This window comes from Arthrobacter sp. SX1312 (assembly GCF_002929295.1).
Taxonomy (GTDB): domain Bacteria; phylum Actinomycetota; class Actinomycetes; order Actinomycetales; family Micrococcaceae; genus Arthrobacter_D.
Genome location: NZ_PJIM01000004.1, coordinates 1 through 55,970 on the forward strand (window position 1 = coordinate 1; position 55,970 = coordinate 55,970).

General features: G+C 62.9%; 57 protein-coding genes and 2 pseudogenes (1 of these 59 running past the window's edge). 29 read left to right on the plus strand and 30 right to left on the minus strand.

The window, feature by feature from the left end:
• The first annotated feature begins 363 nt into the window (after positions 1-363).
• Positions 364-789: a carboxymuconolactone decarboxylase family protein gene (locus tag CXQ92_RS16355; RefSeq protein WP_258070022.1), complete on the plus strand. Its 426-nt coding sequence runs from the start codon at positions 364-366 to the stop codon at positions 787-789.
• A gap of 53 nt (positions 790-842) precedes the next feature.
• Positions 843-2,156, plus strand: a complete 1,314-nt coding sequence (locus CXQ92_RS16360; protein WP_104168852.1) for an MFS transporter — start codon at positions 843-845, stop codon at positions 2,154-2,156.
• Positions 2,157-3,191: 1,035 nt separating this feature from the next.
• Here the strand turns inward: CXQ92_RS16360 and CXQ92_RS16365 are convergent.
• The 4 genes from CXQ92_RS16365 to CXQ92_RS16380 all read right to left on the minus strand — a co-directional run bounded on the left by CXQ92_RS16365 (position 3,192) and on the right by CXQ92_RS16380 (position 7,159).
• Positions 3,192-3,434, minus strand: a complete 243-nt coding sequence (locus CXQ92_RS16365) for a YHS domain-containing protein (RefSeq protein WP_104168931.1) — start codon at positions 3,432-3,434, stop codon at positions 3,192-3,194.
• Positions 3,435-3,541: 107 nt separating this feature from the next.
• Positions 3,542-5,857: a cation-translocating P-type ATPase gene (locus tag CXQ92_RS16370; protein ID WP_104168853.1), complete on the minus strand. Its 2,316-nt coding sequence runs from the start codon at positions 5,855-5,857 to the stop codon at positions 3,542-3,544.
• Positions 5,858-5,924: 67 nt separating this feature from the next.
• Positions 5,925-6,815: a heavy-metal-associated domain-containing protein gene (locus tag CXQ92_RS16375; RefSeq protein ID WP_219815763.1), complete on the minus strand. Its 891-nt coding sequence runs from the start codon at positions 6,813-6,815 to the stop codon at positions 5,925-5,927.
• Positions 6,816-6,946: 131 nt separating this feature from the next.
• Positions 6,947-7,159, minus strand: a complete 213-nt coding sequence (locus tag CXQ92_RS16380; protein WP_104168855.1) for a heavy-metal-associated domain-containing protein — start codon at positions 7,157-7,159, stop codon at positions 6,947-6,949.
• Between the two features lie 103 nt (positions 7,160-7,262).
• Between CXQ92_RS16380 and CXQ92_RS16385 the strand changes: the two genes are divergently transcribed.
• Complete coding sequence (locus CXQ92_RS16385; protein WP_104168856.1) at positions 7,263-8,426, plus strand: FAD-dependent oxidoreductase; 1,164 nt, start codon at positions 7,263-7,265, stop codon at positions 8,424-8,426.
• A gap of 603 nt (positions 8,427-9,029) precedes the next feature.
• Here CXQ92_RS16385 and CXQ92_RS16390 read toward each other — a convergent pair.
• On the minus strand, positions 9,030-10,007 hold the full coding sequence (locus CXQ92_RS16390) for a DMT family transporter (protein ID WP_219815765.1): 978 nt from the start codon (positions 10,005-10,007) through the stop codon (positions 9,030-9,032).
• Between the two features lie 659 nt (positions 10,008-10,666).
• On the opposite strand from CXQ92_RS16390, the gene CXQ92_RS18900 reads away from it, so the two are divergent.
• The 6 genes from CXQ92_RS18900 to dhaL all read left to right on the plus strand — a co-directional run bounded on the left by CXQ92_RS18900 (position 10,667) and on the right by dhaL (position 17,252).
• The gene (locus tag CXQ92_RS18900; protein ID WP_368784587.1) at positions 10,667-11,932 is read left to right on the plus strand and encodes an MFS transporter; all 1,266 of its coding nucleotides are present in this window, start codon (positions 10,667-10,669) and stop codon (positions 11,930-11,932) included.
• A gap of 231 nt (positions 11,933-12,163) precedes the next feature.
• Positions 12,164-13,609: an MFS transporter gene (locus CXQ92_RS16400; protein WP_104168859.1), complete on the plus strand. Its 1,446-nt coding sequence runs from the start codon at positions 12,164-12,166 to the stop codon at positions 13,607-13,609.
• Positions 13,610-13,658: 49 nt separating this feature from the next.
• A complete protein-coding gene (locus CXQ92_RS16405; protein WP_104168860.1) occupies positions 13,659-14,156 on the plus strand; it encodes a universal stress protein in 498 nt (165 codons plus the stop codon).
• A 398-nt stretch (positions 14,157-14,554) separates the two neighbouring features.
• Complete coding sequence (locus CXQ92_RS16410; protein WP_104168861.1) at positions 14,555-15,481, plus strand: alpha/beta fold hydrolase; 927 nt, start codon at positions 14,555-14,557, stop codon at positions 15,479-15,481.
• An 86-nt stretch (positions 15,482-15,567) separates the two neighbouring features.
• Positions 15,568-16,569: a dihydroxyacetone kinase subunit DhaK gene (locus CXQ92_RS16415; protein WP_104168862.1), complete on the plus strand. Its 1,002-nt coding sequence runs from the start codon at positions 15,568-15,570 to the stop codon at positions 16,567-16,569.
• A gap of 11 nt (positions 16,570-16,580) precedes the next feature.
• Entirely contained in the window at positions 16,581-17,252 is a 672-nt protein-coding gene (gene dhaL / locus CXQ92_RS16420; RefSeq protein ID WP_104168863.1) for a dihydroxyacetone kinase subunit DhaL, read from the plus strand.
• Between the two features lie 426 nt (positions 17,253-17,678).
• Here dhaL and CXQ92_RS16425 read toward each other — a convergent pair whose 3' ends face one another.
• Positions 17,679-18,011 (minus strand): metal-sensitive transcriptional regulator, encoded by a 333-nt coding sequence (locus CXQ92_RS16425; protein ID WP_104168864.1) that lies wholly within the window; start codon positions 18,009-18,011, stop codon positions 17,679-17,681.
• Positions 18,012-19,325: 1,314 nt separating this feature from the next.
• Positions 19,326-20,096, minus strand: a complete 771-nt coding sequence (locus CXQ92_RS16430; RefSeq protein WP_104168865.1) for an MBL fold metallo-hydrolase — start codon at positions 20,094-20,096, stop codon at positions 19,326-19,328.
• Positions 20,097-20,254: 158 nt separating this feature from the next.
• Between CXQ92_RS16430 and CXQ92_RS16435 the strand changes: the two genes are divergently transcribed.
• Together CXQ92_RS16435 and CXQ92_RS16440 are read left to right on the plus strand one after the other, a co-directional pair.
• Positions 20,255-20,848 (plus strand): TetR/AcrR family transcriptional regulator, encoded by a 594-nt coding sequence (locus tag CXQ92_RS16435; RefSeq protein ID WP_104168866.1) that lies wholly within the window; start codon positions 20,255-20,257, stop codon positions 20,846-20,848.
• Positions 20,849-20,995: 147 nt separating this feature from the next.
• Positions 20,996-21,685: a hypothetical protein gene (locus CXQ92_RS16440; RefSeq protein ID WP_104168867.1), complete on the plus strand. Its 690-nt coding sequence runs from the start codon at positions 20,996-20,998 to the stop codon at positions 21,683-21,685.
• Positions 21,686-21,932: 247 nt separating this feature from the next.
• On the opposite strand, the gene CXQ92_RS18745 is transcribed toward CXQ92_RS16440, so the two are convergent.
• The 5 genes from CXQ92_RS18745 to CXQ92_RS16455 form a co-directional block, all read right to left on the minus strand.
• Positions 21,933-22,406, minus strand: a complete 474-nt coding sequence (locus CXQ92_RS18745) for a transposase (protein ID WP_258070032.1) — start codon at positions 22,404-22,406, stop codon at positions 21,933-21,935.
• A gap of 135 nt (positions 22,407-22,541) precedes the next feature.
• Positions 22,542-22,712, minus strand: a complete 171-nt coding sequence (locus tag CXQ92_RS18750) for a hypothetical protein (RefSeq protein ID WP_258070023.1) — start codon at positions 22,710-22,712, stop codon at positions 22,542-22,544.
• Between the two features lie 12 nt (positions 22,713-22,724).
• Positions 22,725-22,883: a hypothetical protein gene (locus CXQ92_RS18755; RefSeq protein ID WP_258070024.1), complete on the minus strand. Its 159-nt coding sequence runs from the start codon at positions 22,881-22,883 to the stop codon at positions 22,725-22,727.
• Positions 22,884-23,285: 402 nt separating this feature from the next.
• Complete coding sequence (locus CXQ92_RS16450; protein ID WP_104168868.1) at positions 23,286-23,984, minus strand: GNAT family N-acetyltransferase; 699 nt, start codon at positions 23,982-23,984, stop codon at positions 23,286-23,288.
• Between the two features lie 20 nt (positions 23,985-24,004).
• Positions 24,005-24,469, minus strand: a complete 465-nt coding sequence (locus CXQ92_RS16455; RefSeq protein ID WP_104168869.1) for a GNAT family N-acetyltransferase — start codon at positions 24,467-24,469, stop codon at positions 24,005-24,007.
• A gap of 156 nt (positions 24,470-24,625) precedes the next feature.
• On the opposite strand from CXQ92_RS16455, the gene CXQ92_RS16460 reads away from it, so the two are divergent.
• The gene (locus CXQ92_RS16460) at positions 24,626-26,074 is read left to right on the plus strand and encodes a PLP-dependent aminotransferase family protein (RefSeq protein WP_104168870.1); all 1,449 of its coding nucleotides are present in this window, start codon (positions 24,626-24,628) and stop codon (positions 26,072-26,074) included.
• A gap of 266 nt (positions 26,075-26,340) precedes the next feature.
• Here CXQ92_RS16460 and CXQ92_RS16465 read toward each other — a convergent pair whose 3' ends face one another.
• On the minus strand, positions 26,341-27,753 hold the full coding sequence (locus CXQ92_RS16465; RefSeq protein ID WP_104168871.1) for a PLP-dependent aminotransferase family protein: 1,413 nt from the start codon (positions 27,751-27,753) through the stop codon (positions 26,341-26,343).
• On the opposite strand from CXQ92_RS16465, the gene CXQ92_RS16470 reads away from it, so the two are divergent.
• The 5 genes and pseudogenes from CXQ92_RS16470 to CXQ92_RS16490 all read left to right on the plus strand — a co-directional run bounded on the left by CXQ92_RS16470 (position 27,752) and on the right by CXQ92_RS16490 (position 32,190).
• Positions 27,752-28,684 carry a DMT family transporter gene (locus tag CXQ92_RS16470; RefSeq protein ID WP_104168872.1) on the plus strand — a complete coding sequence of 311 codons (933 nt, stop codon included), beginning with the start codon at positions 27,752-27,754 and terminating at the stop codon, positions 28,682-28,684. The two genes, CXQ92_RS16465 and CXQ92_RS16470, sit on opposite strands and share 2 nt — an antisense overlap.
• A gap of 41 nt (positions 28,685-28,725) precedes the next feature.
• Positions 28,726-29,399: pseudogene (locus CXQ92_RS16475) on the plus strand (HAD-IC family P-type ATPase); the annotation flags it as partial.
• Positions 29,400-29,651: 252 nt separating this feature from the next.
• Positions 29,652-30,215, plus strand: coding sequence for a hypothetical protein (locus CXQ92_RS16480; protein WP_104168873.1), 564 nt, complete (start codon positions 29,652-29,654; stop codon positions 30,213-30,215).
• Between the two features lie 158 nt (positions 30,216-30,373).
• Positions 30,374-31,069, plus strand: a complete 696-nt coding sequence (locus tag CXQ92_RS16485) for a DUF305 domain-containing protein (protein WP_104168874.1) — start codon at positions 30,374-30,376, stop codon at positions 31,067-31,069.
• Positions 31,070-31,383: 314 nt separating this feature from the next.
• Positions 31,384-32,190, plus strand: coding sequence for a F510_1955 family glycosylhydrolase (locus tag CXQ92_RS16490; protein WP_368784588.1), 807 nt, complete (start codon positions 31,384-31,386; stop codon positions 32,188-32,190).
• Between the two features lie 503 nt (positions 32,191-32,693).
• Here the strand turns inward: CXQ92_RS16490 and CXQ92_RS18760 are convergent.
• From CXQ92_RS18760 to CXQ92_RS16510, 4 genes and pseudogenes are all read right to left on the minus strand, one after another.
• Positions 32,694-32,902: pseudogene (locus tag CXQ92_RS18760) on the minus strand (integrase core domain-containing protein); the annotation flags it as partial.
• A gap of 219 nt (positions 32,903-33,121) precedes the next feature.
• Positions 33,122-33,913 carry an isocitrate lyase/phosphoenolpyruvate mutase family protein gene (locus tag CXQ92_RS16500; protein ID WP_104168877.1) on the minus strand — a complete coding sequence of 264 codons (792 nt, stop codon included), beginning with the start codon at positions 33,911-33,913 and terminating at the stop codon, positions 33,122-33,124.
• Between the two features lie 201 nt (positions 33,914-34,114).
• Positions 34,115-34,459: an Lsr2 family protein gene (locus tag CXQ92_RS16505; RefSeq protein WP_104168878.1), complete on the minus strand. Its 345-nt coding sequence runs from the start codon at positions 34,457-34,459 to the stop codon at positions 34,115-34,117.
• Between the two features lie 243 nt (positions 34,460-34,702).
• Complete coding sequence (locus CXQ92_RS16510) at positions 34,703-35,899, minus strand: ParB/RepB/Spo0J family partition protein (protein WP_104168879.1); 1,197 nt, start codon at positions 35,897-35,899, stop codon at positions 34,703-34,705.
• Between the two features lie 401 nt (positions 35,900-36,300).
• On the opposite strand from CXQ92_RS16510, the gene CXQ92_RS16515 reads away from it, so the two are divergent.
• A complete protein-coding gene (locus CXQ92_RS16515; protein ID WP_104168880.1) occupies positions 36,301-36,576 on the plus strand; it encodes a hypothetical protein in 276 nt (91 codons plus the stop codon).
• Between the two features lie 92 nt (positions 36,577-36,668).
• Here CXQ92_RS16515 and CXQ92_RS16520 read toward each other — a convergent pair whose 3' ends face one another.
• Entirely contained in the window at positions 36,669-36,884 is a 216-nt protein-coding gene (locus tag CXQ92_RS16520) for a hypothetical protein (protein ID WP_104168881.1), read from the minus strand.
• Between the two features lie 296 nt (positions 36,885-37,180).
• Here CXQ92_RS16520 and CXQ92_RS16525 point away from each other — a divergent pair, with 296 nt between their 5' ends.
• Entirely contained in the window at positions 37,181-38,146 is a 966-nt protein-coding gene (locus CXQ92_RS16525; RefSeq protein ID WP_104168882.1) for a hypothetical protein, read from the plus strand.
• A 134-nt stretch (positions 38,147-38,280) separates the two neighbouring features.
• Here the strand turns inward: CXQ92_RS16525 and CXQ92_RS16530 are convergent, their stop codons facing one another.
• From CXQ92_RS16530 to CXQ92_RS16540, 3 genes are read right to left on the minus strand one after another with little or no spacing between them, the layout of a single operon-like run.
• Complete coding sequence (locus CXQ92_RS16530; RefSeq protein WP_181033717.1) at positions 38,281-38,817, minus strand: helicase associated domain-containing protein; 537 nt, start codon at positions 38,815-38,817, stop codon at positions 38,281-38,283.
• 21 nt (positions 38,818-38,838) lie between these two features.
• Positions 38,839-39,036, minus strand: coding sequence for a hypothetical protein (locus CXQ92_RS16535; protein WP_104168884.1), 198 nt, complete (start codon positions 39,034-39,036; stop codon positions 38,839-38,841).
• 44 nt (positions 39,037-39,080) lie between these two features.
• The gene (locus CXQ92_RS16540; RefSeq protein ID WP_104168885.1) at positions 39,081-39,401 is read right to left on the minus strand and encodes a hypothetical protein; all 321 of its coding nucleotides are present in this window, start codon (positions 39,399-39,401) and stop codon (positions 39,081-39,083) included.
• Between the two features lie 232 nt (positions 39,402-39,633).
• Here CXQ92_RS16540 and CXQ92_RS16545 point away from each other — a divergent pair, with 232 nt between their 5' ends.
• Entirely contained in the window at positions 39,634-40,065 is a 432-nt protein-coding gene (locus CXQ92_RS16545; protein ID WP_104168886.1) for a hypothetical protein, read from the plus strand.
• A gap of 82 nt (positions 40,066-40,147) precedes the next feature.
• Positions 40,148-40,378: a hypothetical protein gene (locus CXQ92_RS16550; RefSeq protein ID WP_146067494.1), complete on the plus strand. Its 231-nt coding sequence runs from the start codon at positions 40,148-40,150 to the stop codon at positions 40,376-40,378.
• 63 nt (positions 40,379-40,441) lie between these two features.
• On the opposite strand, the gene CXQ92_RS16555 is transcribed toward CXQ92_RS16550, so the two are convergent.
• Entirely contained in the window at positions 40,442-40,693 is a 252-nt protein-coding gene (locus CXQ92_RS16555; RefSeq protein WP_104168888.1) for a DUF1272 domain-containing protein, read from the minus strand.
• 67 nt (positions 40,694-40,760) lie between these two features.
• Entirely contained in the window at positions 40,761-41,294 is a 534-nt protein-coding gene (locus CXQ92_RS16560) for a hypothetical protein (protein ID WP_146067495.1), read from the minus strand.
• A 451-nt stretch (positions 41,295-41,745) separates the two neighbouring features.
• Here CXQ92_RS16560 and CXQ92_RS16565 point away from each other — a divergent pair, with 451 nt between their 5' ends.
• Positions 41,746-42,093, plus strand: coding sequence for an Lsr2 family protein (locus CXQ92_RS16565; RefSeq protein WP_104168890.1), 348 nt, complete (start codon positions 41,746-41,748; stop codon positions 42,091-42,093).
• A gap of 508 nt (positions 42,094-42,601) precedes the next feature.
• Here CXQ92_RS16565 and CXQ92_RS17920 read toward each other — a convergent pair.
• The 7 genes from CXQ92_RS17920 to CXQ92_RS17925 form a co-directional block, all read right to left on the minus strand.
• Positions 42,602-43,081 (minus strand): hypothetical protein, encoded by a 480-nt coding sequence (locus CXQ92_RS17920; RefSeq protein ID WP_146067496.1) that lies wholly within the window; start codon positions 43,079-43,081, stop codon positions 42,602-42,604.
• Positions 43,082-44,011 carry a ParA family protein gene (locus tag CXQ92_RS16575; RefSeq protein ID WP_219815767.1) on the minus strand — a complete coding sequence of 310 codons (930 nt, stop codon included), beginning with the start codon at positions 44,009-44,011 and terminating at the stop codon, positions 43,082-43,084.
• 1,558 nt (positions 44,012-45,569) lie between these two features.
• Positions 45,570-47,489 (minus strand): hypothetical protein, encoded by a 1,920-nt coding sequence (locus tag CXQ92_RS16580; protein WP_258070025.1) that lies wholly within the window; start codon positions 47,487-47,489, stop codon positions 45,570-45,572.
• A gap of 139 nt (positions 47,490-47,628) precedes the next feature.
• Complete coding sequence (locus CXQ92_RS16585) at positions 47,629-47,928, minus strand: hypothetical protein (RefSeq protein ID WP_258070026.1); 300 nt, start codon at positions 47,926-47,928, stop codon at positions 47,629-47,631.
• A 333-nt stretch (positions 47,929-48,261) separates the two neighbouring features.
• Positions 48,262-48,570 carry a hypothetical protein gene (locus CXQ92_RS16590; RefSeq protein ID WP_146067497.1) on the minus strand — a complete coding sequence of 103 codons (309 nt, stop codon included), beginning with the start codon at positions 48,568-48,570 and terminating at the stop codon, positions 48,262-48,264.
• Positions 48,571-48,580: 10 nt separating this feature from the next.
• Complete coding sequence (locus CXQ92_RS16595; protein ID WP_104168894.1) at positions 48,581-49,351, minus strand: hypothetical protein; 771 nt, start codon at positions 49,349-49,351, stop codon at positions 48,581-48,583.
• Positions 49,348-50,076, minus strand: coding sequence for a hypothetical protein (locus tag CXQ92_RS17925; protein ID WP_146067498.1), 729 nt, complete (start codon positions 50,074-50,076; stop codon positions 49,348-49,350). The genes CXQ92_RS16595 and CXQ92_RS17925 overlap by 4 nt, the downstream gene beginning before the upstream one ends.
• 219 nt (positions 50,077-50,295) lie before the next feature.
• Between CXQ92_RS17925 and CXQ92_RS16610 the strand changes: the two genes are divergently transcribed.
• The 7 genes in view from CXQ92_RS16610 to CXQ92_RS16645 are tightly spaced (at most 40 nt apart) and all read left to right on the plus strand, a layout consistent with a single transcriptional unit that may run on beyond the window.
• Positions 50,296-51,369 carry a transglycosylase SLT domain-containing protein gene (locus CXQ92_RS16610; RefSeq protein ID WP_258070027.1) on the plus strand — a complete coding sequence of 358 codons (1,074 nt, stop codon included), beginning with the start codon at positions 50,296-50,298 and terminating at the stop codon, positions 51,367-51,369.
• Positions 51,366-52,007, plus strand: coding sequence for a hypothetical protein (locus CXQ92_RS16615; protein WP_104168898.1), 642 nt, complete (start codon positions 51,366-51,368; stop codon positions 52,005-52,007). Before CXQ92_RS16610 ends, CXQ92_RS16615 begins: the two co-directional genes overlap by 4 nt.
• The gene (locus CXQ92_RS16620) at positions 52,004-53,554 is read left to right on the plus strand and encodes a hypothetical protein (RefSeq protein WP_104168899.1); all 1,551 of its coding nucleotides are present in this window, start codon (positions 52,004-52,006) and stop codon (positions 53,552-53,554) included. The genes CXQ92_RS16615 and CXQ92_RS16620 overlap by 4 nt, the downstream gene beginning before the upstream one ends.
• A complete protein-coding gene (locus CXQ92_RS17930; protein WP_146067499.1) occupies positions 53,554-54,954 on the plus strand; it encodes an AAA family ATPase in 1,401 nt (466 codons plus the stop codon). The genes CXQ92_RS16620 and CXQ92_RS17930 overlap by 1 nt, the downstream gene beginning before the upstream one ends.
• Positions 54,955-54,956: 2 nt before the next feature.
• Entirely contained in the window at positions 54,957-55,559 is a 603-nt protein-coding gene (locus CXQ92_RS16635; protein ID WP_104168902.1) for a DUF6668 family protein, read from the plus strand.
• 14 nt (positions 55,560-55,573) lie between these two features.
• The gene (locus CXQ92_RS16640) at positions 55,574-55,879 is read left to right on the plus strand and encodes a hypothetical protein (protein ID WP_104168903.1); all 306 of its coding nucleotides are present in this window, start codon (positions 55,574-55,576) and stop codon (positions 55,877-55,879) included.
• A 40-nt stretch (positions 55,880-55,919) separates the two neighbouring features.
• Positions 55,920-55,970, plus strand: the 5' portion of a protein-coding gene (locus CXQ92_RS16645) for a hypothetical protein (protein WP_104168904.1). The gene runs 771 nt beyond the window's last position; the window shows 51 of its 822 coding nt (coding positions 1-51); its start codon is at positions 55,920-55,922; its stop codon lies beyond the right edge, outside the window.

Genomic DNA, 55,970 nt, shown 5'->3' on the forward strand with positions numbered 1-55,970 from the left:
GGCACCTACCGCCTCCACCTGGACTTCCAACACCAGGACACCGTCAGAACAGCACAATTCACCATCCACGCAACCACCTGACACCACCACTGACCGGGCGCCGGACACCCCACAACCCGAACACCCATCACCCATCACCCATCACCCACAGCAGGCACCCGGCACAGCGGGCAGCACATTCGAACCGCCCAGGTCCCTCCGCCCACAACACCTTCAAGCCAGCTTCGTTCCTGACACTCAAAGGACCAGATCATCATGCCTCGCCTCGCTCGACTGACTCCCCAGACAGCAACAGGCGCCTCCCGCGACCTTCTGACAGACCTCGTATCCCGACACGGCCGGATCGGCGACATGGTCGCGACCATGGCACACTCCCCCGCAGTCCTGACCGGCTACCTGCAACTCAGCCGCGCCATGAAACGCGCCAAACTCAACCGAAAAATCAGCGAACTGATCTCGATCGCCGTCCAGACCCAGCAAGGCTGCGGCCTGTGCCTGGAATCGCATATTGCTGCCGCACGCACCCTCGGAATCGATGACGAGGAAATCGACCGCGCCCGGACCGGAACGTCGGCGGACGCTGGTGTCGCGGCAATGATTGCCTTGGGGCTTCAGGTTTACCGGGAGCCGACGTCCATCACTGACGAGCAGATTCTCGCCCTGTATGACCACGGCTACAGCGACAGCGACATCACCGACGTCGTCGGTGTCGTGTCATTGAACATCCTCACGGGTGCATTCAACCTCGTTGCCGGTCTGACCCCGCATCGCTTCTCCGGCGGACACTAATCCCGAATCGGCTGTGAATACCAGCCGCACCACGCATGGAAAGGAACAGGACTATGCGCTTGTTCGCCATCCGCGACTATCGACACCTCTTCAGCGCCCAGGTCATTGCCCTGTTCGGGACCGGCCTGGCGACCGTTGCCCTCGCCTTGCTGGCGTACGACCTCGCCGGCCCCAACGCCGGCGCGGTTCTTGGCACTGCCCTGACCATCAAGATGGTTCTTTACGTGGTCATCGCCCCCCTCGCAGCGGCATACGTCGACAGAATTCCCCGTCGGGCGTTCTTGGTGACCCTGGACGTCGTACGGGCGGGTGTGGTGCTGGGGTTGCCGTTCGTCACCGAAATCTGGCAGATCTACGTCCTCATCGCCTTGCTGCAGGCAGCATCCGCCGCTTTCACCCCGACGTTTCAAGCCGTGATTCCCGACATTGTGACCGATAAGAACGCGTATACGCGCGCTCTCTCGGCCTCCCAGGTTGCCTACACCATGGAAAGTCTCCTGAGCCCGGTGCTTGCAGCGGTCGCCTTGAGCTTCATGACCTTCAACTGGCTGTTCGCCGGGACCTCGGTCGGGTTCATTGTTTCAGCTGTGCTGGTGCTCTCCACCCGCGTCCCCAACGCGCGTCCCAGCGTCCACACCAAAGCGTGGGACCGGGCCGCCGCAGGAATCAGGATTTTCGTCCGGACGCCAAGGCTACGCGGCATCATGGCACTGAACCTGGTCGTCGCCGCGGCGGGATCCATCGTCATTGTGAACACCGTCAACTATGTACGCGACGACCTCGGCGGCTCACAAACGGACGTCAGCTGGATGCTCGCCGCCTCTGGCGGCGGCACGCTGTTGACGGCACTCCTCTTACCACGCGTCCTGGATCGCGTCGCCGAACGGTCGGTCATGATCACCGGCGCAGGAATACTCATTGCTGGGACGGCCGGAGCCGTGGTGCTCACGGCGACGGGCGCCACAACGTATCTCGGCACAGGCCTGGTCTGGGCAGTGATTGGCAGTGGCATGGCCTTGGTCGTCACACCAACGGGCAGGGTCCTACGCGCGTCGGTCGAACCAAACCGCATACCCGAGGTCTTCGCCGCCCAATTCTCCCTCTCCCACCTTGCGTGGCTCCTGACCTATCCCATCGCGGGCTGGGTTGGTACGAGTCTGGGTTTCACGGCTACCTGGTCCACCCTCGCCGTGCTCGCCGTCCTCGGCACCGTCGCCGCCCTCGCTCTCTGGCCACGCACCGACACCAGCAAGGACAAAGCTCCGGCGGACCGCAGCCGCGTGACGTCGGAACGGGACCTGGTGATGACAGGGACAGCCCAAGGAACCCTTGCCGCTTGCCAGTGCTCCTCCACCCGCACGACGTAAACACCTCGCGCTGTTAGTTCAGCTCAGCACCAAACTCATGATGCCAGGGACCGAGCGGTCCTTGGCATCATGAGTTTAGAGCCAGCCCGAGTGCTGAACCACAACAGCAATTTCTGGCCCGGCACCAGGGCTATATACAAGTGAGCCATGGCTCGAGTTCTGTCGGGTTGTAGCGCGCCCTGCTTGCCGTTGAACGATCTGTGCGGCGCATCCCGAACGTGCCGGTAAGGCAGGCGCCAGTACGGAGCGCGCCCGCGGAGATTGCCCTGCACGATGGTCGAGACCGCTGCTGATCGTAGGCGCCGATGAATGACCGCTGGTAAAAAGTAGACCAACGAAGAGGATGCTGCGCTGATGTCCATCAGCGGCAGGGTCGCTGCTGTCATTAGTAGGCTTGCGACGCAGAGGCTCTACGCGGAGGAGGTCTAGTTGTCGTCCCGCGAACTGACGTCCGCAGGCGGTCATCGACGTCAACTGCCAATGAGAGCCTTACAAGACCTGTCCGGAGTGGAGTGAAACCAGGAACCTGCCGCAGGTAGAGGCTAAGCAGGTACGCAGGCCCATGATGCCAGCCCCGAGACGGACCCTCGCGGCGCTCGGCGCGAACCCACAGGGCGTCGAGGGTGAGGACCCCGATGCCAGCCAGGGTGCGCTATCGGCTGTAGGAGTCATCGAGGGATCAGCAAAAGAGCAGAAGCGCGCCGAACACGAAGGTGTTGGCGTTCACTCACCAGGACTACCTAGGGCCGGGTGGCTCGGCTGGTTTCGGGGTCGAGCCGGATAGCAGAAAGACCAAGGGTCACGATGACGTCATCGAGCGTGACCAGGAGATGCGCTCTTGCGAACAGTAGAATCAACCGACGAAAGACCTTTGCCCGGCCATCTGCTCTCTCAATCATCGGACGACGGATAGTCTGACGCCAGACTTCTTCTAGCTTTCGAACCCCTCGGTCATATCAGTCATCCGTAGAAACGCAGGAATGCGGTGACCGTCATGGTCACCGCATTCCCGGGCTTTGCTGTTGTTTCGTAGGGCTAGCCGGCGTGGGCGTACTTGGCAGGAGCGGCATCGAAGGCCGGACCGCAGCCAGCGCAGCAGAACCAGAACCGCTCTCCGTCGTAGTCACGGAAGAGCCCCTTGGCCTCGGCTTCGGCCTTTACCACGGGCGTTCCGGCCATGACGGGGCAGTAGGCGATCGGGCTTTCTCCCTGCTCGGGGCGGGCACCCAGGTGCAGGTCCTGGGCCGGGGTTTCGGTGCTGGGGGTGCTGCTGGTCATGTTGCTGGGCTTGGGGCTGCAGCAGCTGCCGGTACTCGGTTCCATAATTATTGTGTCCTTTCATCGTGATGCTCTGTAGGGGTACAGGGATTGTGGTGTGGTGCGGGTCAGGCGTCGACCGGCTGTGGCTCGTGGGAGCGCTGCGCAGCGGGTGACGGTGTTACCGCGTTGCTGGTAAAGGAGCGAAGGCGGAGGCTGTTGCCGACAACGAAGACGCTGGAGAACGCCATGGCGGCACCGGCGAGCATCGGGTTGAGCAGGCCCAGGGCGGCCAACGGTATCGCGGCCACGTTGTAGGCGAACGCCCAGAACAGGTTGGTCTTGATCGTTCCGAGTGTCTTGCGTGCGAGCCGGATGGCGTCCGCGGCGCCTCGGAGGTCGCCACGGACCAGGGTGAGGTCCGCGGCTTCGATCGCCACGTCGGTACCGGTGCCCATGGCGAGCCCGAGATCAGCCTGTGCCAGCGCTGCGGCGTCGTTCACGCCGTCGCCAACCATGGCTACGACTTTGCCCTGAGCCTGCAGGTCCGTGATAACCCGAACCTTGTCCTGAGGCAGGACTTCGGCGATGACCTCGGTGATACCGACTTCGGCTGCGACCTGCTTGGCTACCACCTTGTTATCGCCGGTGAGCAGGATCGGGGTCAACCCGAGGGCCCGGAACTGTTCGATGGCCTCCGCGCTGGTTTCCTTGATGGCGTCGGCGACGGTCAGCACGCCGTGAACGGCGCCATCCCATGCGACGACCACGGCGGTCTGTCCGGCTGATTCCGCCGCAGACTTCGCGTCGGCGAGATCCTGGGGCATGGTCAGGGACCATTCCGCCAGCATCGAATCTCGTCCCACGATTACCAGGTGCCCGTCGACGATTCCCTGCACACCACGTCCTTCGATGTTCTTGAAGGATTCGGGGACGGGAAGTGCGCCGACCCGCTGGGTGGCGCCCTTGGCGATCGCTTGGGCGATAGGGTGCTCGGAGGCGTCCTCGAGGGCGCCGGCGATGCGGAGCAGATCCTCGTCGGTCGTGCCGAACGCGGTGTGGACGCCCAGCAGAGTCATTTTTCCCGTGGTGACGGTACCGGTCTTGTCCAGGACGATGGTGTCGACCTTGCGGGTCGATTCGAGTACTTCTGGTCCCTTGATGAGGATGCCCAGTTGGGCTCCGCGTCCGGTACCGACCAGCAGTGCCGTGGGTGTGGCCAGGCCGAGGGCGCAGGGGCAGGCGATGATGAGCACGGCAACGGCGGCGGTGAAGGCTGCCGTGATCGGGAACCCGGCACCGAGCCACGCGGCCAGCGTCGCCACGGCGATACCGATGACGATCGGCACGAACACACCGGAAATCCGGTCGGCCATACGCTGGACCTCGGCCTTGCCCGACTGGGCGTTCTCCACCAGCTTGGCCATCTGTGCCAGCTGCGTGTCGGTTCCGATCCGCGTGGCCCGGATAACGAGTCGTCCTCCGGAATTGACGGTCGCTCCGGTGACGGGGTCCCCTTCGCCGACTTCCACCGGAACGGACTCACCGGTCAGCATCGATTCATCGACCGCGCTACGGCCGCTGACGACGATGCCGTCGGTGGCGATCTTCTCGCCGGGCCGAACCACGAATTCGTCATCCATAGCCAGCTGCTCGGTCGGGATACGGGTCTCGATGCCGTCGCGGAGGACTGCGACTTCCTTCGCGCCGAGCTCCAGAAGTGCACGCAGTGCTGCTCCTGCCTGGCGCTTGGAACGCTTCTCGAAGTAGCGCCCTCCCAGGATGAACATGATGACGGCGGCGCCGACCTCGAGGTAGATGTTGTTGGCGCCATCGGTGGGCGCAACGGTCAGCTCGAACGGGTGCGTCATTCCGGGGGTGCCGGCCGTGCCAAAGAACAGCGCGTACAGGGACCACAGGAAGGCTGCGCCGGTACCCATCGAGATCAGCGTGTCCATGGTGGCTGCACCATGGCGCAGGTTGGTGAACGCCGCCTTGTGGAACGGCCAGCCGGCCCAGAGGATGACCGGTGCGGCCATGGCCAGTGACAGCCACTGCCAGTACTCGAACTGCAGTGCCGGGATCATCGCCATCGCAATGACGGGGATGGCGAGCACGGCACTGCCGATCAGGCGGTGCTTAAGGGCCAGCAGTTCAGTGTCGGGTCGTTCGTCATCGTTGGTTGCCTGCTGCCCACCCTTGGGGGTCGGGAGCGCTGCCGTATACCCGGTCTTCTCCACTTCGGCGACCAGGGCCTGCGCGTCGTAACCGGCGGGGGCACTGATACGAGCTTTCTCGGTGGCGTAGTTCACCGTCGCCACGACGCCGTCGAGCTTGTTGAGTTTGCGCTCGATCCGGTTGGCGCACGACGCACAGGTCATTCCACCGATTTCGAGCTCGATGTCGATACCCGGCGCCTGCGGCTGGGCCGCTGATGCAGACATGGGAACTTCTTTCTCCCGAGCGTAGGCCCGCCTGGTGTGGCAGGCCCTTCGGGGTGATAGGGGTCGATCAGTGGTCGCTGTGACTGTCTTCTGACGCGGTGTCGCCGCTCGTGCTGCCGTGGGTCGTGCCGTGATCAGGTGTCACTGCGTCGGATCCAGTGGTGTCGAGGGTGAACCGTGCGGTGTGCACAGTGCCATCGACCTGGAAGTCGAAGTAGAGGTAGTACCGACCGGTTGTGGGCGCCGTGGTGGCGAACTCGACCTTCGGCCCGGATGTTTCCTCCCCTACCGGCTCTGCTCCCTCGGGATGGACGTGCAGGTAGGCGAGGTCTCCTTCGCGCAGCGCCACCAGGTGCCCGTATGCGCCAAGGTAGGGCTGCAGCCCGGTCTCTGGCTGCCCGTCACGCTCGACGCTGACGGTCAGCGTCGACGCGGCGCCGGCGGAGAGGTCGCCCTTGAGGGAGACATCGAAACCGTCGACGGTCGTCGTCGTCGATACCTCAGGCGTGGTGGGCTGGAAGTCGCCAGCCACATTCACGGTGCTGGTGAGCGTGAGCTTCTTGCCGTACTCGGTGGGAGCGATATCGGCGTAGACACGGTACGTGCCTGCAGCGTCCCATGACCAGGGCAGCGACCAGCGTCCAGCCTCGTCCATGACCGGGTGCACATGACGATAGTGGTTTCCGTCGGACCGCACCACAATCAGGTGGAGTTCCTGCTCGTGCTCGACTTCATACGCGGTGACTGGACTGCCGTCCGAGCCGGCGACGGTGAAGGACAGCTCGCCGTCCTGTCCGATGCGCTCAGGGACGGATAGGTCTTCGAGCTGGTATCCGTTTTGCGCGACAGTGACACCTCCGACGGAATGCGGCGCCTGCTGCACATCGGAGGAAGCTGTTTCGGCAGATTGGCTATGACCGCCATCGCTGTGGCCCGGCGCGTCGGATTGCTGATCCATCGTGTGGCCCCCGGCCCTCTGCTCCCAGGCCGACACTGTTCCTTCAGGAACAAGGGCTCCCGCAGCAGCGAAAGTGCCACCAAACGCCACTAGCAAGCCGGCCGCATACGTTCCGATGCGCCCTGCAGCATTCATACGGACCGGACCGCCTTGTATCCTGCGTCCTCGACGGCTTCGATGATCGCGCTTTCCTCGACGGGGCCGTTGCCGCTCACCACGAGCTTGCCAGTCTGGTGGCTGACTTCGATCGAATCAACGCCGGGGACCTCGGCTACTTCCTCGCGGATGGACATCTCGCAGTGACCGCACGTCATGCCGGTGACCTGAAACTCGATGGTTGACACTGTTGCTTCCCTTCAGTCGTATACCCCTGGGGGGTAAGTGTATAGTCTAGATATACCCCTCGGGGGTAACGATGTCAAACCTTGCTACAGACGGGGATAACCAATGGAACAGCAGAGAATAGTCATCGTCGGGGCGGGCGCAGCAGGCCTCAGTGCCGCTGCCACTGTCCGCGCTGAGGGCTACGAAGGCCCGCTGACGATAATCAATGGGGAAGTGCACCGGCCCTACAATCGGACGCTCGTCAACAAGGGTGTGCTGTCCGGACTGCTCACAGCCGAACAGATCGCCCAGCCAGGATCGTCCGCCCTCGATGCCGACGCGATTCAGGGCAAGGCCGGATCGGTGGACCCTGATTTGGCAATCCTCACCTTGGAGGACGGCCGGCGTTTGCGGTATGACGCGCTCATCGCGGCCAGCGGCAGTGCCCCCCAGCTGTCCGACCATGCGGCCGCCATCTCAGAGAGGGTGTTTCACCTACATACCGTGGATGATGCCGATCGCCTTCGCGCGCAATTCGCGAAAGACCCTGGCGGGCTCACAGTCACTATCCTGGGTGCTGGATTTATCGGCTCTGAGGTCGCCAGTTCCATGTCCGAAGCAGGTGCACATGTCCATCTCGTTTCCCGCTCGTCGATGCCTCTTGCCTCAGCGCTTGGCGAACACATCGCAGCACGCATCACCGAACTGCACAGCAACCATGTGACGACACACTTCGGACAGTCCTTTACGAACATCTCCACCGGTTCCGACTCGGCCACCGTTACCCTGAGTGACGGCAGGGTTTTGGAATCTGATGTTGTCCTCATTGCCCACGGCACCAAGCCCAACACGGCCTGGCTGACGGGTGGTGACGGCGGGATAGCAGTGGACTCGCGCCTGCGGTCCCGCGACTACAGAGGCGTTTACGCGGCGGGCAGCATTGCACTTCACACGGCCCGCACCGGACAGCTCTATCGCATCGATCACTGGGACGCCGCCGTCGCTCAGGGTGCGCACGCAGCACGGGCAGCGCTGCACGACCTCCACGGCGCACCGGATCCGGCCGCCTATACGCCCGACTCCGGGTTCACAGTCACCCTCTACCAGCACTCAGCAGCGGCCTACGGCGCTGCGATGCCCGGCGTCACTGAACGCCACCACGACACCGGCTCGACCGAAGCACTCTTGACCAGCTTCCACAACACCGACGGCGCCATGATCGCTGTAGCTGGGCTGAATGCTTTCCCTCAGCTATTCACAGCTTGCGCTCAGCTCCGGACACCATGACTCCATCAGCCCATTTGCCTGCGATGAAGGCGGCGTTTGATGACGAGCTGGCTGCCCGCTGGACAGGCGATCCGGAAAGGACGTGCCGGAGATTCAGCCGGCGAACCTGGAATCCGTCGTGGCGTTCCTTAGGGGTGAGTCGTGCGCCTCCGAACGGTGCCTCGGTCAGGAGTCGGCCACGCGAGGACATTCCCCGCCCAAGCGGTCTTTCACGAATGCAAGCTTGAAGTGATCATTAATGGCAATTGCACACGTCTTCGGCTCCTCAAAGGAGGCCGTATCGAAGGTCGCTCTTCGGAAGCTTGCCCTTTCGAACCCACATGCTGACGGGTCCCAATGCACGATAATCCACATACTTCTGGGCACGCCCCCCAAACGAGTTTCGGGTTGAGAAACGCTCTGGTAGCGGATGGGTCAGATGGTTCGAGGTCTCGCTCTGACGCACGGGAACTCCCGAGAAGGATGCTTCATTCGGTCCAGGATCCGTATCACGATGCGCGACGCCTCGAGGTCTCACGTAGTCAATCAGCAACCGAAAAGAGACATCGTCCCGCACTGCTTTTTGTTGCCGCGCCACCGAGTGTGGTCCCGATGAGATGGTCGTTAGGGGCGTTCCTTGGGGCGTGGAAAGTCGATAAGCATTCCGACTCCGGCGAGGATGACGACAAGTCCAAGGATGAGCCCGGAGGTCACGGGCTCACCTAACCACAGCACCCCGATGGTTGAGGCCGAGACGGGAACCAATAGGGTGACCCCTGAAGCCGCCACCGGTCCGGCTTGGCGGATAATCCAAAAGTAGATCAGATAGCCGCCAGCGGTCGCCCCCAGGCCAAGAACGACCACTGCAATCGTCGGGCCGAAATCGATTGGTCCAGGCGGAGGTGCGATCGCTGTCACCGGTATCAGTAGGCCTACGCCAGCAAGTTGTTGGCCGAGGGCCACCACCATGGGGGGCGTGCCATGGAATGCCTTCCGCGTATAGACCCCTCCCATCGCGTAGAGCAAAGCCGCAAGCAAAGAAGCACCAACGGCTAGCATGGCTCGATTATCCATCTGCAACGGAGCCCCTCCGACGAGCACCGAGACGCCGGCAATGCCTATTGCGACTCCCCCCAGTTTGCGCCAGGTAATTTTCTGCCGCAGCCAAAACCAGGCGACGAATACGGTAAACATCGGGGTCGTGGCATTCAGCACCGATGCCATGGAGGAGTTGAGTCCCATTATTGCGGTAGCAACGAGCACGAGAGGACCGACGACGTTCATCCCCGCCAGCAGCAGGAATGAAGGAAATCTCCGCCCGACAGCCTGCCACGTTACTTTGCTAGATACAGCGATAAGCGCTAGCGCCAGCGCTGCGATGACGAGCCGCCCATGTGTTGTACCAACAGCTCCGAAACTCGGTGCCGCCATAGCGATAAGAGGAAAGGAGCTGCCCCACAGTAAACCGACCAGTAGTAAGGCCATAATTACCGGAAAGCGACCGCCCAGCATCATCCGCGAAGAACCTTCCCACATGCCGTTATCCAATCCGAAAAATACCCATTCGAGATGCCATACGCATGGGAAGACTTTGCCCCGCACATTGAGAGCCTGAGCGATCTGGCAGTGAGCGCAAGGAGACACCCACTGTCCGGCAACACTGAAAAAAACACACCGCTGGCGTCCCGGACTCCGTCGGTTCAACTTAGCTGTCGACTTGCCGCAATCAATAGTGAGTGGAAAGCATTTCAATCTGGCCCATGCCAGTTACCTGCCATTACGCCCTTCATCCAGTCACCGGCCTGGATCGTGATCACTTAGCCGCTCACGGATAGATCCGTGGTTCTGCTTTTGTCCCGCGCGCTCTGTCACCGCCCCTCCGCTCTGGAGGTCCCACCTCCGATGCAGCACTGTCCCAAGGACGAGACGTGCAGTCACCGCTGACGCGCAGGTACACCATACCCGTTCGGGGTACAAATTACCCACTCCTGGCGTTCAGTAGCTACTGGTTTGTGATGCTCTCTGCTTGTGATCCACAGTATACGGTAGGGGGGTATGGTTCAGTTTTGACAGCTTTGAGCACTGGCTGCACAGCGTCCATGAACCTTGACGACGACGCCGAACAGGTGGGAGGACACAGTGAACACCACGATTGATGTGGTCATTCAAGGGCGATTTGGGCGCTGGTCGGTGGTCCTGACTACGGTCATTGAGCCTCTCTCGGCATGCAGCGAAACCTGCCGGGATGCGAGCCGCTCATGATGCTCACCAGGCGCAGCGCACTGACATCGGCGGGAGCGGTCGCCTTAGCACTGGGCGCTGTCCATTTAATTGTGGATGGTCTTGGGAGTAGCGTCATAACGCTTCAGGCCGTAATCCGCGACCAAACCAGCGCTGGCCCCGCAATGCTGAGCCTGCTCATTGCCGTAGCCTTCTCGTCATCGTCGCTGTTACAGCCCCTGGGCGCCCGCGCCGCCCGCAAACTAGGCGACGGACGCATGGCCATCATGGGATCGGTTCTTGCAGCCTTCGGCTACAGCCTGCTCCCCTTCGCTACCCAGCCTGGTCATGCCATCGCGGCAGTGGCTGTCGGCGGCCTGGGGTCCGCGTTGTTCCACCCGGCAGCCGGAGCGCTGGCTGCACGGTCGGCTTCAGTCGGTCAGGAATCACTATCACTTGCCGTGTTCTCAGCTGTGGGAATGGCCGGTTCGGCTCTCGTGCCTGTCGCCGTGCTCGGTGGGGTATCTGCTCTCGGTGGGGCTGCTGCCATTCCGTTCGCCGCGCCCTTATTGGCACTCACAGTTGCGCTCTTGCTATCACGCGTGATGCGGTCAAAGCCGTCAGCCGTGCGCCATGTCGACAAGGCGGTGGGGCGTCGTGGGCAATCATCCGCGACCGTCGGACCGGTGCTTGCCGCGACGATGCTCTCTTTAGTTGGAATCACCGTCATGGCCAGCGTGCCGCTACTGCTGGCAGACAGAGTAGGGTCAACCGACCCGTTACTCGGTTACTCTCTGGCCGCCTACGGCACGGCCGCGGCCGTGGGAGGAATCCTCCTCGCCCTGTGGGTACGACGCACCACACTACGTCCGGTGATGCTATGTGCGTCCGCTGCGGGAATGCTGGCTTCGCTGGCGATACCACACTTGCCGCCACCACTCATGCCAGTAGCAATGGCGATGGCCGGAGTAGGGCTATCAGGCGCCCTTCCCCTCTTGGTCACAGTCGCGCGTAGAAGCGACGAAACCTCAGCCGGCCCGGCCGTAGCCCGAATTTTGGGATTAGCTCCAGGCCTGGCTAGCGCCGGATATGTCGCCGTTGGCTTGCTACATAGCTCACTGGGGTATGGAACCGCGCTGACCTTGACCAGCGCAACAGCCGGAGCAGTGGCCCTCATTGTCCTCATGCGCGTCCAAGGACCGGCCTCGAAGGCCTCCGCTCGGACTGCTCTCAGCATCTGCCTCTGCGGCGGATGTGTCTGCAGCGCCCAGGACAACACACCCACAATCAACGCCACCCCTGTGTGACCCCCAAATCCTGAGCACGGAGTTAGAGCCCGGAGGTGAAGGTTCTTGAGTTCCACTTGTACCATACCCCCGCTGGGTATACGCTAACCCATGCATCACCGAAGTGCGGCTGCTACTGGTTGCACCGAAGTCCATGACGCAAGCATCTCGACCTAACTTCTTCATTCGCGGTTCCCAGCTTCCACACGGTGAAGCTCAGCCCCTCAATACCCCAACCTGGTAGGAGTACTCATGTCTACTCTACGAAATCCGTCCGACACGCGCAGATGGTTCGCCCTAGCACTGATCGCCACTGCACAGTTCATGGTCATCATGGACACGTCAATCATTGGTGTCGCTTTACCTCGAATGCAGGAGGATCTCGGTTTCTCACAAGAGAATCTGTCCTGGGTTTTCAACGCCTACGTCGTCGCCCTGGGTGGGCTGCTACTACTCGGCGGTAGGCTCTCAGATCTGTTTGGTGCACGGCGGATTTTCATCGCTGGATGGATCATTCTGCTCGTTGGTTCGCTAGTCGCCGGCGCCGCGGGCAGTGTGTCCATTGAACTTACAGGCCGCGCACTCCAAGGCCTCGGATCGGCCCTGATCGCCCCTTCCGCGCTCACCTTGCTGATGATGCTTTTCGGAGGTGAACCGAAGCAACTTACGAAGGCATTTGCTATCTATGGTGCAGCTGCACCGGCCGGTGGAACAGCGGGAGTGTTCCTCGGGGGGCTTATCACCGAATACATGTCCTGGCCCTGGGTCTTCTACATCAATATCCCCATCGGGCTGCTGGTTCTTGCACTAACTCCCGCCCTGATGCCCGCGGGTAAGGCCAGTAAAGGTTCCGTGGACATTCTCGGAGCGATTACTGCTACCGCCGGAATCGGAGCGGCGGTCTTCGCGATCGTTCGCGCCCCCGAAGTGGGCTGGGGATCGGCTGAGGTCTGGCTCGTCCTGGCCGGCGCCGTCATTCTGCTCGGTATCTTCCTGGGCCTCCAGGCGCGGCTGAAGGACCCTCTGATGCGGCTTGGAATTTTCCGCACTCCGAACCTTGGTGCAGCCAATATGGCCCAGCTGCTCCTGGGTGCCGCATGGATCCCAATGTGGTTCTTCCTCAACCTGTACCTGCAGCAGGTTCTGGGCTACAGCGCCTTCCCGAGCGGTGCAGCGCTGCTGCCAATGACAATCATGATCATGATCGGGATGATTGCCCTCGCGCCGCGGTTGATGAACCGTTTCGGAGCAAAGAACATGATTGTAACTGGACTCGCAATCCTAGCTGCAGGGATGGGATGGCTCTCCCTGATCCGTCCCGACGGGTCCTTCTGGCTTGACGTACTGCCAGCGTCACTGGTTGCCGCCCTCGGCATGTCTCTGGCGTTCATACCATCGCTGGGAACGGCGATTTCCAGCGCGCGGCCTGAGGAAGGCGGACTCGCTTCGGGCATCGTTAACACCAGCTACCAGCTGGGCTCCGCCCTCGGTCTGGCAGCCATGACCGCGGTCGCCGCGGCTTTCGGTGCGGACCAGGTCGGCAACGCCGAAGCTCTGACCAACGGCTTCTCCTCAGCGTTTATCGGCGCAGCCGCCATTGCCCTGGCCGGCGCCGTTCTTGCTGCGATGACTATGCGTACCCCGGGTCATCGGACAACCAGCGAACCCGACTATCAGACTGAATCAGCCAAGGGTTAGCCGCAGCAGCGACCTAACTGACCCAACTCAGACCACCAAGGAGAAAAAGATGCCTGAACGACAGCTTCTCATCGCATATGACGGCTCCGTCGACGCCAAGAGCGCAGTGCAGACCGCTGCCAGTATGTTCCCAGGGGCTTCTGCTGTGGTGCTCTATGCACGCCAGCCACTAGAAGGCTTCGCAGCCCACCTTGAAGGGCACCCGGCCTTAGAGGAACTGGACGAACTGGATGCCGCAACGCTTGACGTTTCCGAGCGGATAGCAGAAGAAGGCGCGCAGCTGGCCCGCAGCCTCGGTTTCGACGCAAAACCACAGGTTTCATCGACGATGGCTACCGCCTCAGAGGCCATCATCGATACCGCCGAGGAAGTTGATGCTGATGTCATCATTGTCGGCTCCAGAGGACGCCGCGGCTTCGCAGCCACACTTCTTGGAAGCACCTCAGCCAGTGTCCTGCACCATGCCACCCGGCCGACCCTGGTGATTCCCTCCGATCCGGTGGCATCAGCGCGACGTGCCGGACGTGCCGGACAGAACAGCCGGTAAGTCGATCAATCCGAGTGGGGCTGGTTTGGGTGCAGGATCCCAGCGCATTCCGTAAAGGCCATCGAATACGGATCGTATCCACTTGCTCTACTCGGACGTCGTCTCTGGAGAGAGATGAAGCGTCGTTCAGATGCTGGAGCACGTAGCAAACGGAGCGCCGACGGTATGTCGCCGGCTCGCCAGCAATATCCGCGTGAGAGGGAGCATATGGTCCCGATGCGCTGTTCAGCAGCGAGATCGCTTCCGGAACACTGATGATCCAGAGGGCCGGACTCCCACCCTGTGGGAGCCCGGCCACTCAACCTCGTGGGAGGACGTGGGGAGCTCCGCGTTCTCCACGGATCTGGCTCCACATAGCGACACAACCACCTGCGGATGATTCGGAAGGACTCAAAGCAATGATCGGTACCCCTCTGACCGTTCGCTGCCAGGACGGCTACGAACTGCAAGGAACCATCTGGCGACCTCGGTCGCCCAGCACATCAACTTCCGTCCCCGCTGTCGTCATTGTCGGTGCTACTGGAGTTTCGGCTTCCTACTATCACCGCTACGCCTCTTTCCTGGCCGAGAACGGATTTGCGGCCATCACCTTCGATTACCGCGGAATCGGGCGATCCCGAGGAGCGACCATCAGGAATTTGAAGGCTAGCTGGTACGACTGGGGGCTGAAGGACATCGACGCCGTTCTCGAGTGGTCCCTGACCAACATCGGCAACAATCTCCTTGTCGTCGGCCACAGCTTTGGTGGATTTGGTGTCGGACTGGCAAAACACGGCCGCGAGATAACCCGGCTCTTGACGGTAGGCGCTCAACACGCCCACTGGCGTGACTACCGTTCTGGGCACCGACTGCGCTTCTGGTGGCGTTGGCACATGCTGATGCCCATCATGACGCTCGGGCTTGGTTACTTCCCCGGCAAGCGCCTCGGGTGGTTGGAAGATTTACCCAAAGGCGTGGCCCTGAACTGGGCGAGAAGCCGCAAGAATTTCCCGGCCGGTGCCGGCCCGATGCGAGAGGTGATACTCGCGCACCAGTCTTCATTTACAGCCGCGACTCTGGCCGTCTCTGCAAACGATGATCCTTTTGCATCAGAGATTGCTATCGCGCGGGGACTCAACTACTACTCAAACAGTCCCGCCACCGTTGTCGTACTGAAGCCCCAGGATCTTGACGAATCAAAAATAGGACACTTCGCTCTATTTCACAGCCGCTTTCGCGACACCTTTTGGACAGAAACTCTTCAATGGCTGCAAGACGGGACTAATCCTTGGGCTCACACGAATCCGGATACATATCAGCCAGACAACCTCGCGCCGCCTAAATAGGCGGGTGCCAACTTCTGTAAACACTCGGTCCGCCACGAGCGACTTATAGTCGCATTACTTCAATCAGTCCAGACAGGAGAACAACGATGTCCACCCACCGACAGTTCATCAACCAACCCGACCATGTCATCAGCGAGGCCCTTGAAGGTCTTGCCGCCACCTACCCGCACCTGCTCGCCCTTGACGCATCAGCGTCACTGATCAGCCGGGTACACCCGGCTCATGAGAAGGTCGGCCTGGTCTCCGGAGGCGGATCAGGTCACGAACCGCTGCATGCCGGACTCGTTGGCACAGGGATGCTCGACGTTGCTGTCGCCGGCGCCGTCTTCGCCAGCCCCACTGCCCAGCAGGTCCATGCAGGCACCACCTTGGCAGATGGCGGTGCCGGCGTCCTGCAGATTGTGAAGAACTACACCGGTGACGTCCTGAACTTCCAGATCGCAGCCGAGCTGGCAGCTGACGATGGAACCATGGTCGAAAGCGTCCTCGTCGACGATGACCTCGCCTCCGACAGTGAGAACGACGGCCCTGGACGCCGCGGTACCGCCGCCGTCATTACAGTCGAGAAGATCTGTGGCGCCCTCGCCGAGCAGGGTGCCGATCTTCCCACTATCGCCGCCGTCGGCCGTAACGTCGTCGCACGATCCCGCACTCTTGCACTGACTCTTGACGGGTGTACGCACCCTGGTGAAATCAGCCCGGCCTTCACCCTGAACGCAAACGAGGTTGAGTTCGGGGTTGGCATTCACGGCGAACGAGGAACAGGACGGATTCCTTTCGCCGCTGCCGACGCGCTCACCGAACAGCTCGTCACACCGCTTGTCGAGTCTCTCGGCTTGAAGACTGGGCAGCCGGTCATCGCGATTGTCAATGGACTCGGCGGAACATACCCGCTCGAGTTGTCGATCATCGCTCGCCGCATGCATGAGGTTCTCCGCGGTCGCGGCATTACCGTCGCCCGGTCCCTCGTCGGCTCCTATGTGACCAGCCTCGACATGCACGGTGTCTCCATCACCCTCACCGCAGCCGATGACAACCTAATCGCTGGCTGGGACGCCCCCGTACGCACCCCCACATTGACCTGGTAAGGAAGGAAATCATGAGCACCACCATCGACGGAACCACCGCCCACGCATGGATCACAGAGTTCACTCGCACCTTCACGCACGCCCAGCAACGGCTCACGGATCTGGATCGTCTTGCTGGGGATGGTGACTTTGGCACAAACATCGCCTCCGCACTTCGGCGCGTCGACAATATCCTCCCGGCCACCGCCGACGCTACCTACCGCACGGTCTTCACCGCTGCGTCTCTGGGGTTTCTCGGCACCGGAGGGACCAGTGGCCCCCTCTTCGGGATGTGGTTCCGCCATGTCGCTCGTTCCGGCAATGACTCCGCAACCCTGTCTGAACTCACTGATGGTGTTGCAAGCGGGCTCGCAACAGTTCAGTACCTCGGCGGGGCCAAGGTAGGCGACAACACCATGATCGACGCCCTCGCCCCGGCCGCCGATGCCCTCAAGGATGCAGCGGCTTCACACCTGTCCATCGCGGAAGCACTCGAGAAGGCCGCACTCGCTGGACGGTCGGGTGCACTCAGTACCGGTGATTTGATTGCCAAGCGAGGGCGAGCGAGTTACGTGGGAGAACTCGCCCGAGGCGTTCTCGACCCGGGTGCCGTTACCATCGCACTCTTCTTCGAGGCGGGAGCAACGGTAACTGGAAGCTCGCAGCTGTGGCCGGAACTAGGCACCGAGGTTACCACGCAGTAAGTTCATTGCCCCTAAGCTGGTGGGCCCGTTCGAGCATGGCACCTCCGTTCCTAGGTCCACCAGCCTTTACCTGCATACGAGATAAGCATGTGCCGCCCTGCCCACCTTGTAGATATCCCGCAGGAGGAACCCCGGCGGGACGAGGCGGGTCCAACCTGTTGCGCCGAATAACAACGCCGGGCGGCAGCCGGGCTAGGCCCTCCCATCGATGCCCTAATCGAAAAACTCGTCATCTTTAAAAGATCTGCAGCAGGCCGGCCACGCGAGCAGTCTCGGGTCCTGATCCTGGTCTACCGATCATCACTGGAAAGCTTCAGCGTTGTCCTGAGCTGAGTGGATTTGATCTCTCGGCGCGCTTCGCAATGTCCGCAATGTTCCTAGCGGGGGGATACTGACCAGGACGGACCAATCACACGCCTAGATCGCTCAAGCGCGCATGAAACGGCCAATCGCTTCAGATGCCTCCTGCATTTTGGCTTCGGCCGCCCTAGAGTCGAGCTGAGCAGCGTCAAGAACACAGTGCTTCATGTGATCATCGAGCAATCCCAGCGCTACGCCACGAAGTGCAGCGGTGAGGGCTGAAATTTGAGTAAGGATGTCGATGCAGTACTGCTCCTCATCGACCATGCGCGCAACTCCCCTAGCCTGGCCCTCAATCCGCTTCAGGCGCGCCAAATAGCGTTCCTTGTCCGTAATGTAGCCATGGGTCGCGTGGCCTCCGGCGCCAGACTCCAGAGACTGCGTTACTGGGTTAGTCATGCGTGTCCTTCTAACGTGATTGAAGTTTCACTTCGCCCGCAAAGGTGAACTGTGGTCTGAGCGGAGTGCCGCGCAGAGCGGCCACTCATCCTCCGAGCACTAGACCATACCCCCGCCCCTGTCGGAACTTCCCAATGTGAAGCGTATCGCCACGCTAGCGGGGAACCGTTAGTGGGATCGTCAACGGCTGGAACTGGCGCATGCTCTGCTACTCGGCAAATGCTCCCTGCGTTCCGCGGCGCGTACCCCATCTCAAGCCAGCTACGGTTACCGCCTAAGGGTATATCTCTCTTAAGTCAACTTCAACCCGGTAGTCGTCATCCACTGCGCGGGCCAAGAAGGGCGTCATCACGCCGCGACATACCCTACAGGGGCATCTACCCGTCGCAACATAGGGGTGACGACAGAAGCCTGCAGCCGTGCTGGGGCGGCTGACGGCACGGTCCGTGCTACCACCAAAGGGGGCCTTTATCGGTCCGAGGACAGCGGAGCGACCGGGACGAGGGTCCGGGAAGCGCCCCTCTTGGTGCTCACTAGATTCGCCGGGAACATAGCGGCTGGTGTGACCCCCTGATGGTGTCGTCTCTACCAGTTCTGATGCCGGTCTGACCTGGCAGTGGCGAGGTTCCATGAGGGGGAGCAGTATCTATCGCGGCAGCTCATACCAACGATGAGACGCATCGCATCTGGATTGCTACCGCCAACGGCGTTCAGGTCTCCTGTGACAACGGAGCCACATTCAGCTTGCCCATGACTTTCCGTCTTCTGCCCATACAATTTTGGTCATGGAGTTACTAGCCGTGACCTGACCCGCCCACCATTCCGTGATTGCTTCATTAGCGACGGGAGGGGCCTGGCAGGAGCTTCGCCAGCGCCCTTCACCTACTACAAGTCCGTTCTGGCTCGTGACGTCTTGTCAAGCACGGGAAGAGGAAGCAGTTCGAGCGGTATGTGAACGTCATCAATCATGAAACGCATGTGCTCGCCAGTTAATCCCGCTCCATTCTCCCTGCTCCTACTTTTGATTTCGCGCTGCCCAGTTGAGATCTCGGTCGTACGTCGACAACCACCGACGTGGGTCACAGTCCGGACTCGCGTCCGATGACTGTGACAGGTTGTAGTGGCCCCGTCACACCGGGGCCACTTACCGTTGACACAATCAGTCCGAGTAGGTCACCTCACCGGGCATTCTTTCGGCAGTGCGCCCGAGACTAAACCATATAAACGGGAGTGAGTAAAGCGAATACTCCAAAGTTGAACTATAAATACGTATGGATTACTCGAAGTTCGGCGTCCAACCAATGCACCATTTATCTAGCGAGCCCCTAATGGTCGAGCGTCAAGAACTCGTGGCACCCCCGGGGTGAGCCATTTCAGGCGGTCCGTCAAACCTGCGGAGGCAAACGAGGCCGCGATTTCGTCTTCCGTTTCGGTAAAGTGTTCCCATGACGAGAAATGAATGGGCACCACTGTGGAGGTTCCAAGGGAAATAGTGAACTTTGCGGCGTTCGCGCTGTCCATGCTAATCATCTGATCCCCGAGTATGGCGAACTTTGCCGCACCGAGATGCAGCACCGCTACGCCGATCGAGAATTCTTCGCCGATTCGGTCAAGGTCACTTTCGTAGGTGGTGTCTCCGGAAATGTAGAGGGCCGTTTCTTCTCCTGGGACCTGGAGGATGAAACCAACCACGTCACCGGCCGGACCATGATGTGCAGGCGTTGCCGTGATAATCACGGATGCTCCTCCCACGGTGAGCGTTCGACTGGCCCAGGGGGCCAGGCCGACTGCTTGGCCGCCAAGTCGGCCCGCGCCACTCTCGGTGGTAATGACTGGCTTCCCCTCCAGCAGCCTTCTGCCGGCCGCGTCAAGATTGTCTGGATGTTCATCGTGGCTGAGCAACACAGCGTCAAATGATGGCAGGTCGCTTGCGGCTATAGCTGGCTCAGTCGTGCTTCGAAGGACCACCGGCCCGGACACATACTCGGCCGGGGCGGAGTCGAACACTGGATCGGTCAGGAACGTGAGTCCGCCGAATTCGACGAGCATCGTTGCGGTGCCGATATGGGTCAAAGTCGTCTGCATGGTCTTCCTTCGAGTGTTGGGTTTTGGCGCGTCGGCCTCTTGCCACTACCGACCAGTCCTTGAACGAGCAGAATTGACAGAGTGGGTGGAGCGCAGAACTAGATATACGAACGAACGTACAGTAAGATGAAGGAGAAGCGCAAGAGGAAAGGATCTACATGGACGGCAGAGCGGCGAGAGGGCTGAAGTCTAGAAAGGCTGTGCTGACCGAGGCAGTGAACATGGCGTCAGTCGAAGGGCTTGAGGGTCTTTCGATTGGGAGTCTGGCCTCGCGTGCAACTCTCAGCAAGAGCGGAGTGGCCGTCTTATTCGGGTCGAAAGAGCAACTCCAGATCGCGACGGTCGATGCCGCGCGAGACATTTTCATCAAGATGGTCATCGCTCCTGCCCTTGAAGCCGCTCCCGGTCTGGCAAGGCTCCGGGCTCTCCTAGACGCTTGGATTTCCTACAGTCGCGACCGAGTCTTCGTCGGCGGATGCTTCTTCTCGGCCGCCAGCGCGGAATGGGATTCAAAATCCGGTCCGGTCAGGGAAGCCGTTGAGCAGGTTGTCCTTGACTGGCACTCGTTGCTCGGCTCACAGATTGAAGCCGCCGTCAATGCGGGCGAAATCCCTGTCGTCAACGTGGACCAAATGGTATTCGAGACTACGGCGTTCCTCGAGGCAGCTAATGCCCGTTCGCTCCTTACAGGATCAGCCGAATCGTACATCTCGGCAAAATATGCGCTGACCCGAATCTACGGGGAGTGGTGATCAATCCTGCAGACCCTCCAAATTCAGCCTGAGCACCCGAAGCAGCGTGCGCGCTGGGCATGAGGAGTTAGATTGGCATACCGAGCCTCCGATTCCTGCACCTGGACCGGTGAGATGCCCTCAAATCCGAAACATAAGGAACGCACTATGACCATCACAAAGTCCACTCTTACCCGCGGGACCGCGGTTGCTGCCGTCCTCGCAGGTTTTGCCTACATCATTATTCAATTCATTCACCCCGCGGATATCCTCGCCTCCCTGTCCACCCGACGATGGGTCCTTGTCCACACTCTCAGCTTTGCCGAGGCAGTGCTCGCTCTCATCGGAATCACCGGAATCTATCTCAGGCAAATACGACAGTTCGGAATTATTGGCCTCGTCGGGTATCTGATGTTTGGATTCTTCCTCATCCTGCAGGCTTCCTTCACGTTCGCTGAGGCCTTCATCGCACCGCTCTTTATCGCCGACGCGCCTCAGGTTTCCGTGGACGTCATCGGACTGTTCGGCCGGTATGCGGCGCACACTGATTTAGGCCCCCTCTCGATCCTTCCCGAGATCGGAGGCTTGCTCTATGTCGTCGGCGCGCTGCTCTTCGGCATTGCAGTAATCCGCGCCCGAGCCCTGTCGCGCGGAGCGGGCATCCTGCTGGTCATGGCAGCCGCACTCACGCCCGTCGCTGGGGCGCTGTTGCCTCATACACTCGAACGCCTAGCCGCAATCCCCATGGGCCTCGCGCTGATTTGGCTCGGCTACTCTCTCTGGTCCGACCAGCACACGAACACCGTCGCGCTGCAGATACACGCAGACGAGACACCCAACGACTGCGCAGTGGCGTAAATAGCTACAAAGGGGCTGTTGAAGATTCGATTCCCCCTAGCCCCGGGAGGAGGGACTGTCCGATGGACAGTGTGTGAGGTGCGGCGGTCTTCATCGGTAAGAGGTTCTCTCGAACCGGCGGACGAAGGGGGAAGCGAAGGAGTTAAGGCGGCTTCCACCTACCATCGCGCATGTTCGCCGCAATCGATGCCTGCTCGTGCTCATGCCCAAGGTTGCAGTGAACGCCACCTCTAGCGGCTCTTCATTTCTAAGCGTGGTTTGGTGGTTTCTTCCGGTAGAGCCTGTGGCCTCCTGCGGCGAGCAGGTTCCTGATCCTGTAGTTTGCGAAGTTGCGGAATCCGCGGGCGATCCTGTGGGTGGTTTCGATGATGCCGTTGACCGCCTCGGTGGGTCCGTTGGAAGCACCTTTGGTGTCGAAGTAGGCCAAAATCGCGGCCCTCCAAAAGCGTAGGCTCCATCGAGCCTGGCGACTTCGGGGGATGGGGCAGGACGGGAACCCGTCCAAGATCTCTCCGACCAGTGCGCGGCCCTTTTCCGTCGTGGCGTGGTAGACGACTCGGAGCTTCTGGTAGCGGTGCCACGCAATGGTGACCTCGTGGTTGGGGTCACCGGGTTCAAGCTTGTTCTCGAGTCGGGCGACCTGCTTTTCGGTGAGGTGCTCGGCACCCGTCTGCAGGGTCCGCCGGATCCCGTAGAGCGGGTAGCCCTTGCGGCCCCGGATGTCCTGCTACAGTCACCCTTCGGTGAACCTCGTCGAGCATGGCGGCCCCGAGGCGGACGATGCGGAACGCGTCCACCACGGTGATGGCCTCTGGGAGTTCGTCACGGATCGCGGTGGCGTAGCCGCGGAACGGATTCAGGTCGCAGTCCTGATCCCGGAGGCGAACGCGGGGCCGCGTTCCTTGAGCCAGCTGGCGTAGGCTTTCCCGGAACGGCCGGAGACCAGGTCCAGGAGCTTGGCATGAACCTTTCCGTCCTTGTCGAGGGTGTGGTCCACGATGCCGGTGACCATGCCGGTGCCGGGCAAACCGGTGTGGGTCTAGACATGCTCGTCCACCCCGAGCGCGTCGATACCGGCCAGGCGTTCGGGCCGGGCGAGCCTACGAGTGGCCTCGGCCTCGACGCCCTTCCACAGGGCCTGCCAGGACACGCCGAGCTGGTGGGCCAGGGCCGAGACGGAGGTGTCGTACCGCTCCAACGCGTCATGGCCCAGCGAATGGCCCGGTTGGTCAGGACCGCCCGTTTCCCGGCCAGCGCATGTTCCTCGCTGAACACCGTCGTGGAACAGCGTTCGTCCGGGCAGCGCCAAAGTCGTTTGGCCCAGATGAGCCGAACGGGCCGGCTGAAACACGGGATGTCCCGCAGCGGGGGTCTGTCGGCGCCCGTGGCCGATCACAACGACTCCGCAGGCCCGGCAGCTCACCAAGGTCTGGTCGGTTTCGACATGGACGACCGGACCGGAAACGGCCTCGGTGACGGAGGTGATGTGCACGCCGGGGACGTCCAGCAGGGCATCCGCCCGGTCGCACCACCGCCCGCCGGAGTAAAAAGTAAAGTTGGACACGTCAGGGTGCGTCTTTGGGGTGCCCGGCAGGGCTGGTTAGCGCGTCCGCAGGGGCACGCCTTGGCGGCCGTCGGTGTCGAAGTTGGCCGGGTCGAGCCACTTCTCGAACGCATCGCGCATGGGAGGCCAGTCGTGGTCGGTGAGGGCGAACCAAGCGGTGTCGCGGTTGCGTCCCTTGTAGATAACAGCTTGTCGAAACGTGCCTTCGTAGGTGAAGCCGAGACGCTCGGCGGCCTTGCGGGAGGGTGCGTTGAGGCTGTCGCATTTCCACTCGTACCGGCGGTATCCGAGATCGTCGAAGACGTGTCCCATGAGCAGGAACTGCGCTTCGGTGGAGATCGGGGTGCGCTGGAGGGCGCGGGAGAAGACGACGTACCCGACCTCGATGACCCCGTTGGCAGGGTTGTGCCGCATCAGCGAGAGCGTACCGAGTGCACGGCCGGTGGCGTTGTCGACGACGGCGTAGTGCCGGGGGTCATCGCTCTTCGCTGCGGCGATCGCCCAGTTGCGGTAGGACCCCGGCGTTGGGAACGGGCCGGACGGCAGGTAAGTCCAGTCTCGGGCGTCGGACGCATCCGCATAAGCGGCATAGAGGCTGTCGGCGTGCCGGTCGGGGTCGAAAAGTTCGAGCGTGCAGTATCGCCCCGGAATCGTCTCAGCATCCGGGAGCCCAGCCGGTTCCCAGCCCGGGACCGGATCGCCGATAGGCTGCCCGTACTCGTTCGCCGATGTCATCGGGGTCCCTTTCCCGCGGCTCATACGGTGGCCGGTGCGGCGTCGTAGGTGGCCCAGTAAGTGCGGGTCGCGACCTGGTCGTAGAGCGCCTGGGCCTGATGGTTGTCGTCCGCGGTGATCCACCGCACGACCGAGCGCCCTTCTGATCCCGCGATCCCGGTGAGACGGTGGATCAACGCACGCCCGGCTCCCCTACCTCGGGCTTCGGGTGCGGTGAAGAGGTCATCGAGCCAGATACCGACAGTGCCAGTGGAAGGACGTGAGAAGCGACGATAATGGCCGATCGCCACGATGCCATCCACGGACTCGGCAACCAGGGCCTGGCATTCGTGCCCGGGGTCCATGAGCCAGCCCCACACCCGCGAAACGACTTCCTCGGATTCTTCCAGGTGGTAAAAGCCGCGGTAGCCGCGGAAAAGCTCACGCCACCGAGGCTCGTCGGAGGGAGCAAGTGGACGAACGGAAACGGTCCGGGCATCAGTCATTGGCGGCGTGGATCTTTCTGAACTCTGGTACTGGCAGACGGCGTGGGCAGCGGGTCCCGGGCGGCATAGTGCTGCCGCCCTTTCACGGTACGAACCTTTCCGGTTCGGCCGCAAAGCCAGAAAAGAACCAAGACGTTAGACCAATAAGATGAATACATGCGCCATGCGTTTCCGCTGAACCTCGTGCTCCAGACCGAGCGGCCTCCTGGGCACACCGCGCGCGAGCATCTGACCGGGCAGTTGCGTGCGGCACTGCTATCGGGGCAGGTGGCCGCACGCGATCCGCTGCCTTCAACCCGGGCTCTCGCAGCGGCGATGGGGGTCTCACGCGGCACTGTCGTCTCGGTTTATGAGGACCTGGCCGGCGAAGGGTACGTCGTCAGCGTGCCAGGTTCGGGCACCTTCGTCGCAGACGACCTCCCCGTCACCGCAGCGCAGTCCGCTCCTGTTCAGCCGAAGCCGGCACCGAGGGATCACGGTGTTTCCCCACCTAACCGCGCTTCCGAAGTGATCAATCTATCGCCAGGGAGCCCGTCGACCGGCTTTCATGCGAAGCGCGATTGGGTGGCGGCCTGGCGCAATGCGGTGAAACGTGGTCTGCCCTCCCTTCTGCCGCCGCCTGCCGGTGACGAGGGTCTGCGTTCGCTGATCGCCGACCATCTGTGCTCCGCCCGAGGCGTGCAGTGCAGTGCCGATGAGATTGTAGTGACCGCAGGCACGAGCGACGGACTCGGACTGCTGCTTCACGGGCTGCGCGCGGAAGGTCCGGCAGGTGCGCGTATCGCAACCGAGAACCCCGGCTATCCCACGGCGCGAAAGGTGATTACCCACCTCGGAGCAACCCCGGTCCCGATCCCGGTCAGAGACGGCGGTATGGACCCGGATGCACTCGCGCGGGAACCAGGACCGTTCGCCGCAGTGCTGCTTACACCCAGCCATCAGTACCCTCTTGGCGGTAGACTACCGGTCGCGGCACGCCTGGCAATGCTCGCCTGGGCGAACGACACCGGCGCAATCATCATCGAGGACGACTACGACAGCGAGTTCCGGCACGGCGCACCATCACTGCCCGCCATCGCCTCTCTCGACACCGGGCACCAGGTCGCACTGATCGGCAGCTACTCCAAGACACTCACCCCCTGGCTGCGCTGCGGCTACCTCGTCATCCAGGACCACGATCTACGCGCCAGGGTCCTCGATGTCCGCGAAACCCTTGGGCAGCCCGTGTCCGGTATCGTCCAAACGGCCCTCGCAGAGTTCTTGCGCAACGGCGGTCTACGTCGTCATCTGGTCCGGGTCGGGCGGGAGTACGCACACCGGCGTTCCCTCGTCATCGCCGGTACCGCCAACCTCGCCCCGCACATCCGACTGGACGCGATCGAGGGCGGCCTGCACGCCGCCTTCTCCTGGGAAGACGGGACACCAGCCGAACACATCGTCACACGCCTATCGAAGCGGGGCATCCGGGTCGCCCCACTCGGGACTTACTACCACGCCGAGACCTATCCTCAACGACAGGGCATCGTGGTCGGCTACGGCGCTCCGACCGACCTGCAGCTGCGGCTCGCCCTGCAGGAGATCGCCACTGTACTCAACACCAGTTAGCGATCCAGCGCCGCTGGCGCGCCGAAAGGCCCCGAAGAGCAAAAAATCAGCACCCTAACCACGCTTAGAGACGAAGGGCCCCTTTAGCAGCCTCCTACAGATTCTTCGTCAGCCGGTTCAACAAGCTGCCCGGGCCCACCAGGCTCGTCCCCCTCCCTCCTGGCCTGAGTAAGCAACCGCTCGGCAAGGTCCTGTGGTGTCTGCCGTCCGACCGTAATCCCCTCCTGAAGCAGCTTCGTTGCGTCGCGAGTTCTAGCGGCATCTTCCTAACCGCCGGTTCCATCCAGGGCTCGGCCGATGATGCGTGCGGCTTCCGGGTATGCGCCAGGGTTGGGACCGGAGTAGTTGAGGCGAACAAAAGGACCAGTGGGTTCGGCGGGGAACCATTCCGTGCCAGGTGCGACGAGGACGTTCTGTGCTTCGCATTCTCGAATAAAGGCGGAAAGGTCGGTCCTGTCGGGCAGTCTCAGCCAAAGGTTTAGTCCACCGGGAGGGGTCGCGGTGAGGTGCGCGAGCGGAGCGTGCTGAGCGAGACTGTCGATGAGTAGGTCGCGGCGGGATAGTAATTGTTGGCGAAGCCCGCGAAGGTGGGTTAGCCAACCGGGTTGAGTGACAACGTCGAGGGCTGCGGCCTGGAGGATTCCGCTGACGTACATGGACGCTGCTGCCCGGTCAGCAACAATCCGGTCTCGTGCGGGTCCGCGGGCGATGATCGCGGCGACCCTTAGCGCCGGAGACACGCTCTTGGTGAGTGAGCGGATGTAGACGACGTGTCCGTTGTCGTCCTGGGCTGCTATCGGGGAGGGGTTGGTGCTGATGCCGAAGTCATGTGCCCAGTCGTCTTCGATAAGGAAAGCCCCATATGTTCTGATGACGTCGAGTATTTGGTGTCCGGTAGTTGCTGACCATTGGGTTCCGGTGGGGTTCGCGTAGTTCGGCTGGGCGTAGAACGCTCGAGCGCCAGTTTCCTCAAACGCTCGTGCGACGTCCTCCGGGTCAGGGCCCGCGGGGCCGGACGCGATAGGGACGAGGCGGACACCGGCTTGTGCTGCGGCAAGGATTGCACCCCAGTAGGAGGGAGATTCGATGAGTAACGGGCGGCCGTCGGTGACCAGGGCGCGGAAAATGGAGCTAAGCCCGCTTTGACTTCCGGGGAGCACAATCACATCACTGGTTTGGGGCCTGGCGACGCCGGCTGGGGTAGCGGCCGCCAGTTCAGCGGCGAACCATGACTGAAGCTCCGGCACCCCCGTTATGGGAGAGCGTGTAAGGGCGGCGTCGCTGCGACCCACTCGAGCGAGGGCGGCGCGGACCAGGCGTTCGGGCAGAAGCTCCCGGTCGGGGTACCCACTGTGCAAAGTGATCGTATCGACGGGAGCGACACGCATAGCCGCCGGCGCAGGAGACAGGCGGTTGCGCGGGGACCCCAGCGCCCCGGTCTGCCACCCGAAGTCGGAAAGTTTCGCAGTGCGAACCGCACGGACGAAAGTCCCGACCCCTGGCCTGCTTTCAATCAGTCCCTGACCGGTCAGAGTGCGTAATGCCTTCTGCACAGTGACGGGACTGGCCTCATGACGGGCTACCAACGAGCGAGTTGATGGAAGCTTCGCACCAGCAGGGGCCGCCGCGATCCACTTCTGCAGAGCTACCACGATCCTGTTACTGCTATCGTTGGTCATGAACCGACATAATAGCGCTACTCTTGGTACGCCGGCTGTGCTATCACCTCATGTTGGCCTCGCTTGGGGTCTACTCGGTGTTCTAGCATTTTCATTTACCGTCCCGTTTACCCGTGTAGCGGTCGGCGGCCTTTCGCCTTTGTTCATCGGATCAGGGCGGGCATTAATTGCCGCAGTCCTCGCCATCGCGGCGCTGTCCCTCACCCGGCAACGGCTCCCTAACGGGTCCCAGTGGGTTCGACTGGCTGTGATTGCCGGCGGCATCGTCATCGGCTTCCCACTGCTCACTTCTTTTGCTCTCACCACGGCCCCGGCGAGCCACGGCGCCGTGGTCATCGCACTCTTGCCTGCAGCAACCGCCGTCATGGCTGTCATCCGCGGCAAGGAACGACCACCAGTGTCGTTCTGGATCATGGCGGCCATTGGCGCCCTAGTTGCCATCGGGTTCGCCGCACTGCAAGGCGGTGGCCTCACCCACCTCACCACGTCCGATCTCTTGCTCTTCGCGGCCGTCCTCGCTGCTGCCATCGGATACGCAGAAGGGGGACTCCTCGCCCGTGAACTCGGCGCCTGGCAAACCGTGTCTTGGGCCCTCGTGGTCGCATCTCCAATCATGCTTACCCTGGCCATCACCGCCGTGTTACAGCAACCACCCATTGCTACCCCCATTGAGTGGGCCGCATTCATTTATCTATCGGTTGTGAGCATGTTTTTCGGCTTCTTCGCTTGGTACCGCGGCCTCGCAATCGGGCCCATGGCACAAGTCAGTCAGGTCCAACTCATTCAGCCCGTCCTCAGCATCCTCTGGGCAGTTTTCCTACTCAATGAACACCTCACACCAGTCACGATGATTGGAGGCATCGCCGTCATCATCTGCGCAGGCGCCGCTGTCCGAACACGACTCAACCGTTCGTCACCGCTATCCCGCTAGGAAACCCAGAAGATTGTCGTCTTCTCGCTAGGTGGTGGCGACCTGACCATGTCAGGGAACTCAACCTCGGCACTCCCGTGGACATCGAGGACACCGTCCTGGCCTGGGAGGGCCGTGGCGCGTCCGCCCTGCACATCATCAGCGACGGCGCAGCGACCGGCGCCCTCAGGCTCGAGGACAGGGTCCGTGAAAAATTCCGAACAACCGTGACGGCCCTGCAGGAGTGGAGTGAAAGTAGCCGTGATTACTGGAGACGCCCGACAGATGGTCGACGCTGTCGGAACGGACCTCGGGATCGACGAGGTGTTCGCCGACGTCCTGCCGCAGGACAAGGACTCGAAGGTCGCCGAACCGCAGGCACCCGGGCTCAAGGTCGCGTTGGTCGGAGACGGCGTCAACGACGCCCGGCCCTCGCCCGCGCCGAGGTGGGCATCGCGATTGGATCGGGCACGGACGTCGCCATGGAATCGGCGGGCGTCGTCCTGGCCGGCAATGACTTCCGCTCGGTGCTGGCGATGATCGACCAATCCCCGCCAGCTACCGCAAGATGATCCAGAACCTCACCTGGGCCACCGATTACCACCTGCTCGCCGGCCCCCTCGCCGCCGAGCGTGCTCGTCTTCGCGGAGTCCTCCTCACGCCCGCGGCAGGCGCCGTCCTGTTGAGCGTTTCGACGATTCGTGGCCTGAACGCGCAACTGCTGCAGCGGATCGATTTCCGCCCGGAGATCGATCTGGCACGGAGAAGACCAGTGCTGAGAATCTGGGCACCAAGCCCATCAGTGCGTGATCTTGGACGGATCAGCGAACACAGCTGCCGGCCTGACCGTGAAATATGCGGGGCGCGACCAGGCCGAGGCCCTGACCAAGGCAACCTTGCCGTGTCGTTAGGCTGGTAGGTAGCAACTGGGGACCACCGAAACACATCAGCGTCAGTGAAAAGTGCGGACAGGGAGAGGACGGAGACGGTGACCACGAATCGGGCAACACACACTGTTCTTTTCCTGCTGCGCGCCACCGTGCCCTCGGTTGTCGCCTTCGTCGGTCTGACGGCCGTGATCGTCGGGGTCCTCGCGATGCACGTCTGGATGGGCGGTCACGGTTCTACTTCCCACCACGTCGCATCCCCCGCCGCTGCGACCACGACCATCCCCCCGGGGGCCGAAGCGGGTCTCGCCCCCAGCCACACCCTGGACACGCACACGGGTCATGAAACCGGTCCTGTCCACACCCAGGCCACGACCGCGGCAAAGGCCGCGGTGACCGCACTCGGGGCGATTGCCTTGGATGCGGCCGCGACGGTTGTCCTCGACGGGTCAGTGTTGTACGGGTGCGCCGAGGATTGCGCCGACGAGATGATGCTGGGGATGTGTGTGCTGGCGATGATCGTCATCGGTATCGCCGGCCTGCTGACTCCTGCCGGCCGGGCCCTCCTGTCCACGCTGGGTCGGCGGGGTCCTCCTGCACTGCCTTGGGTGTCCCGACCCGCACCTGCTCCTTCATTGATTCAGCTCTGTATCAGCCGTACGTAGGATCCGCGGCCCGCACCCGCCCCTCTTCGTGGGCAGCAGGGCCTCCGTCCTGCCGTGACTGCGCCCGTTTGCGCGGCCCGGCCCTGACCGTACCCGCCGTCCTGCGCGGTACGGCCAGCTGATACCCCCACCTCTGAGCATTGAAGGATCTGAGCATCATGAAGCGTTCCCTTTCCCTTGCGTCCCTATCTATTGCCGCCCTGATCACCCTGTCCGCCTGCGGCTCCTCCTCCGGCGGAAGCACGGAGGGCGCGGGGGGTGAAATCTCCGCAGCCGCCGCCCCGAGCGCCACCGCCGAGTCCAGCACCGGGGCGACCACCCAAGCGACGTCGGGCGCCTCCGAGGCCTCCGCCGGGCACAACGACGCGGACGTCATGTTCGCGCAGATGATGATTCCCCACCACCAGCAAGCGGTGGAGATGAGCGACATGATGCTCGCCAAGGACGGCATCAGCCCGGACATCACTGACCTCGCGGCGAAGATCAAGGACGCCCAAGGCCCCGAGATCGAGACCATGACCGGCTGGCTGGAAGCCTGGGATGAACCGATGGAGCCCGAAGGCGGCATGGAAGGCCACTCCATGAGCACTATGGGATCTGACATGGGCGGCTCCGAGTCGATGGAGGGCATGATGAGCGAGGACCAGATGTCCGAACTCGAGTCCGCGGAGGGCACCGAGGCGTCCCGCATCTTCCTGGAGTCGATGACCGCTCACCACGAGGGCGCGGTCACGATGGCCGAAAACGAGATAGACAACGGGCAGAACCCGGACGCGATCGAGCTGGCCGAAACCATCGTGACGACACAGCAGGCCGAAATCGCCGAGATGCAAGAGCTCCTCGCGGGCCTCTGATCCGCGCGAGCGACATCTATGCAGTCCATCCCCAGCCCGGACACCGGACGCCGTAATCCGCCGCGACCCGGTCCGGCGTTGCAGGGTGTCACCGCCCTCTGACAGGTGCCGGTGTGGGTGTCCCCGTTCCACCCACACCGGCACCGTTCCCGGACACCACCTCTGCACCCACAAAAGCGCTATCTAGCGCCTCGCGGGCTCTGCATTCTGCACCTCCACTTCTCGAGACCTCCTCGATCGATGTTCCAAAGGACTATGCCTTGCCTTCGACCTTGTCCCGCACCGCCTGCCTGAGCCTCACAGCCGCTGTCGCCGTGCTGCTCAGCGCCTGCACCACCCCTACCTCCACGATTCAGGACACGCCCGCGGCTCCTGCCGTTTCGGCGGGGTACCCGTCCGGGCATATCCATGGAATGAGCGTGGACCCGAGAACTAACCGCATCCTGCTTGCCACCCACGACGGCCTGTTCGATGTCACCCGGTCCCCCGCCCAGCAGATCGGCCCCGTGATCGACCTCATGGGATTCACCGGCACCAGCGATGGAACCCTTTACGCCTCCGGGCATCCCGGCCCCGGCACGGACCTCCCCGACCCGGTCGGGTTGATCACCAGCACCGACGACGGGCGCTCCTGGGAACCTGTTTCCCAGCAAGGAGAGACGGACTTCCACGCCCTCGCCGCAACCAGTACTGGGCTCATCGGGTACGAAGGGCGCATCGTCACCAGCGCCGACGGGCATCACTGGACCGTCACCGCCGACGACGTGCCCGCCTACAACCTCGCCGGAGCCGGCAACGGAACCGTCCTGGCCACCACGGAGGAAGGGCCTTACCGGTCTGAGGACAGCGGGGCCACCTGGATGACCGTCCCGAACGCTCCCCTGCTGGTGTTCACCACGTTCGCCGGCGACACCGCTACCGGTGTGACCCCCGACGGCACCGTGCACACCAGCGCCGACGCCGGACTCACCTGGACACAGCGAGGAACCATCCAGGGTGAACCCGCGGCCATCGCCGCGGACCACACCGGCGATGACACGCACCGGATCTGGGTTGCCACCGCTGAGGGGATCGAAGTTTCCGGCGATAACGGAGAGACCTTCACCCCGCTGACGCAGTAGTTCCATGCTTTCCTGAAGGCCCGAACACCCACAGGTGCTTTGATCAACGTTTCGCTACCAAGAATGAGCTGGAGGAAGTCACGGTCAGCCACAGCGGCCCCTCAGCTCGTACCTCTGGGCCACGCTGAGCGCCTTGGGTACGCCTAGAAAGCGCTTTGCCATACTCACTCGTGCATCTCTGGATCATGGAACTGGACTAGCGACACACATGTGGTGCTGGTCGAGCCATGCGCCGTCAGGTGGCCAATACTCATACGCTCCACACTCGGCTCCGCGCTACCGGGCACTCGGGGGGTAGGCGCCGATACGCACTCCCTCGCATCCTCCTGCAGGATGCCGTTGCACTCAAGCAACGGCTTATGAGCAGGCGAAGGGAGGGGATGATGTGCTGGACTACGCGGAGCTAGGCGTACTCAGCCAGTGGGTTAATGGCACCTGCTGATGGGTGGCTTGGCTCCGAGGCTGCCGTGGGGCTGGTGGTTGTTGCGGAAGTTTAGCAATGAGTCCAGGGCTTCGGGGCGCGCCTGGTTGAGGTGAAAGGCTGCCGGCAGGCCCAGCCTTCCTGCAGGGTCCGGTTAAAGCGTTCCAATTTGCCGTTCTGCCACGGGTGACGGGGTTTGATCAGCATGTGTTTCGTGCCGAGTGCGGCCAATGCGTCCTGAATGTTTCAGGAAAGCCGGTAGGCGAAAGCGTTGTTGGTCATGACGCTTTGACCGGTGCTGCGCAGGGACATCGCAACCTAAATCGAGAGAACTTACCACCGGAAACGCCGCCAACGGCGCCTCGGAGGCTACCGCCGATCGAGTTTGAGATAGTTAATAAAGGCCTAAATGCCGCCTGAAAGCCCCAAAATCCGAGAGTAAACGAAACCCAGGGCAGTCCCTCCCAAGGTAAGGCCAGGATAGTTTTGTTCAGCTCGTGAATCGGGTAGCTATAGGCCCTGTTCGTTGAACTCAGAGTAGGTCGGTAGGTCCTCTAGCGTTTCGAGGTGAGTGGCTTGGATGTTTTGCACGGCGGTTCCGATAGAGCTGAGAGCAATTCGAAGCAGAAGCGAACCTGTGCTGATTCTTGCTACCCCGTCACTGGTGAGTTCGGCGAGGGTCGGCCCGCCCGGTTGGATCAGTACGTTCAACGGCGCCGGTATGGCGGACACTAAGGATCTGATGGTGCTCCTGTCGGTGACACCGGGTACAAAAATTCCGTGTGCACCGGCGTCGACATAGGCTTGTGCCCTCGCCACCGCGTTGTCGTATTTTGTGTGGTCCGAAAGGTTGCCTGCAACCCAATAGGCGTCTGTACGTGCGTTGATGAATAGCTCAGGAAGGCTTTGAGAGATGATCTCAACCTTCTCCGCTGCGAGTCCTATGGGACTGAGGCTTTGATCGGGGCGGCCGTCTTCAATATTAATTCCAATTGCTCCCGCCTCATATAGTTCGCGGACCCGATTTAAGACTTCGCGCGGGTCATCGCTGAACCCGTTCTCAATGTCGGCTGTTACGGGGATATGGAGGTGTCTACAGCGCTCGACGAGGGCGAGAACGTCGGCGAATGTTCGTCCGTGCCCGTCAGAGTGACCGGCTGCGTAGGCGGACCCGAGGCTTGTTGTGCCGATCACGCGGTGACCGAGGGAGTGCAGGTAGCGCGCCGATGCTCCGTCCCACGCGTTGACTATGAGAAGAGGGTGACCGGCAGTGTGGGATGCGGCGAAGTGGTGGAAGTCCATAGCACAGGACCTTTCAGTGTCAAACTACGGGGGTGGGGGTGAGGTGATGGTGTCTGGGAGCCCTGCCTGTTTGGGTCGCTCTCGAGGGGCAGAATCTCGCCTGGTGATTGCTACTCCAAGTAGGCAGATTCCGCCGCCGAGTAGCGCCCACAATCATCGTCGGCCCGCTGCGGATGCCTCACTGGGTCCCTGGGATTGGGGTTAGTGGGCTGCGTTGTAGGCGTCGACGATGGACTGGGAGATCCGTCCGCGGGCGCTGGTTGAGTGCCCGTTGTCCTGCGCCCACTGGCGGATCCGCTGGGTTTCCTCACGCTTGGACTTCCCCGAGGCCGCTTCGGAGGAGGCGGGGGACTTGCCCTGGCCGCGCCGGCCGGTGGCCTTGCGGGCCTTGTCCGCGTATTCGGTGAGGGTGGCACGGAATTTGTCCGCGTTCTCCGTGGTCAAATCGATCTCGTACTCGGTGCCATCAACACCGAAACGGACGGTTTCCTGGGCCACTTCACCATTGAGGTCATCGATCAATTCAACCTGTACACGCTGCGCCATATGCCTTCATCACTCCTAGAATAGTTGCCGGATATCACCGGGCCCCATTGTCTTCACTCTATCGCAATACGAATATGTATCGCACATCACCAGTTACCCGACAAAGAACGGCCACTACTCGTACGCGCACGAGCACGAGCAAGCGCCAGAAGACGCTTCACCGGGAGCCCGTCAAAATCCGCAGGATGCTTAACGAAGGTCATGAAGTGCCCATGAGGAGATCGGCGTTCGGATATGTGTGGCTTATTCGCGGCATATTTGCGCCTCGTCATAAGGCTCAGTCACGGGTGAGTGAACAGCTTTTTCGGTGGGCTTTTCGACCAGTGATCGGTAGGCCCGGTAGTCGGGGTCGGTGACCCCGGCGAGACCGGCGGCGAGGTCCTGCTTCTGCGCGGTCGCGCGGGCGACGCTGTTACCGTAGTTCGCCAGGGTCGCGGCCGTGAAGTGCGCCCACCCCTTCGGCGGGGTCTTCCGTCCCAGCAGGGTCTTCAGCCACGCCTGCCGGACCTCGGTGCTCGCGTCCCACTTCTTATTGTTCTGGATCACGGTGCGGCGTTCCTGTTTCTGCGCCTCGGTCATGGGTCCTGACTGTCCGGCCGTGGCGCTCATGCCGAGTCCTTCGCGGATCGTGAACCCGTACTCCCGGAAGTTCGCGATCACCGGGGTCACCTGCACCTCGCCCCGGTAGGTGGTGTGGATGACGACGGCGTTCGCGTCCTCCTTCGTCGCCACCTCACCGTCGGCCCGCAGGAGCATGTGCGGGTGCTGGTGCTCCGGCATCGCGTACCCGGCCCCATCGACAACGGTGTTGCCGAGGGCTTCCTGCTCGGCGGTGGCTTCCTTGACGAGGCGGGCGGTGGTGCGCTCTTGGCGGAGGTAGGCGACCTGATGGTCGAACTGCTCGGGCTGGACCTCGAGGATGTGCTGCAACCGCTGCACGGTCGCCTCAGTGTCGCTGAACTCCTCGAGGGCCGCTGACTGCTCCAGCGTCCACCCGGCGGTGAGGGTTTCGGTGGCCGTGGTGTTCGCGCGGACCTTCAGCGCGGTCTCCACGAGGATCTTCTTCGTGCCGGTCTTCTTAGCGATCTGCGCGGCCGAGATACCGATCAGGGACAGCTGGTGGAACGCCTCGGTCCGGTCCCGGTCGGTCAGGGCGAGGCGCTGGTCGTTCTCGATGATCTGCTGCACCAACCTGTCGGCCTCCCCCAAAGTCTCGACCACGTACACAGGCATCGTCGGCAGGGCACCCTCGACAGCGGCCAGAGTCCGGCGCTGCCCGTACAGGACGTGCACGCCGGTCTCGGTGCGGTGAGCGACGACGGGCTGCAGGACGCCGTGCTGCTTGATGGAGGCCAGGAACTCAGGATCGAGTCGGACGTCGGCGCGGACATTGGCGTCGATGGTCAGCTCGGTCGGGTTCAGGTGTTCCAGAACAGTCATGGTGTTGCTCCTTGGGTCACGAGGCGGGGGCTTGAGCCTGTGGTGGTGGCACGTGCTCGGCTCTTCCCCCGTTGCTTTTTGCCTGCTGGCGAGCTCGCTCGCTCGTCCCCGACTCAAGCACCGTGCAACCCGTAGGGCGGGGGCGGGCGGAAACCTCGAAGGAAATAAGCGACGCAGGAGCGCCGGACAGGATGGGTGTGCCCGATGCCGGCGGAGCAGCCGATTGACGGTGTGGAGCGGGGGCGCATAATCCGCAAGGACAGCAGACAAAAAACACCAGGACTGGATGCGACGAAGGATCAGCTAGGCCCATCCAGGCCGGAGCGAAGCGCAGGATCGCTCAGAGCTCGAAAGGCCGGCGTCTCTTAGGCTGGTCAAAACACATCAGGAGGAGGGCGCTCATGCCGGTTGATGATCCGCTCCCATTCGCTTTCCGCGCGACGGCGTATGACGGGACCTCGAGGTGGCTTCGCCGCAGGGTGCGGGCCTTCCACTACGACGTCCTCTGGAAGGACGGCACCGTCGACCGGGACATTGACCTGGTGAAGCTCATGTACAGGCAGGTTCCTGCAGACTTTGAAGTCACCCAGACCAGCATGATGAAGCACACTCCCGATATTGGGACCGGACGGTGGATTGCGTACGCCTACGGGGGCCCGATCGACGGACCCGCTTAGCCTCACCCGGTTCCAGGCCTCGCAGGGGTCCGATGATCGACTCGTTCCGTCCGTGCCCGAGGAGAACTGCGCGCGTCTCGCCGGTGGCGGTGCTACCCGAAGAGACCCTTGTCGGCTGCCGGCGTCCAGGTGAAGTCGACGCGTTCGGGGTGGGAGAACGTGACGGGTTCGGCCTTGAGACGGTCCTCGAGCAGGTCATCGGCGGTGGGTGTTGCGAGCTGCGGGATGTGGACGCTCAGGCTCTCGCTGAACGGCTTCGTCATGGTGATGCTCGAGATGGGTTGCGCGCTGTAGTCCGTGGGTCCCATGGTCGTCTCTTCCTGGTTAGTGGCTTGGGCGTCACTGTACGTGCCGGTGCTGTCAGTTCCTGGGGTCGCCGGCTGATGGGGTCTGCCCCGGTACGCTCACTGGACCGACCGTTTGTTCTAGGCATGGGGGAAGCAATGGATATTGGTGTGCTCGGCGTTTTGATCCTTCCGTTGATGTATGCGGTTCCGGCCCTGGCCCTATACGTCATCATCCGGTTCGGGGTGAAGCACGGAATGCGTTCGTACTACGCGGAAGTGGCCTCCCGTGACTCCCGACGACCAGAGAAGGAAGCTGTATGAGCTTCTCCGAGCACACAACAGAGCAGCCGGTTCCCGGTAAGCGCACTCATCAGCGCCCGAGCCCCGAAACACTTCTTGGGCTGCTGGTCGGGGGTGCGGCGGGGGTGCTGGGCCTGGCCCCTTGGCTGATAGCCGGGGCCCGCCTACCGTTGCAGAACCTCTGGGCCACCATCGTGGATCCCGGCCAGATGCCGGTCGCACTCCTACCCCTGAGTCATTACAGCCTGGTCACCATCGTCGTCCTCCTGGTGATCGGTGGAGCAGCAGCCGGCATCACACTGCGGATCTGGAACCCCAGCCAGTACAAGACAACGGTGAAGTACGCCGTAGCAGGAGTAAGCGCCGTCCAGCTCACCGCGGTGATCCAGTCCTTCACTGTCCTGCATACCGGGCTGATGGGAGGGAAGGCGGCAACCATCTACTTCCTCGGGCTCCTCCTCGGAACCATCCTGTCCCTCGCCGCGTCAATCGCCCTGCTCATGCTCCTCGCTGCCAGATCGAAGACCCGGTTCGCCCTGGCCATCGGGATACTCTCCGTACCCTTAGCGACATGGGCAGCTGAATGGGTCATCGGCTTCATGGGCCCCATGGATCTCCCCTCATGGTTGCCACTCATCAGCCGCTGGCTCCCCGCGATCCTCGTCGGCTGCACCCTGGCCTGGTTCGGTCTACGCTCAGCCCGAGACACCGCAATCTGGATCACCAATCTCGCCCTCCTCTGGCTCGTCCCCGCCCTGTTCACCTCCATCAACTTTGTCTTCGGGACACGGGTGACTCTCGGCAACCCGAGCGAGATGCTCCAACTCAGCCAACAGATCCTTACCTCAACACTCGGCGCCGAAGGAGGCGCGGCCCCCGTGGTGCTGCTCGCCCTGATCATCGCGATCCTGGGAACCGGCACCAAACTCATCACAACCCGGACCACAACCCCCGCCAACGGCCGGCCTCCAGCAAGCACATAACCCCCCACCACGACAAGACTGCCGCCCTGCCCGAAGTCGCTGCGCGGACTCACAGCTCGACGACCCGGTACGCGCCCGAACCACTACCCGGTACCTGATCTTCACCGATCACTGGCAGCGGACACGAATACCGGTCAGCGACCCCAGCCGGACAGGACCTCCTCGAGCCGCCGCCGCCGGTCCGTACGGAGCCGGCCCTTCCGGTGCCAGGTGCGTTGCCGGCCCAGCCACACGGCAAGGACCGTCTCGTCCGGGTGCCGGACGCGGTCATAGACCGGGAACCGCCCGGTACCAGCCCGAAATTGCTGCACCTCGTCGAGGCGCCGCTCCCACAGCGCGTCGGCGTTACCCCGCCGGGTACCGACCCACTCCCCCAGCGCATTCAAAGCTTGAGTTCGGTCGGGGGTGAGGGTGCCGGCGTCGTGATTCCTGCGCTGGTTCTCCAACCACCGATACAGCACACGACTGTCCGGGCTGTCGTTCTGCGCCGGGATCCGCCCGTGCTCGCGCACATGCGCTGTGAGCCGGTTGTAGTGCTCCCACCACACCTGCTCCCGGGTCCGCCGTCGATGCTTCCTGTTCGCCGGCCACGCCGGCTGGTCGTGGACCAACCAGCACGCGTCGAACCATGCCGGGTCCCGTTCGATCTGCCGGTTCACGGCCCGGATCACGCGCTTCACGGTGACCCGGCACTAGGCGGCAATCACCGGCGCCGGCACCCCGCGGGAGTACATGAGCAGCCACTCCTGCCGGCTCTCACACGCCACCCACAGGCACTCGCCCTCGGGCACGATCGGCTCACCCACGCCCGCGAGGACCGTCATCGCGTCGTCTCGGCGTTCCGACGGCGCCTTTATCGGGTCAGCAGGGGCCTGGGTGAGGGTCTGCATGGGGTTCAGGTCGCCCAGTCCGGGTCGTAGGCGGGGTGTGCGGCTCAGGGCAGGGCGAGCAGCTCAAGGACCGTCTGCATGTAGTCCTGATCTCCGGCCGGCTCATATGCCCAGTCGATGCTCTGGACGTGCGCCACGAGGCGGCGCTTGACCTCACACTCGACCAGCAACCGCTCCCCCACCAGGACCGGCATCACGCCGGCCCCAGCGAGCACCTGCAAATCGTCGGCGACACGCGCCAGGATGAACGCAGCGAGCTCATCCATCGCGTCCCCCTGGCCTCCGAATCCCGACTCGTCCACCTGACTCATCCAGTCCGTCTGGTCCGTCCGGGCTGTTTGGTCCGTATTGTTCGTGCGGTTCATGGTGTCGAGGGTAACCAGAGGACACGCAGGGCGGGGGTGCGGCGCACCCACCTGTGGACGGCTTTGAGCTCCACCCTCACGGGCTCCACCCGCCCACACATGGATGCCCCACACCCCTCGTGTCCGCAACTGGGTTCGGCTGTCGGGTTCGGCTTCCTAAATAATCGAACCTGTGTTCTATTTTAAGGAACCTGTTCGAGGGACGGCAGGACGGATCAGGAGAAACACACCCATGGCGACCACGACCACCCACCGCAGAAACACCACCCACCCATACACCCCCGCGCACGGCGCCAGGGCCGGCGGCAGGACGGGCAGTGGGGCCAACAGTGGGGCCACTGGTGGGCCGGGCGCCGATCTGGTGCTCGATGAGGCCGCGGCCGTCCGGTTCCTACCCTCAGGGCTCCCGCTGGCGCTGCGCTGGCGGGGCGGCCTATGGCAGGTCATCGGCACACCCGAATCCTGGTCCAACCCGGGCAACCGGCCAGGATTCGTGTCCGCGCCGACTCCCCTACCCATGCCCGGTGGTAGTGCTGGCACCCGGTTCTGGCGGTTCCAGGTACAGACCGGGCCGGCGTCCCCGGTCCTGGAATTCGAGATGAGCGCGGACCCACAATCAACCAACTGGCGGCTGCGCCGCGTCACCACCGTCGACGGGTTCTGAACCGGCGGCAGGCAGGCAGCGACCGGGGCATGACGGGGTTATGGGCGGGTCGAGAAGGTACGGCAAGCATTACGCCAGGCTGATGGACGACAGAATCGAGGAGTTCGTCATGCGCGAGGAGCTAATCATGCTCACTGCGGCCGAACTCGACCTCGAGAACTGTCGGCCCACCGACTTCCCGGAGCCGCGCCGGGTGTACGCGTGGGTCCGTTACCCCTCCAAAGCGATCCGGGTCCAGGCCCACGCCATCTCCTACACCAGAACCGCGGTCAGGATTCGATTCCTCGAGCCCGTCATCAAAATCCCGCGTTAGGGCTGGATATGGCTCAGCGCCGTCACCCCGGAACGCTAGAGCCCGATCATCCGCGAAACAGCCCTACATGCTAGCGAGGTGCTTCTGGCAGCTCTGGGAGACGACCCGCAGGGTGCTAGGCGGATTATTAATCAGTGCCGCTTTCGGCCTTGTGGGGCGTCGCTGCAGATCGCCGCCGCAGTTCGGGCAGGACCGGTTCTCGAACCGGTCCACGCACTCCGGGCACCAGGTGCACTCGAAGGTGCAGATGTACGCCTCGTCAGAGGGGGCGATGTCCTGATCGCAGCATTCACAATTCGGGCGGATCTCCAGCATGAAAAAACCCTAAGCCAGGGCTCCCACCTCCGACGAAAGGGGCAGATCCCGCTCACACGCGGATCGGCTATCGGGTCAGGTTCAGGCTGCCAGGTTTGTGCCGCACGAAACCGAATCGCTCATAAATCACCGCGATCTTCTCCGACGCCGCCGTGGCAACAACCGGGGCCCCGACGGGGATGAAGGCCTCGATCGCAGCCTTCGCGAAGTCCAGGCCCCGCCACCGCGCACCGGGTGCGGACGCGAGGGCCTGCGCCACCCAATAAGGACCCCTCGGACGCGTCATCACCGCCTCGATGACAGAAGACAAACTCCCACCGGCCGACGGCGCCAGACACACGAGCCCCACCGCAAACCAGAGCGGCCACAACACAGCAACCCACGGTGGCACCGAATCATCCAACCCCATCACGGCAAACAGCCACAGAACGAACGCAACCAAGGAACCCAAAAAAACGAGGACGAGCGATCCGGCACGCTGCACGGCCTTCCTCGGATTCCTGGCCTCGGTCAGGAAAATCACGGCATCACGCGACGGGGTGGTAATCACATCCCCTGCCGGGATGTACATGAGAAAGAGAAGAACGAGAATCGGCAGCATCAGCACAGCTCGGCAACGCCCCCACCAGCGAACCCGAGCCCCTTTCCCACGGCTCAGAGCCAACGACGTATTCCAACTCACGGCAAACACATCACCAAGACGCGCACGCCTCACTTCCGGCTGACCGCCGACACCTGGATCCATAGAACACGATGCTACGGAACACTCCGCCCGTGGACGATCACTCCGGTCGATACCCCGAAGACTCACTCCTTTGGAGTGAACTCCAGCACAGAACCATCCATAAATACCTGTACATGCGCTGATAGAAACACTGAAGTGCGCCCGCCGATTCAGGCAATGGTAGCCGACGGACCAAATCGGCTATCAGCCGAGTAATGCTCCGGGGTTTTTCGAGTACTAGGTCGATGTGCAGAACATATTCATTTGCGATAGGGTTAACGAATGGGGTTCAGCAATTCGGATTCACAATTTTAGGAGTAACCAGATAATGGCACAGCGCGTACAGGTCGAACTCGTCGATGATCTCACCGGTGAAACAGCCCAGGAAACCGTCCGCTTCGGGGTCGACGGGACCGAGTACGAGATCGATCTGACCACCGAGAACGCCCAGAAACTTCGCTCCACACTTACCGAGTACGCGGACAAAGCCCGCAAGGCCACCGGCCGACGCGGCCAGGGCAGCAAGTCCGCCACATCAGCGGGGTCGGCCTCGGGCAAATCCAAGCGTGAGGAAACCCAGCGGATCCGCCAGTGGGCGCAAGAGAACGGGCACTCAACCAGCGCCCGCGGACGGATCTCCCAGTCCATCGTCGACGCCTACAACGCAGCCCACTAACCCCACTCCCCCACCGGTTGGCCCGCACCGGTGACCACCGGTGCGGGCCAACCGGCGGCGTGCTCCGGTGATCCCGGCGCAGACATCCGCTGGATTAGTCCTGATTTTGATCCTGGCTCTAGAGCGGCTGGTCGAAACGTGTACGCACCTCGACCGCCGGCCGCCCGGGCGATCTCGCCCCAGGATTCACCCTCATTCCGGGCAAGCCTCGTCGCGGCCGCCATCTCCCGCTCCGCACGCGACAACCTTTCCTGCTGTCCCGCCAGCCTGTGACCAGCCGACCCCGTCCGAACATGTCCTCATCATCGGAGACCTCAAACAATCCCCCAGAAGCCGCTACGAGTACAGCACCCTCGCGACCTCATCCGGGAGAAAACGTCGAATCCATTGGCATCGCCGGAGCCGGCATTCGGTGGTCTCCTCATCAGCTCAGCTCCCCACAGCACTCTCGAGTGATGCCGTGGCCTCAACAGGCCTAGCGAAGAGGACCACAGAGCCGGCCTGACGGTTAGCCCTTCACGTAGCGCGGCTCCAGTCCTAGGCCACGGGCTATCGCTTCCTCACTTACTCCATGGATTTCACCCTCATGCTGAAGGAGCATGTCGATGGCCACGCGAATGAGCGTGTTATCGGTGATGCGTTCCCCGACCGTGCTGCCATTGGGTAGACGCCGCTCAGCGTTGAGCCGCCGCGCGATCATCGTGAGCGCATCAGCTTGGTCGGCGTGAATCCGCGCTTCCCGCCTCTGCAACTGAAGATACTTCGGTACTACCGAAGTTACAGAGTCTGTCCTTTCCGATTCCTCGACCGCGGAGAAATTGACCAGCGGTACGTTGGGCGACTGCTCCGAAGCCGAGGATGAGTCGGTGGTTTCCCCGCGGTCGGCAGGCTGTGACCGGTTGGCCTTGATGAGCCGATCAACACCAGGAGCCTTGGCGGCCTTTGGTGCTAAACCACTGAGGGTACGTCGGGCTGGCTGTGTAGTCATTTAGCTTTCCGCTCCAATTGGCCCAGTCGGGATCGAGGCCGCTTCACTGTCGGTAATCCGGGCAACCACTTCTTCTCCAAGTGCTTGGAAGTCCTCAGCAACTCCAACTGCGCTTTTGGAACGCGGCCCGTCATGTTCCTGTCCACTCCCCCGCCTCAATTCCCACCACTTAGGGGCAGCAAGTACTGCTTCTTCCAGCTCGAAGGCGAGCAGTCCTCGTTCGCGACTCTCTTGGGCCGCCGCCTCAGCATGGCGAATTGACGTCTCAAAGATCGGGGCGCCGGAACCAAGGTCTTGACGGATCGCCTCTCGGGCGCTTTCGGACACCCTCTTGGCGGAGCGGTTGACGCCGAATAGCACGATGCCAAGGAGGTCCAGATCGGGGTTGATAGAGACGACGGCATCAAGGCGACGTGCAACATCGCGGAGCCCCTTACGGGAAGACGCGTCTGTTTTGACTGGAATCAGGGCCCATCGGGCTGCCGCAAGGGCGGCTTGCTGAAGGGTCTCCTGCCCGGGCGGACAGTCAATGAAGATGAGGTCGTACTTGTCAGCCAAGCCTTCAAGGCCATTGGCGAGGGCGCCCTTGGCCGCGGCTGGGTCTTTCTGAGCTTTCAGAGTGAGGCCCGCTGCGGCCATGTCCAAATGGGACCCTCCCATGAGGACGTCCAGGTTCTCCCTAATGCCAATTGTGGGTTTCGCGTCTGCGGCGAAGACGAGGGTCTGCGCGAGAGCCATCCCGTCATCGTTCGTCTCGGCGTCGGTGTAGCCGAGTTCCTCGGCAAGGTTCCCTTGGGGATCCATGTCCACCAGCAGTACCCGGTACCCACTTGCAGCTAGCATCCCACCGATGTTTGCGGTGATCGTGGTCTTTCCGACACCGCCCTTGCCGTTCACTATGGCGACGACACGGTCTAATCCTGATGACACGTTCTCTCCTAGACCCATCATTCCCAGGCAGCCCAAGAGATGACGACGACACGGTATGTCTGTAGATCACAGACACCCTAAGTAACAGACTACGTAACTAACGCCATCCTAACAGGACCACGCGACAAGCCGGTTCCCTTATGTGACAGGCATCTAACTCACGCTGATCCTGGGATGGACGACGGTAGTCTCAAACTAACAGACTCGGTTGCTTTATTGGCGAGTAGACCACTTGCAGAACCAGGCAACCGCGAAGCGCGGTACAACCGGCGAACCTGTGAACTTGATGAGACCCCTGCAGCCTGAACCTCTCGTCCCCGAAAGGATCAATGGAATGAGGCACCATCTCACAGAGCACGGATCAACCTCGCCGTTCAAAGCAGGAACAACTGACGACCCACGCACCCGTTGAAACAACCCGTCAGTCTGGTAGTTACGTACACACGAAGTAACAGACTACGTAGGTAATTCGCCGTAGCAACACTGTGGAGAAGATCTACCCCGTCCGCGACGGAGTCTATTGGGTCTCCAATGGCCACTAACCCCGCTGTATCAGCGTAACAGAGTAACTTAGTAACAGACTTGGTAATCACCAATCAAGAGTTGATCCATCAGCTAACAGAGCACAACGGGGGACGGAGCAGGGAGCGCCCTTAAGTCATCGTCCCTTTTGGCGACTGCTGAGGGTAGAAGCATCAATCAGCGAGACCGTAACTACCGCCTGGTCGGAGCCCCCCTTGACCGGTCGGTCGCGCCATCTCACAACATGAGGCGGCAGGCATGAGTATCGTTACTACGTTAGTTCGTTACAGACAGAGCAACCGACTAACAGACTACCGGTACATCGACTTTGGCAGTTCGACCGTGGGCGGGGGAGTGGGTTTGGTGGTGGGGAAGGCCGATGCCGTCAAGCCGGGGGAGTTGATTGCTCGTCCTGCGGCTCGATGCCTCCTGGGCCGGCGTGGTGGGTGCCGGTGAAGTGACGGGGTGGCGGTCGGCCGACGGCGGACGGCGGACGGCGGACAGCGGACGGCGGACAGCGGACGGCGGACAGCGGACAGCGGACGGTGAGGGGCTACGCGTAGGCAGGGACCACAGTCGTGTGGTCCTCGCGGTGGGAGGCATTCTCACGAGTCCGGGAGGCCTGACTACGTCCGGTTTAGTGTCGGCGGCGCGAGATGCGGTCAGACTGGCCGCAGGGTTCGATGCTGGTTGTGCTCGACGCGTCGCTCAGGAGGCTGTACACGCCCGCCGCTGGCTCGGGGTGACCTCTCCCTGTGGTCGGTGACGCGGGCGGGGGTGTGCAGGCGGTCGGGCTGGTTCCTGCTGTACACGTGTGTGCGGGACAAGCAGCGAAGTGTGGGGAAGCTTGTGCCGTGCAGCAGGTGTACAGGAGGCGCACGCGCGGACCCACGACCCCCGAACTACCACTTAGGCCTTGCTGGTTCGCGGAACCGGCTGACCTGCATGCTAATTGACGCAGATGAGCTGGTGAGTGGTGGGGGAGTGGGCATCATCACCGGATGGCCGGCGACCTAGGTGTCAGGGATTGGCAGTGTTAGGCGGCCTGCCAGAGGGAACGTTGATGCTCGTCCCCGTCCTCGTGGGGTGGCAGCCAGTAGTCGTCACGTTCCGGGTCGTGGAGTTCGTGTTCTTCGAGGTGGAGGACCAGGTGCCGATCGAGCCAGGCGTGCCAGGCGGCGCGTTCCTTGCGGTAGCGGGTGATCTGGGCTTCCCGGTCCTCGGTGGCGCCGAGCCGGTCGGCGAGCTGATGGAGGTTGGTGGTGGTCACGATCTCCCAACGACCGTGGTGCCGGCGAATCATCTGCAGGACTTCCATACGGGTCAGGTGATCGGTCAGTGCACGCCGACTGATGCCGGTGGTACGGGTGAGGTCCGCGGTAGTGGGGGAGTGGCGACCGCGTTCAATGCCCTCGTACGCCAAGGCCGCGACGTCGCCCAGGACCCTGAACACGGGCCGGATGGCGTGGATCTTGCCTTTGCGCCAAGTCAGGTCGCGGGCAAGCTGCTGAAACTCGACCGGCAGCTGCACGGCATAGGTGTCGGCGTTCCGGCCCCGTCCCCGGTCGATGCGGGTGAGGATGCCGGCCGATACAGCCTCGAGCAGGGGCAGGAGGCGGGCGATCGTGACGTGGTCCTTCCCCAGTGCAACCGCGAAGGTCCGACAGCCGACATCGAGGAGGTTGGTCTGATTGGTCCTCATGTACGCCAGCACGGCCCGGATGAGGAACCTCAGGCTGATCCCAGCACGACCCTGATCTTTGAGCCTGTGATCGAGGACCGCGTAGAGGACATTCTCGAGATCGTTCACCAGCTCATGGATCGCGTTCGGGCTGGGAGCCGGTTGGTGGTGTTCAGCCGGTTGTGGGCTGCCCCCCGTGAGTGAAGTATGGCTTGTGGTGAAGTTATGCGCAGCCTTCTCCCCAATGCCCTGGAAGGGGTTCTTCAGTCGGGCCCCGGGCGTGGCTCGGGCCCTGGGCCCGGTGGGTGCCTGGGTGGCGGTGAAGGCCTGGGCTTTGGCCCATTCGAGAGGCAGGAGCCGGTCGGTCTTGGTGCCGTAAAGGGCGGTGAGGCCGGCGTACTGCCCGTCCATGCCGGCGCGGACCTGGTCCAAGCTCCAGCGGCAGGCGGCGAAGTGGTTCAGGACCGCCATGCGGGCCTCCGAGTCGCTGGCATACCGGCTGGCCTCGTACAGCCCGGTACGGGCCACCACCCGCAACGGCGAATCATGACCCGTCGTCCAAGCACTGTCGCGTGGTGCGGCGTGCAGGGCGGCGGTCGCTGCCGCGGCGCGCGCCTGCGTGCGGAACCTGGCATGTTCGAGGCGGTACAGCTCCGGGGCGAGGGCCTTCCGCAGCGCGGCCAGGGCGGGTGCGGGGTTTCGGCGGGTGAGGATCCCGTAAGCCTGCGTGAGCGGCGTGATCAAGGTTTGGTGGCCACCGGACTTGTGCGCGGATCCCGGAACACGGATGCACCCATCGGTGGGGTTCTGGTGCGGGCTCGGATCAAGGCTCGGGGCGCGAACCCCGAGGGCTTCCACCAGCTGGCGTGCCTCGGCCGCGGTGATGGCCTCCTGCAGGGGCACGTACAGGTGCCGGCCGCCGCTGGGGGAGTAGTCCTCGACAAAGGACAGGCCGGTGGCGTTGAGAATCCCGGCCAGGCGCGCGGCATCGTCGTCCACGACGGCCTTCCGGGCCTTGGACGTGTCCAGGTCAAGGCACAGGGTCCGCACCGAGCCGTCGACGTCGTGAATCAACACGGCCGCCGGCGCGGAGGGCAGGGTGCCGGTGATGCGCAGCGGTGTGCGCGGGCGCGGGTACTGGAAACGGTCCCCAATCCACCGGCCGGCCCGATAGATGGGCTGACCCGCGATCAGTGGCGCGAGAACCCACGCGGCGCTGGAGGGCGAATCTGCCCGGCGTGGCGCGGCATGAACTGCTGGAGGTGCTTGGAGCACTCGGTGTACACTTTCACCTAAGGGCACGACCTGAAAAGGACGTACTCGGTTGAGCTCTCCACCCGGGAGCCTGGCAGCAATAGGGTGTAGAGCTTGGAAACTTGCATATGAGAAGGCCCGCTACGGCGGGCCTTCTTTTTTATGAGGCCTTGCTGAAGGGCAACGCCTCCTGGCCGCTTAGCTTGTCCAAATCTATGGAGGCTAGCTTCTCCGCCATCACTTCGGCGATGAAGGAGCTAGCTGACGTTCCCAGTGCATCAGCCACGGCGAAGAGCTTCTCCGCTTCAGCTGTAGGAATGCGAGTTGTCAGTACATGGCGGTCGCCCTTAGATGGTCGTCCGCCTGACGCGCGCCTCTGAATAGCCATACTCTGCACTCTAGGTTTCTGAAACGGCTTAAGCACGAAGAGCTTGGGCGTGTCGTCCTTAAATCTGCTCATGTTTCCTCAGTTCAGGCTGAAGCTGATGTTCTACAAGGTCGCTGAGCTGTCATGCTCATGAGCGCCGGCGGTTGCAGTCGGTGCCAGCACGTGCCATCCACCAGACCCTCGTCGATGCGCCAAGCGGGCCGGCTTGGGCAATCTGAGCAGTGCAAAGGGCTCTTAGTGCAGCGCTGCGGTAGCAGTAGGGAGAGCTCATCTGGACGAACGCCCTTCTTCGGTTGCTAGTGGTACTTCACGACCTGTAAATGACTAACGTGGGGCGCCCCGTAGCGACGAGGGGACTGTACCAATATGGCACAGTCCCCTGATATTGTGTAATTGAAGCAGGAGCTAAGGCCTCCACGCCCATTGGATGAGTTTCGCCTTGGCGTCCTCTGCTGGGACTTCGATCGAGGTGGAGCGGAAGGCTTCTCCGAAGAGGGTCCGGACCGACTTGGCGGTGCGGAAGTACTGGCCGTGCTTGTCAATCCGGCGGGCGGAGACTCCGAGGTACTGGGCTGTTTCCTTGCGGTTCATGCCGGCCTCGATACAGATTCTGACCGCGCGGAAGATCACGGCGTAGGCTGCCTCGTTCTCCGGGTTGGCTTTGGTCAGGATGCGCTCCACAGCGAGCTTGGCCTCTGGTGGCGTCTGACTCACGTTCCTCTCCTCACTTGATCGACAAGTCGATGTCGAGCTTCTTGCGGGCTAGCTGGTTCTTCCTGGCGAAAGCGAAGGCCCAGAGCCCGAGGACGACGCACGCTGTCGATACGTGCGTGACGAGCTCAAAGACATAGAACGCTTCGGGCCCTGCATGTAGTTCCAGCGGGTATGCGAGGGTGCGTCCGATGGAGAGGGCGAAGCCGATGAAAATCAGCCTGGAGGCGAGTCGCCCGAAGCGCAGGGGATTACTGCGGCTGTCGCGGAAGAGCGGCGACAGGAGGGGCCCGAGGATGTATGCGGTGTAAGCGAGGACGATCCATTGGTTCACCTCTACTGCCGGCTGGTCTGCGTAGGCCACCAGGCGGGGCGATGCCTCTGGCGTGTCTGCTGCGATGAGGGTGATGAAGACGCCAAGTGCGGCAATACCGAGCGCCACGGCGCCACGAAGGCCGACGATCCACCCGAGGGCTGTCTCGGAGTTGTAGGCAATGGCGAGGTGCACGCCGAGGAATGCCACTGCGGTCATTGCGCAGACTTTGGCGATGAAGTCGGTCCCGTTGGAGATGGGGACGATGGCTTCAAGCATTGCGTAGATGCCCGGCAGGGAGACGACGTAGGCGGTGGTCAGCAGGATCCCCATGAGGGCGAGTCGTCCGCTGGGCCGAAGTAGCGCCCTGGCTCCTTCCGGTGTCGTTTTGGAAGTCAGACGGTGGAACGTCAGACCACCGAGCAGGATCAGCATGAGGCTGACCGATATGACGTAGACGCTGTCGTTCATCCGATCAGATCCGTCAGTTTCTCCGCGTATTCAAGGGCTTCCTTGCGCTGCCGGAGGCGGCGCTGGAGGAGGTTCAGTCGTTGCTGGATGAGCTCGACCAAATCCTCGTTCTTCATCACCATCAAGGCTGTCTCCCGGACGTCCTCGGGCCAGTCGCCCTCTTCCATGGTGATGAGTCCGACGACGACAAGCCCCGCGACCATTGACGTCCCGCTGACCCGGGCAGCAGTGACCGCCTGGATGGGGGTGAGCTTGTTCTCCGAGAGCTGGGTGAACAGATAGGTGATCGCCGTTCCCGTCTTCTCGGCCACATCGTGCCGGACGTCCCCGGTATCGATGGCGTCGATCCACGCGCGATGAGAACCATCGTGGGGAAAGTCGATCTTGACCTTGTCGTTTCGTGGGAACAGGTCTTCGTGAAAGCGGTGCTGCAGCTCGACCATAAGGTCCGCGTGATGAACCTGGCTCAGGACTTCTGCCGCTGTCGGAGAGCGTGGCCGGCTGTCGAGGTCTTGATACTCCTTGAAGTCTGCCAGTGCCGCGATGGGATCAATGCCGACGCCTCGGGCCACACCGACGACGGTCGATTCCGGGACGTTGCCGCGCCGGATCTGGTTGCCCACAGTGACGCGATGCAATCCGGTCAGGCGGCCCAGCTCGCTCGCTGATGTGGTGATGCCGCGTCGTTCGAGCCATTGCTTGAAGTCAGAACCAGAAACAGCCACGGCACCTCCTTCAAGAGATCGCTAGATGGGCACGGCACACACGTGTAGTTGTGATGTCAGAATCTAAGCTATTCTAAGAACTAAGGAATTGGCATCAGCCCTCATCCTTACCGTCTCAAATTTTACCGGTCACGACCTAACCAGTCCGTGCCCATTACACCGGGGGAGGTAGTTGTGGACGAAGACGAGAAGCGTGGAGCGTCACCGCTACTGGCCCTGGTGATCCTTGTACCTCTGCTGGCGGGCCTGCCCGTCGTGGGCATCGCGGGAGCGGCGATCCTGACGCAGACCGAGGAAAAGCCTGCTGCGTGCATCATCTCTGCAGTTGGTGAGACAACCGGGGGCCTCACTTCATCGCCGGCCATCCCGAACGGTTGGGGCGATCTGGTCGACGCCGCCGCGAAGACCGCGGGCCTGCCTGTGAGCGTGGTTGCCGCACAGTTGAAGCAGGAATCAGGCTGGAACGAAGGCGCTCGGAGCCCCGTCGGCGCGCAGGGCGTGGCTCAGTTCATGCCCGGCACTTGGGCCATGTACGGGGAGGGCGGGGACCCGTTCTCAGCCGAGGACGCCATCCCTGCCTACGGACGCTACATGGCTGCCCTGAAAGAGCAGGTACAGCCACTGGCCGGGGATGACGCCGACCTTTTGGTGCGCCTGACCCTCGCGGCCTACAACGCCGGCCCTGGAGCCGTGCAGGCAGCCAAGGGCATCCCGGCGTTCACCGAGACCGAGCAGTACGTCGAGAAGATCCTGGCCACAGGCCAGGGCGAGTTCTCCGCCGGGTGCACAGCACCGGCGGGGACGGTCGCGTGGAACGGCGACCTCGGCGACGGCGAGTGGACCAACCCGCTCCCGGGAGGTGCGTTCACCTCCGGCTACGGGCACCGCAATCTTCCGGGCCTGCCCGCCTGGGCGCAGGACCACGTCGGCCTGGATCTGTCCTCTCCGGGCGCCGGCAGCGGCAACGGCGGACCGGTCATTGCCCCGACTGATCTACGGATCACCGGTTTCAACGACAAAGACGGCTGCGTGATCGCCAAGGAGGACGGCGACGACCCTGATTTCGGGTTCGCGTTCTGCCACCTCAACGCCTACAGCGTGGCCGTGGGGGACAGGTTGAAGCGCGGCGACGTCGTCGGCACGGAGGGTAACAAGGCCGGCCTCGGGCTGGTGGCAACGCACCTGCACTTCGAGATCTACAAGCCGGAAGCACCGGCGGTCGCCTACCCGTATCAGGGCTGGAATCTGGACCCGGAGCCGATTCTGAAAGAGAAAGGAGCGTGGGTGCGATGACCCGTCGCTCACACACCAACCTGTACCGGGCCGCCGCACTGGCGGTCTCGGTGATTGCTCTGACCAGCTGCGCCGCTGACGCGCCCGCATCGGAGGACGTAGCTCCGATTTCGGCTCCAACCACCGTCTACGAGGGTTCCTACACCTCACTCCCCGCCGAGGAAATCTTGGGCAACAACACGTTCGCATCCCCGGAGGATGCCCACCGTTCCGACGTCGACTCGACCGCTCGGGTCGCAGCTTTCATGTTGCATTCGTGGGACACGACGGTAGATCGCACCGAAACGGCGGCCGCGGCGCGCGCCATTCCGCTGATGAGTGAGGAGTGGGCGGCGAACCAGGTCGAACCTGAGCGCAACGCCAGCAACGGTGAATGGTTGGAACCATCCGAACACAGCGCCTACAGCGTTCCCCGTACCGTTCCGGCGATCGGCGACGCCGCGCAGGACGTCGCCCCGGACAAGGCCATTCGGGTCCTCGACGTGACCTGGCGGTGGGTAGCCCGCGACGAAAGCCCGCTGGAGAGCGGTGGTCACCGGCAGGTGACCGTCTACCTCGAGAAGACGGACGACCGGTGGGACGTCGTCGGGCACCAGACCCGCGACATGACCGCCTCGATGACGGGGGAGGGCAAGTGACTCCGACCGTGCATTCCTGGCCCGTCATCCGCCTCACGATCGGGGAAGGCGAAATCGTCGCGGACGCGAACGGCGACGTACTGACCTACCCGGTGCTCGATGACACGTCCGCAGCCGACATGGCCGCCGACGCAGCAGCGGAAGCATGCCGCCGTCTGGGCCTGGCCGCGTGCCGGGTGCAGGGACTCACCGAGGACGGCGAAGTATACGAGATGGTCGTCGACGCCGAGCTGGGCACCCTCGAGGAACGCGAAGACACCACCTCCACCGGCACTACCGGCGGCACCGGTACGGGCACTGCGCGTACCGGATCGAAGACTGCACGCCGCCGCACTCCTGCACGCCGAAAGGCTGTGCTGTGGGGGAGCGCGGGCGTCCTGGCGGTCACAGTCGGGTTCAGCGCCTTCTTCACGCTGCAGGACAGCACGGCCGAGCCGGTGGCGATGGTCTACACGCCGCCTCCCGCGCAGCTGCCGGTCCCGGCTCCTGCCGGGTGGGATACCTACGGGGACTGGACGACACCGATGACCGGCTCGACCGTTCAGGCGATCCTTGATCCCTCGGGACAGCCGGTGAGCGTGGACGGTTCGAAGCTGATCGGCCATGACCCTCGGACGGGTGTGGAGCGGTGGACGCGCACCGCGCCGTTCACGGTCGCGCAGCTGGCTATGTTCACCCTCGATGGGCAGTCCAGGGTCGCGGCCGCAGCGGCCCGCGAGCTGGTGCTGTTCGGCGACGGGGCGGACCCGATCCGCGTCGATGTCCCCAAGGACGGAACGATCGTCCTGGATGGCGGTACGGCTCCTCGGGTGGACCTGCCGAATAAGCGGACCCTGATCGTCGCGGCCGATGGCAGTACGGCGGCGCGGGTGGTCCCGGCGGCCGCGGAACCCATCGAAGCCCTTGGAGATGACCTGGTAACAGCGGACACGCGCTCCGGACGGATCTGGCGCGTGACGCAGGGTTCGGCAGCCCTGCCCGCACCCGCGACGCTGCCTGCACCGTCGGCAGGGGCGGAACTGGTCACGGTCCTCGGATCGGTGAACGGAACGGTCGTTGCGGCATGGAAGACCGACGACACCACCACCATCGGCTTCTATGCCCTTGGAGATGCCGCCGATGCGACGGAAGCGACGCAGGTCGGCATCGTCGACGTCGAAGGAACCGACGTCGCCACCTCCGGTATCCAGGTGGACCGGGACAACGGCCTACTGATGGCCGGCACGGTCCTGGTCGACGTCGATGCGAAGCAGGCCCACCGCCTGCCCGGCGCGGGAAAGCTGGCAGCCGGGTACGCCTGGGTCACCACCAGCACCGAGCAGCTGCGGATCAACGCGCAGGGCGTCACCGAAACCACGACCGACGCCGCCCGGGCAGCGATCCCCGACGTCGTCACCGACGACGGCAAGGCAATGACCCGGGCCGAAGGATCCTCCACCGGCCTGCTGTATGCGCTGACACAGGTCGCACCCCGACCCACAGCAACACCCACCCCGACTTCTACTCCGAGCCCCACCTCGACTGTTTCCCCGAAGGAGAACCCCTGATGAGAATGACTGCTGTCATCGACCCGGCTGGCACCCTCGAGCTTGACCTGGGAGGCGAGAAAACCACCGCCCCCTACCCCTCGGTCATGGACGCCCGCCGCTCCGTCATGAGCACCGCGACCGACCTCGCGGCCGAGACGAGCACCGCAACCAAACTGCACATCGAGGACCCGTCCGGCTCCCGCACGATCCTCGTTCAGACCGACGGCGCCGTCATCGAGCAGGACACCGACAGTGACCCGACGGAAAGCGAGCCAGCACAGCCCGCCGAAGCGATCGAACCTGCGGCGTCCCCGATGACGTCGAAAGTGCCGACTGCGCCGATGGCCGCGGTCAAAGCAGCAGCACCCGTTGCCGCTCCCACTCCCACTCCCACTCCCACTCCAGCTGAGGCTCCGGCAGTTCCTGAGGCAACCGCATCGGAAGCTATCGCTTCACCGGCAGCGGAGCCGACCGTGGAGCCGCTGCCAACACGCAGGGCGGCGATGCCCTCGTTCGTCGACAGGCCTGACGCCGACTCACCAGCACAGGTCGGCGTCCGTGGTCTGCTGAATCAGTTTGGGATGAAACTTGCCCCGTCAGCCGCCGAGCTGGAGCAGCGCCGGGACGAGAAGACCGTCTCCCAGCACTGGGCCGGTCCCCGCACGATCACGGTCCTGAATCCCAAGGGCGGGGCGGGTAAGACGCCGACGGTGATCTGCCTGTCAGCTGTGTTCGCCCGCCTCGGCGGCTCCGGTGTTCTGGCGTGGGACAACAACAACTCGCTGGGCTCGCTGGGATGGCGGACCTTCGACGCCGGCCATGAGGCGACTGTGGTCGACCTCCTCGAGCAGACGGACTACTTCATGACCGCCGGCGCACGCGCCGGTGATCTGGCGTCCTACGTTCATCACCAGCCCTCAGACCAGTACGACGTGCTGCGCTCCGATGACCGGTCGGGCGCGAAGAAGCGGCACGAGGTGACCGGTGACGAGGTCCACCGCCTCTACTCGGTGGCCGCAAAGTACTACCGGCTGATCCTCATGGACTCGGGCAACACCGAGCGCGGAGACAACTGGGAGGCGATGATCGGGCACTCGGACCAGGTCGTCATCCCGGTCAAGTCCGTCGACGACGCCGCCGAAGGCGCGTCCCGGGTCCTCAGCGCCTTGCGGGCAGGCGACGACCACGCGCAGTCGCTGGCAGACCGCGCCGTGGTAATCGTCCTGGGCTGCACCCCATCCCACAGTCTGTCGAAGCTAAACGAGCTCGCTGAGTCCTTCCGCCCCTTCGTGAAGTCGGTCGTCACGGTGCCCTACGATCCATCACTGATCGAGGGCAGGATCCGGTTCTCCTCGATGCTCCCGCAGACCCGCCGCGCCTGGCTCCGGGCCGCCGCGCAGATCGCGGAGGGACTATGACTGTGACCCCGCAGCGCAATCCCTTCGTCAACGAGCCGGAGGTAAAGCCGCAGGAAGACCCGATCGACGACGACCCGATTCTCGGGCAGCGCGAATCGCTGAGGGGACCCCGGAACATTCAGCAGACCCTCGCCGCGGAGCCTGTCGAGGAAGCCGAACCCGCGGCCCCCGTAGCGGTGACCAGCGCGACCCTGTGGCTGGTTGGTGCCTCAGGCGGCGTTGGCACCAGCACCCTCGCGGGCCTGTGCTCCGAGAACATCGTCGACGAATCCGAGCGGCGTCCGACCTACGCCGGCCGGGCCCTGCTGGTGTGTTCCACCAGTGCGTCCTCGCTCGAGGCCGCGCAGCAGCTGGCGCGTAAGTCCGCATCCGGGCAGGTGCCCTATGAGCTGGTCGGCCTGGTGATCGTCCATGACAGGCCCAAGAACCGGCTGACGAAGCCGACCCTGAACTTCGCGCGCGGGGTTGCGCGGATGTTCCCGGTCGCCATGACGGCACCGTATGAACCCTCGTGGCGCGAGGTTGGCGTCACCCCACAAGCTTCCGGGACACGGCTGAAGAGCGTGCTCCGGAAAATCGAAAAGATCGCCCGCTCCGGGCACTGAGAAAGGGAACTCCCATGTTCGGAAACACTCTGGCAGCACACACCCTGACCACCATCAACGCACTCACCCCAGCCCGTGAAGGATCGCTCTCGGCCCAGACCTTCACCCCGACGCAGCCTCCCGGCACGGAGAGCCTGACACAGGTCATCGGTTGGATCCTATGGGGTGCGGGACTTGTCTTGTTCGTGTTCTTCATCTTCGGCCTCGTCTCCGCCGGCAGGAACCGACGGCAGGGCAACGAGATCGAGGCACCCATCTGGCCCATGGTCGCCGCCTGCCTGCTGGGCGCTTCGGGGGCCGTGTGGACTGCAATCACCTGAGCAACACCAGCTACCCACCTGATCGAGAGAAGGACAGACGATGAGCACACAGGACACCACCCCGGAACCGAAGGCCCGCCCAAAGTGGTTC

Bases quoted from the DNA above. Each gene is read 5' to 3' on its own strand.
- CXQ92_RS16360 (WP_104168852.1), top strand. From the start codon at position 843: ATGCGCTTGTTCGCCATCCGCGACTATCGACACCTCTTCAGCGCCCAG.
- CXQ92_RS16560 (WP_146067495.1), bottom strand. From the start codon at position 41,294: ATGCTGCCGATTCTCGTTCTTCTCTTTCTCATGTACATCCCGGCAGGG.
- CXQ92_RS16405 (WP_104168860.1), top strand. From the start codon at position 13,659: ATGCCTGAACGACAGCTTCTCATCGCATATGACGGCTCCGTCGACGCC.
- CXQ92_RS16415 (WP_104168862.1), top strand. From the start codon at position 15,568: ATGTCCACCCACCGACAGTTCATCAACCAACCCGACCATGTCATCAGC.
- CXQ92_RS16640 (WP_104168903.1), top strand. From the start codon at position 55,574: ATGTTCGGAAACACTCTGGCAGCACACACCCTGACCACCATCAACGCA.
- CXQ92_RS17930 (WP_146067499.1), top strand. From the start codon at position 53,554: ATGAGAATGACTGCTGTCATCGACCCGGCTGGCACCCTCGAGCTTGAC.
- CXQ92_RS16435 (WP_104168866.1), top strand. From the start codon at position 20,255: ATGGACGGCAGAGCGGCGAGAGGGCTGAAGTCTAGAAAGGCTGTGCTG.
- CXQ92_RS16510 (WP_104168879.1), bottom strand. From the start codon at position 35,899: ATGACTGTTCTGGAACACCTGAACCCGACCGAGCTGACCATCGACGCC.
- CXQ92_RS16460 (WP_104168870.1), top strand. From the start codon at position 24,626: ATGCGCCATGCGTTTCCGCTGAACCTCGTGCTCCAGACCGAGCGGCCT.
- dhaL (WP_104168863.1), top strand. From the start codon at position 16,581: ATGAGCACCACCATCGACGGAACCACCGCCCACGCATGGATCACAGAG.
- CXQ92_RS16520 (WP_104168881.1), bottom strand. From the start codon at position 36,884: ATGGGACCCACGGACTACAGCGCGCAACCCATCTCGAGCATCACCATG.
- CXQ92_RS16595 (WP_104168894.1), bottom strand. From the start codon at position 49,351: ATGAACGACAGCGTCTACGTCATATCGGTCAGCCTCATGCTGATCCTG.
- CXQ92_RS16555 (WP_104168888.1), bottom strand. From the start codon at position 40,693: ATGCTGGAGATCCGCCCGAATTGTGAATGCTGCGATCAGGACATCGCC.
- CXQ92_RS16550 (WP_146067494.1), top strand. From the start codon at position 40,148: ATGGACGACAGAATCGAGGAGTTCGTCATGCGCGAGGAGCTAATCATG.
- CXQ92_RS16370 (WP_104168853.1), bottom strand. From the start codon at position 5,857: ATGTCTGCATCAGCGGCCCAGCCGCAGGCGCCGGGTATCGACATCGAG.
- CXQ92_RS16565 (WP_104168890.1), top strand. From the start codon at position 41,746: ATGGCACAGCGCGTACAGGTCGAACTCGTCGATGATCTCACCGGTGAA.
- CXQ92_RS16485 (WP_104168874.1), top strand. From the start codon at position 30,374: ATGAAGCGTTCCCTTTCCCTTGCGTCCCTATCTATTGCCGCCCTGATC.
- CXQ92_RS16470 (WP_104168872.1), top strand. From the start codon at position 27,752: ATGAACCGACATAATAGCGCTACTCTTGGTACGCCGGCTGTGCTATCA.
- CXQ92_RS16385 (WP_104168856.1), top strand. From the start codon at position 7,263: ATGGAACAGCAGAGAATAGTCATCGTCGGGGCGGGCGCAGCAGGCCTC.
- CXQ92_RS16515 (WP_104168880.1), top strand. From the start codon at position 36,301: ATGCCGGTTGATGATCCGCTCCCATTCGCTTTCCGCGCGACGGCGTAT.
- CXQ92_RS17920 (WP_146067496.1), bottom strand. From the start codon at position 43,081: ATGACTACACAGCCAGCCCGACGTACCCTCAGTGGTTTAGCACCAAAG.
- CXQ92_RS16500 (WP_104168877.1), bottom strand. From the start codon at position 33,913: ATGGACTTCCACCACTTCGCCGCATCCCACACTGCCGGTCACCCTCTT.
- CXQ92_RS16455 (WP_104168869.1), bottom strand. From the start codon at position 24,469: ATGACTGATGCCCGGACCGTTTCCGTTCGTCCACTTGCTCCCTCCGAC.
- CXQ92_RS16615 (WP_104168898.1), top strand. From the start codon at position 51,366: ATGACCCGTCGCTCACACACCAACCTGTACCGGGCCGCCGCACTGGCG.
- CXQ92_RS16525 (WP_104168882.1), top strand. From the start codon at position 37,181: ATGAGCTTCTCCGAGCACACAACAGAGCAGCCGGTTCCCGGTAAGCGC.
- CXQ92_RS16505 (WP_104168878.1), bottom strand. From the start codon at position 34,459: ATGGCGCAGCGTGTACAGGTTGAATTGATCGATGACCTCAATGGTGAA.
- CXQ92_RS16355 (WP_258070022.1), top strand. From the start codon at position 364: ATGGCACACTCCCCCGCAGTCCTGACCGGCTACCTGCAACTCAGCCGC.
- CXQ92_RS16400 (WP_104168859.1), top strand. From the start codon at position 12,164: ATGTCTACTCTACGAAATCCGTCCGACACGCGCAGATGGTTCGCCCTA.
- CXQ92_RS16430 (WP_104168865.1), bottom strand. From the start codon at position 20,096: ATGCAGACGACTTTGACCCATATCGGCACCGCAACGATGCTCGTCGAA.
- CXQ92_RS16425 (WP_104168864.1), bottom strand. From the start codon at position 18,011: ATGACTAACCCAGTAACGCAGTCTCTGGAGTCTGGCGCCGGAGGCCAC.
- CXQ92_RS18900 (WP_368784587.1), top strand. From the start codon at position 10,667: ATGCTCACCAGGCGCAGCGCACTGACATCGGCGGGAGCGGTCGCCTTA.
- CXQ92_RS16545 (WP_104168886.1), top strand. From the start codon at position 39,634: ATGGCGACCACGACCACCCACCGCAGAAACACCACCCACCCATACACC.
- CXQ92_RS16440 (WP_104168867.1), top strand. From the start codon at position 20,996: ATGACCATCACAAAGTCCACTCTTACCCGCGGGACCGCGGTTGCTGCC.
- CXQ92_RS16450 (WP_104168868.1), bottom strand. From the start codon at position 23,984: ATGACATCGGCGAACGAGTACGGGCAGCCTATCGGCGATCCGGTCCCG.
- CXQ92_RS16375 (WP_219815763.1), bottom strand. From the start codon at position 6,815: ATGGATCAGCAATCCGACGCGCCGGGCCACAGCGATGGCGGTCATAGC.
- CXQ92_RS16365 (WP_104168931.1), bottom strand. From the start codon at position 3,434: ATGACCAGCAGCACCCCCAGCACCGAAACCCCGGCCCAGGACCTGCAC.
- CXQ92_RS16465 (WP_104168871.1), bottom strand. From the start codon at position 27,753: ATGACCAACGATAGCAGTAACAGGATCGTGGTAGCTCTGCAGAAGTGG.
- CXQ92_RS16410 (WP_104168861.1), top strand. From the start codon at position 14,555: ATGATCGGTACCCCTCTGACCGTTCGCTGCCAGGACGGCTACGAACTG.
- CXQ92_RS16535 (WP_104168884.1), bottom strand. From the start codon at position 39,036: ATGCAGACCCTCACCCAGGCCCCTGCTGACCCGATAAAGGCGCCGTCG.
- CXQ92_RS16540 (WP_104168885.1), bottom strand. From the start codon at position 39,401: ATGAACCGCACGAACAATACGGACCAAACAGCCCGGACGGACCAGACG.
- CXQ92_RS16585 (WP_258070026.1), bottom strand. From the start codon at position 47,928: ATGAGCAGATTTAAGGACGACACGCCCAAGCTCTTCGTGCTTAAGCCG.